General features: G+C 72.8%; 51 protein-coding genes (1 of these 51 only partly in view). 27 read left to right on the forward strand and 24 right to left on the reverse strand.

The window, feature by feature from the left end; translation table 11 throughout:
* Positions 1-144 precede the first annotated feature (144 nt).
* Positions 145-807 (reverse strand): peptide-methionine (S)-S-oxide reductase MsrA, encoded by a 663-nt coding sequence (msrA, locus tag ACFWGN_RS09960; RefSeq protein WP_191800279.1) that lies wholly within the window; start codon positions 805-807, stop codon positions 145-147.
* Between the two features lie 164 nt (positions 808-971).
* On the opposite strand from msrA, the gene ACFWGN_RS09965 reads away from it, so the two are divergent.
* From ACFWGN_RS09965 to ilvA, 3 genes are read left to right on the forward strand one after another with little or no spacing between them, the layout of a single operon-like run.
* The gene (locus ACFWGN_RS09965; protein WP_377616713.1) at positions 972-2204 is read left to right on the forward strand and encodes a cystathionine gamma-synthase; all 1233 of its coding nucleotides are present in this window, start codon (positions 972-974) and stop codon (positions 2202-2204) included.
* Positions 2201-3574 carry an AI-2E family transporter gene (locus ACFWGN_RS09970; protein ID WP_377616714.1) on the forward strand — a complete coding sequence of 458 codons (1374 nt, stop codon included), beginning with the start codon at positions 2201-2203 and terminating at the stop codon, positions 3572-3574. Before ACFWGN_RS09965 ends, ACFWGN_RS09970 begins: the two co-directional genes overlap by 4 nt.
* 50 nt (positions 3575-3624) lie before the next feature.
* Positions 3625-4791, forward strand: coding sequence for a threonine ammonia-lyase (gene ilvA / locus ACFWGN_RS09975; RefSeq protein ID WP_377616859.1), 1167 nt, complete (start codon positions 3625-3627; stop codon positions 4789-4791).
* Positions 4792-5172: 381 nt separating this feature from the next.
* Here the strand turns inward: ilvA and ACFWGN_RS09980 are convergent, their stop codons facing one another.
* The 3 genes from ACFWGN_RS09980 to ACFWGN_RS09990 form a co-directional block, all read right to left on the reverse strand.
* The gene (locus tag ACFWGN_RS09980; protein ID WP_377616715.1) at positions 5173-6156 is read right to left on the reverse strand and encodes a DUF559 domain-containing protein; all 984 of its coding nucleotides are present in this window, start codon (positions 6154-6156) and stop codon (positions 5173-5175) included.
* Positions 6157-6649: 493 nt separating this feature from the next.
* Entirely contained in the window at positions 6650-7132 is a 483-nt protein-coding gene (gene greA, locus ACFWGN_RS09985) for a transcription elongation factor GreA (protein WP_191800271.1), read from the reverse strand.
* Between the two features lie 545 nt (positions 7133-7677).
* Complete coding sequence (locus ACFWGN_RS09990) at positions 7678-8169, reverse strand: DUF4307 domain-containing protein (protein ID WP_377616716.1); 492 nt, start codon at positions 8167-8169, stop codon at positions 7678-7680.
* A gap of 166 nt (positions 8170-8335) precedes the next feature.
* On the opposite strand from ACFWGN_RS09990, the gene mca reads away from it, so the two are divergent.
* The 3 genes from mca to ACFWGN_RS10005 are packed head-to-tail and all read left to right on the forward strand — an operon-like array spanning position 8336 to position 10678.
* Positions 8336-9205 carry a mycothiol conjugate amidase Mca gene (gene mca / locus ACFWGN_RS09995; RefSeq protein ID WP_056646692.1) on the forward strand — a complete coding sequence of 290 codons (870 nt, stop codon included), beginning with the start codon at positions 8336-8338 and terminating at the stop codon, positions 9203-9205.
* Entirely contained in the window at positions 9202-9666 is a 465-nt protein-coding gene (locus ACFWGN_RS10000) for a hypothetical protein (protein WP_191800267.1), read from the forward strand. The genes mca and ACFWGN_RS10000 overlap by 4 nt, the downstream gene beginning before the upstream one ends.
* A 1-nt stretch (position 9667) precedes the next feature.
* On the forward strand, positions 9668-10678 hold the full coding sequence (locus tag ACFWGN_RS10005; protein ID WP_377616717.1) for a carbon-nitrogen hydrolase family protein: 1011 nt from the start codon (positions 9668-9670) through the stop codon (positions 10676-10678).
* An 80-nt stretch (positions 10679-10758) separates the two neighbouring features.
* Here the strand turns inward: ACFWGN_RS10005 and ACFWGN_RS10010 are convergent, their stop codons facing one another.
* Positions 10759-11535, reverse strand: a complete 777-nt coding sequence (locus ACFWGN_RS10010) for a hemolysin III family protein (protein ID WP_377616718.1) — start codon at positions 11533-11535, stop codon at positions 10759-10761.
* Between the two features lie 331 nt (positions 11536-11866).
* On the opposite strand from ACFWGN_RS10010, the gene ACFWGN_RS10015 reads away from it, so the two are divergent.
* From ACFWGN_RS10015 to ACFWGN_RS10040, 6 genes are all read left to right on the forward strand, one after another.
* Positions 11867-12628 carry an isoprenyl transferase gene (locus ACFWGN_RS10015; RefSeq protein WP_191800263.1) on the forward strand — a complete coding sequence of 254 codons (762 nt, stop codon included), beginning with the start codon at positions 11867-11869 and terminating at the stop codon, positions 12626-12628.
* Positions 12629-12791: 163 nt separating this feature from the next.
* Positions 12792-13298, forward strand: a complete 507-nt coding sequence (locus ACFWGN_RS10020) for a MarR family winged helix-turn-helix transcriptional regulator (RefSeq protein ID WP_377616719.1) — start codon at positions 12792-12794, stop codon at positions 13296-13298.
* On the forward strand, positions 13295-13888 hold the full coding sequence (locus ACFWGN_RS10025; protein ID WP_377616720.1) for a CE1759 family FMN reductase: 594 nt from the start codon (positions 13295-13297) through the stop codon (positions 13886-13888). The genes ACFWGN_RS10020 and ACFWGN_RS10025 overlap by 4 nt, the downstream gene beginning before the upstream one ends.
* A gap of 198 nt (positions 13889-14086) precedes the next feature.
* Complete coding sequence (locus ACFWGN_RS10030; protein WP_377616721.1) at positions 14087-15985, forward strand: alkaline phosphatase; 1899 nt, start codon at positions 14087-14089, stop codon at positions 15983-15985.
* Positions 15986-16212: 227 nt separating this feature from the next.
* Complete coding sequence (locus ACFWGN_RS10035) at positions 16213-17430, forward strand: WxL protein peptidoglycan domain-containing protein (RefSeq protein WP_377616722.1); 1218 nt, start codon at positions 16213-16215, stop codon at positions 17428-17430.
* Between the two features lie 23 nt (positions 17431-17453).
* Positions 17454-18701, forward strand: a complete 1248-nt coding sequence (locus tag ACFWGN_RS10040; protein WP_377616723.1) for a glycerate kinase — start codon at positions 17454-17456, stop codon at positions 18699-18701.
* Positions 18702-18770: 69 nt separating this feature from the next.
* Here ACFWGN_RS10040 and ACFWGN_RS10045 read toward each other — a convergent pair whose 3' ends face one another.
* The 6 genes from ACFWGN_RS10045 to ACFWGN_RS10070 form a co-directional block, all read right to left on the reverse strand.
* Positions 18771-20141: an AAA family ATPase gene (locus tag ACFWGN_RS10045; RefSeq protein WP_377616724.1), complete on the reverse strand. Its 1371-nt coding sequence runs from the start codon at positions 20139-20141 to the stop codon at positions 18771-18773.
* A 112-nt stretch (positions 20142-20253) separates the two neighbouring features.
* On the reverse strand, positions 20254-20661 hold the full coding sequence (locus ACFWGN_RS10050; RefSeq protein ID WP_377616725.1) for a RidA family protein: 408 nt from the start codon (positions 20659-20661) through the stop codon (positions 20254-20256).
* Between the two features lie 58 nt (positions 20662-20719).
* Positions 20720-22123: an alanine racemase gene (locus ACFWGN_RS10055; protein WP_377616726.1), complete on the reverse strand. Its 1404-nt coding sequence runs from the start codon at positions 22121-22123 to the stop codon at positions 20720-20722.
* A complete protein-coding gene (locus ACFWGN_RS10060; protein WP_377616727.1) occupies positions 22120-23025 on the reverse strand; it encodes an IclR family transcriptional regulator in 906 nt (301 codons plus the stop codon). The genes ACFWGN_RS10055 and ACFWGN_RS10060 overlap by 4 nt, the downstream gene beginning before the upstream one ends.
* Complete coding sequence (locus ACFWGN_RS10065) at positions 23022-24701, reverse strand: amidohydrolase family protein (RefSeq protein ID WP_377616728.1); 1680 nt, start codon at positions 24699-24701, stop codon at positions 23022-23024. Before ACFWGN_RS10065 ends, ACFWGN_RS10060 begins: the two co-directional genes overlap by 4 nt.
* Complete coding sequence (locus tag ACFWGN_RS10070; protein WP_377616729.1) at positions 24698-26500, reverse strand: beta-N-acetylhexosaminidase; 1803 nt, start codon at positions 26498-26500, stop codon at positions 24698-24700. The genes ACFWGN_RS10065 and ACFWGN_RS10070 overlap by 4 nt, the downstream gene beginning before the upstream one ends.
* A gap of 118 nt (positions 26501-26618) precedes the next feature.
* Between ACFWGN_RS10070 and ACFWGN_RS10075 the strand changes: the two genes are divergently transcribed.
* The 8 genes from ACFWGN_RS10075 (at position 26619) to hemQ (ending at position 36441) form a co-directional block, all read left to right on the forward strand.
* Positions 26619-26984 carry an ACT domain-containing protein gene (locus ACFWGN_RS10075; RefSeq protein ID WP_377616730.1) on the forward strand — a complete coding sequence of 122 codons (366 nt, stop codon included), beginning with the start codon at positions 26619-26621 and terminating at the stop codon, positions 26982-26984.
* Positions 26985-27065: 81 nt separating this feature from the next.
* Positions 27066-28085: a LacI family DNA-binding transcriptional regulator gene (locus tag ACFWGN_RS10080; protein ID WP_377616731.1), complete on the forward strand. Its 1020-nt coding sequence runs from the start codon at positions 27066-27068 to the stop codon at positions 28083-28085.
* 357 nt (positions 28086-28442) lie between these two features.
* Positions 28443-30146: a glycoside hydrolase family 13 protein gene (locus ACFWGN_RS10085; RefSeq protein WP_377616732.1), complete on the forward strand. Its 1704-nt coding sequence runs from the start codon at positions 28443-28445 to the stop codon at positions 30144-30146.
* 83 nt (positions 30147-30229) lie between these two features.
* On the forward strand, positions 30230-31621 hold the full coding sequence (locus tag ACFWGN_RS10090; protein WP_191800232.1) for an ABC transporter substrate-binding protein: 1392 nt from the start codon (positions 30230-30232) through the stop codon (positions 31619-31621).
* 317 nt (positions 31622-31938) lie between these two features.
* Positions 31939-32895 carry a carbohydrate ABC transporter permease gene (locus ACFWGN_RS10095; protein WP_377616733.1) on the forward strand — a complete coding sequence of 319 codons (957 nt, stop codon included), beginning with the start codon at positions 31939-31941 and terminating at the stop codon, positions 32893-32895.
* A 146-nt stretch (positions 32896-33041) separates the two neighbouring features.
* The gene (locus ACFWGN_RS10100) at positions 33042-34010 is read left to right on the forward strand and encodes a carbohydrate ABC transporter permease (RefSeq protein WP_191800602.1); all 969 of its coding nucleotides are present in this window, start codon (positions 33042-33044) and stop codon (positions 34008-34010) included.
* A 411-nt stretch (positions 34011-34421) separates the two neighbouring features.
* On the forward strand, positions 34422-35618 hold the full coding sequence (locus tag ACFWGN_RS10105) for a ferrochelatase (protein WP_377616734.1): 1197 nt from the start codon (positions 34422-34424) through the stop codon (positions 35616-35618).
* Between the two features lie 88 nt (positions 35619-35706).
* A complete protein-coding gene (gene hemQ, locus ACFWGN_RS10110; RefSeq protein WP_191800228.1) occupies positions 35707-36441 on the forward strand; it encodes a hydrogen peroxide-dependent heme synthase in 735 nt (244 codons plus the stop codon).
* 42 nt (positions 36442-36483) lie between these two features.
* Here hemQ and ACFWGN_RS10115 read toward each other — a convergent pair whose 3' ends face one another.
* Entirely contained in the window at positions 36484-36894 is a 411-nt protein-coding gene (locus ACFWGN_RS10115; protein WP_377616735.1) for a hypothetical protein, read from the reverse strand.
* On the opposite strand from ACFWGN_RS10115, the gene ACFWGN_RS10120 reads away from it, so the two are divergent.
* A complete protein-coding gene (locus ACFWGN_RS10120) occupies positions 36877-37710 on the forward strand; it encodes a tryptophan-rich sensory protein (RefSeq protein WP_377616736.1) in 834 nt (277 codons plus the stop codon). The two genes, ACFWGN_RS10115 and ACFWGN_RS10120, sit on opposite strands and share 18 nt — an antisense overlap.
* A gap of 115 nt (positions 37711-37825) precedes the next feature.
* Here ACFWGN_RS10120 and ACFWGN_RS10125 read toward each other — a convergent pair whose 3' ends face one another.
* The 4 genes from ACFWGN_RS10125 to ACFWGN_RS10140 all read right to left on the reverse strand — a co-directional run bounded on the left by ACFWGN_RS10125 (position 37826) and on the right by ACFWGN_RS10140 (position 41504).
* Complete coding sequence (locus tag ACFWGN_RS10125) at positions 37826-39022, reverse strand: Glu/Leu/Phe/Val dehydrogenase (protein ID WP_318244325.1); 1197 nt, start codon at positions 39020-39022, stop codon at positions 37826-37828.
* Positions 39023-39244: 222 nt separating this feature from the next.
* Positions 39245-40015, reverse strand: coding sequence for an aldo/keto reductase (locus tag ACFWGN_RS10130; RefSeq protein WP_377616737.1), 771 nt, complete (start codon positions 40013-40015; stop codon positions 39245-39247).
* Between the two features lie 80 nt (positions 40016-40095).
* Positions 40096-40647 (reverse strand): hypothetical protein, encoded by a 552-nt coding sequence (locus ACFWGN_RS10135; RefSeq protein WP_377616738.1) that lies wholly within the window; start codon positions 40645-40647, stop codon positions 40096-40098.
* An 89-nt stretch (positions 40648-40736) separates the two neighbouring features.
* Positions 40737-41504, reverse strand: a complete 768-nt coding sequence (locus ACFWGN_RS10140) for an AraC family transcriptional regulator (protein ID WP_377616739.1) — start codon at positions 41502-41504, stop codon at positions 40737-40739.
* Positions 41505-41557: 53 nt separating this feature from the next.
* Between ACFWGN_RS10140 and ACFWGN_RS10145 the strand changes: the two genes are divergently transcribed.
* Together ACFWGN_RS10145 and ACFWGN_RS10150 are read left to right on the forward strand one after the other, a co-directional pair.
* Positions 41558-45124 carry a proline dehydrogenase family protein gene (locus ACFWGN_RS10145; RefSeq protein ID WP_377616740.1) on the forward strand — a complete coding sequence of 1189 codons (3567 nt, stop codon included), beginning with the start codon at positions 41558-41560 and terminating at the stop codon, positions 45122-45124.
* A 105-nt stretch (positions 45125-45229) separates the two neighbouring features.
* Positions 45230-45523 (forward strand): hypothetical protein, encoded by a 294-nt coding sequence (locus ACFWGN_RS10150; RefSeq protein WP_377616741.1) that lies wholly within the window; start codon positions 45230-45232, stop codon positions 45521-45523.
* Between the two features lie 38 nt (positions 45524-45561).
* Here ACFWGN_RS10150 and ACFWGN_RS10155 read toward each other — a convergent pair whose 3' ends face one another.
* Positions 45562-46350 carry an anaerobic ribonucleoside-triphosphate reductase activating protein gene (locus ACFWGN_RS10155; protein WP_377616742.1) on the reverse strand — a complete coding sequence of 263 codons (789 nt, stop codon included), beginning with the start codon at positions 46348-46350 and terminating at the stop codon, positions 45562-45564.
* 323 nt (positions 46351-46673) lie between these two features.
* Here ACFWGN_RS10155 and ACFWGN_RS10160 point away from each other — a divergent pair, with 323 nt between their 5' ends.
* Entirely contained in the window at positions 46674-46892 is a 219-nt protein-coding gene (locus ACFWGN_RS10160) for a helix-turn-helix transcriptional regulator (protein ID WP_191800209.1), read from the forward strand.
* Positions 46893-46904: 12 nt separating this feature from the next.
* Positions 46905-47279, forward strand: a complete 375-nt coding sequence (locus tag ACFWGN_RS10165; protein ID WP_377616743.1) for an SdpI family protein — start codon at positions 46905-46907, stop codon at positions 47277-47279.
* 177 nt (positions 47280-47456) lie between these two features.
* Here ACFWGN_RS10165 and ACFWGN_RS10170 read toward each other — a convergent pair whose 3' ends face one another.
* From ACFWGN_RS10170 to ACFWGN_RS10195, 6 genes are all read right to left on the reverse strand, one after another.
* Positions 47457-48473: a LacI family DNA-binding transcriptional regulator gene (locus ACFWGN_RS10170; protein WP_377616744.1), complete on the reverse strand. Its 1017-nt coding sequence runs from the start codon at positions 48471-48473 to the stop codon at positions 47457-47459.
* Between the two features lie 57 nt (positions 48474-48530).
* Entirely contained in the window at positions 48531-49982 is a 1452-nt protein-coding gene (locus tag ACFWGN_RS10175) for a GH1 family beta-glucosidase (protein ID WP_377616745.1), read from the reverse strand.
* Positions 49979-50908: a carbohydrate ABC transporter permease gene (locus ACFWGN_RS10180; protein WP_068624496.1), complete on the reverse strand. Its 930-nt coding sequence runs from the start codon at positions 50906-50908 to the stop codon at positions 49979-49981. Before ACFWGN_RS10180 ends, ACFWGN_RS10175 begins: the two co-directional genes overlap by 4 nt.
* Positions 50905-52029 carry a carbohydrate ABC transporter permease gene (locus tag ACFWGN_RS10185; protein WP_191800201.1) on the reverse strand — a complete coding sequence of 375 codons (1125 nt, stop codon included), beginning with the start codon at positions 52027-52029 and terminating at the stop codon, positions 50905-50907. Before ACFWGN_RS10185 ends, ACFWGN_RS10180 begins: the two co-directional genes overlap by 4 nt.
* A gap of 103 nt (positions 52030-52132) precedes the next feature.
* On the reverse strand, positions 52133-53467 hold the full coding sequence (locus tag ACFWGN_RS10190; protein WP_191800199.1) for an extracellular solute-binding protein: 1335 nt from the start codon (positions 53465-53467) through the stop codon (positions 52133-52135).
* 284 nt (positions 53468-53751) lie between these two features.
* Positions 53752-54258 (reverse strand): DUF2505 domain-containing protein, encoded by a 507-nt coding sequence (locus ACFWGN_RS10195; RefSeq protein WP_191800197.1) that lies wholly within the window; start codon positions 54256-54258, stop codon positions 53752-53754.
* A 123-nt stretch (positions 54259-54381) separates the two neighbouring features.
* On the opposite strand from ACFWGN_RS10195, the gene ACFWGN_RS10200 reads away from it, so the two are divergent.
* On the forward strand, positions 54382-55869 hold the full coding sequence (locus ACFWGN_RS10200; RefSeq protein ID WP_377616860.1) for a sensor histidine kinase: 1488 nt from the start codon (positions 54382-54384) through the stop codon (positions 55867-55869).
* A 110-nt stretch (positions 55870-55979) separates the two neighbouring features.
* On the opposite strand, the gene ACFWGN_RS10205 is transcribed toward ACFWGN_RS10200, so the two are convergent.
* Positions 55980-56228 carry a WhiB family transcriptional regulator gene (locus ACFWGN_RS10205; protein WP_056645926.1) on the reverse strand — a complete coding sequence of 83 codons (249 nt, stop codon included), beginning with the start codon at positions 56226-56228 and terminating at the stop codon, positions 55980-55982.
* Positions 56229-56460: 232 nt separating this feature from the next.
* On the opposite strand from ACFWGN_RS10205, the gene ACFWGN_RS10210 reads away from it, so the two are divergent.
* Positions 56461-56847, forward strand: partial view of a hypothetical protein gene (locus ACFWGN_RS10210; RefSeq protein ID WP_377616746.1) — the 5' portion only. It continues 78 nt past the right edge of the window; the window shows 387 of its 465 coding nt (coding positions 1-387); its start codon is at positions 56461-56463; the stop codon falls past the right edge of the window.

Below are 56847 nucleotides of genomic sequence, written 5' to 3' on the forward strand. Positions count from 1 at the left end.
GTGGGGGGCGGGGGGGGCGCGCCCCCGCCCCGGGGGCCCCGCCGCCCCGACACGGTTGTGGGCCCCCGTTTCCCGACCGGATCAGGGGCACCTACTCACTTCTCGGCGAGACCGTTCAGCCCGGCGAGGCCGCTCAGCCCACCGTCACGCCGCGTCGGGGAACGGGATCCCCGTCGTCGCGTGGCAGCGGTAGCCGTTGGGGTTCTTGTCGAGGTACTGCTGGTGGTAGTCCTCGGCGTAGTAGAACGTGCGGCCCTCGGCCGGCGCGACCTCCGTGGTGATGGGGTCGAGCCCGCGTGCGGTCAGCACCTTCTGGTACCGCGCCTCGGTCTCGCGGACCGCGGCCTCCTGCTCGGGCGTCGTCCAGTAGACCGCCGAGCGGTACTGGGTGCCGACGTCGTTGCCCTGCCGGTAGCCCTGCGTGGGGTCGTGGCGCTCCCAGAAGATCTTGAGGAGCTCCTCCTCGCTCACGACCGACGGGTCGTAGGCCACGAGCGCGGTCTCGGTGTGCCCTGTGCGCGCGGTGCAGACCTCCTCGTACGTGGGGTTCGGCGTGGTGCCACCCATGTAGCCGACGGCCGTCGAGATCACACCCGGCACCTGCCAGAAGATCTCCTCGGCCCCCCAGAAACAGCCCATCGCGAGGTACAGCACGCGCGTGCCCTCGGGCCACGGGCCCGTGATCGAGGTCCCGAGGACCGTGTGCGGGCGGGCCACGGGGAGCACGGGCTGGTCCCGCCCGGCGAGCGCCTTCTCGGGCGCGACCATCTGGGTCTTCATCGAGGACCCGAACAACGACTCGAACATCTTTACCTCCACCTGTTGCCGACACCTGGGCAACACCTCGTCGCCGCCCGCTGTTCCCCGGGAGCCTCCTGCCGATCGGCCGTGGGTGAAATGCACACGTCCGCTCTCCGAGAACCGTCGTGTTCGGCAGGAACACGCGCCGTCAGGGCACGTAGGCTCACAGGATGAGCAGCGCGAGCACTCCCTCCCACCCCGACTGGTCGAGCACCGGCTTCGCGACCCGCGCCATCCATGCGGGACAGGACCCGGACGCGACGACGGGGGCCGTCGTGCCCCCGATCTACCAGGTCTCCACCTACAAGCAGGACGGCGTCGGCGGTCTGCGCGGGGGGTACGAGTACTCCCGGTCCGCGAACCCGACCCGCACCGCGCTCGAGGAGGCGCTCGGCGCCGTCGAGACGCCTGCCGGGGCTGCGCAGGCGCGCGGCTTCGCGTTCGCCTCGGGCCTCGCCGCGGAGGACACGCTCCTGCGGGCGACGCTGCGCCCGGGTGACCACGTCCTGGTGCCCGACGACGCGTACGGCGGCACGTACCGCCTGGTCGCCCGGGTCTTCGGCCCGTGGGGGATCGAGCACACGGCCGTGGACCTCACCGACCTCGACGCCGTGCGAGCCGCGGTCCAGCCGGGGCGCACCAAGGTCCTGTGGGTCGAGACCCCGACCAACCCGCTGCTCGGCATCAGCGACATCGCGGCGCTCGCACAGGTCGCGCACGAGCACGGCGCGACCCTCGTGGTCGACAACACCTTCGCGACGCCCTACCTGCAGCAGCCCATCGCCCTGGGGGCGGACGTCGTCGTGCACTCGACGACCAAGTACATCGGCGGGCACAGCGACGTCGTCGGGGGAGCGCTCGTCGTGGCGGACGGCGCCGAGCTCCCGGGCGACCTCGTCTCGCCCGCGGGCACGCGCGGCCTGGCCGACGCGGTCGGCTTCCACCAGAACTCCTCGGGGGCGGTCGCCGGGCCGTTCGACGCGTGGCTCACGCTGCGCGGCCTCAAGACGCTCGCGGTGCGCATGGACCGGCACGCGGCCAACGCGGCCGCGGTCGCCGAGTTCCTCGAGACGCACCCCGCGGTGACCCAGGTCATCTACCCGGGCCTGGCGTCGCACCCGGGTCACGAGCTCGCGACGCGGCAGATGCGCGGGTGCGGCGGCATGGTGTCCTTCCGCGCCGGGAGCGAGGAGAAGGCGCTCGCCGTCTGCGCCCGCACCCAGGTGTTCACGCTCGCGGAGTCTCTCGGCGGTGTCGAGTCCCTGATCGAGCACCCCGGTCGCATGACGCACGCGTCGGTCGCGGGCTCGGCCCTCGAGGTCCCCGACGACCTCGTGCGCCTGTCGGTCGGTATCGAGGACGCAGCAGACCTGATCGCGGACCTCGCGCGGGCTCTCGCGTGAGCGCGGCATCGCGCAAGGGGCGCGCGGCCCAGGCGGGCGCTCCCCGCCCGACGGCGTCGCCCGCCCCCGCAGGTGCGGTCGCGTCGGCGGGCACGTCGGGGACGAACCCACGGGGCGGCAAGCCGTTCGGTGCGGAGGCCGTCCCGCCGTCGATCCAGACCGCCGCGGCCTGGTCGTGGCGTCTCCTCCTGATCGGCGCGCTCGTCGCCGCGAGCCTCTACGTCACGGCGTTGTTCAAGGTGATCGTCGTCCCGGTCGCGATCGCGCTGCTCCTCACGGTCCTGCTCACGCCGGTCCGCAGCTTCCTCCAGCGGCACCTGCGCTTCTCGCGCGGGCTGGCCTCGATCTCGGCCCTCCTCGGGTTGCTCGCGGTGGTCGCCGGGCTCGTCACGGTCGCCGGCAGCACGATCGTGAGCGGCATCGCCGAGCTCAAGGACAAGGCGATCGACGGCTTCAACGAGTTCATGGCCTGGCTGGAGGCCGGCCCGTTCGGGCTCGGCGTCGAGCAGATCAACGGGTACCTGAAGGAGCTCGAGGGCTTCATCAGCTCGAGCCAGGACAGCATCGTGTCGGGCGCGCTCGGTGCGGCCACGACGGTCGGCCACGTGGCCGCGGGTGCCGTGATCGCCCTGTTCTGCACGTTCTTCTTCCTGCTCGACGGACGGACCATCTGGTCCTGGTGCGTGGGGCTGTTCCCGGCGCGCTCGCGGTTCACGATCCACCAGGCCGGGCGCCGCGGCATCGTCACGCTGTCCGCCTACGCCCGGACGCAGATCCTCGTCGCTCTCGTCGACGCCGTCGGTATCGGTGTCGGTGCGGCCTTCTTCGTGCCGTCGCTCGCCCTGCCGCTCGGCATCCTCGTGTTCGTCGGGTCGTTCATCCCGATCGTCGGAGCGGTCGTGACGGGCGCGGTCGCCGTGCTGGTCGTGCTGGTCGCGAACGGGTGGGTCGCGGCGCTCATCATGCTGGGCATCGTGCTCGCGGTCCAGCAGATCGAGAGCCACGCGCTCCAGCCGTTCCTCATGGGGCACGCGGTCTCGCTGCACCCGGTCGCGGTGCTGCTCGTGGTCGCCGCGGGCGGGTTCGCGGCGGGCATCGTCGGCGCCCTGTTCGCGGTGCCGCTCGCCGCCCTGATCAACACCGTGGTCCTGTACTTCAACGGGCACGACAAGTTCCCCGACCTCGGGACCGACGACACCCTCGTCATCCGTGGCAAGCCCGCGGTGCCGGTCATGATCCGTCGCGCCGAGGCCGACCTCGCGGACGACGAGAGGGTCCCGGCCTCCTCGACCACCGCGGGTCGCCGGCGCACCCGCCCGGGGCGCGCGACGCCGTCGGGCACCGGGACGAGCACGGGCGGGGACGCGTGACCCTCGCTCAACCCGCCGTGACCCTCGACAGCATCCGCGACGCCGCCCGCATGCTCGACGGCGTCGCCTACCGGACCCCCGTCCAGACGAGCCGCGCGATCAGCCAGGTCGCCGGCGTGCCCGTGGTCCTCAAGTGCGAGAACCTCCAGCGCGCCGGCTCCTTCAAGATCCGGGGCGCGTACATCCGCATGGCTCGGCTCACCCCCGCGGAGAAGGCACGCGGCGTCGTCGCGGCGAGCGCCGGGAACCACGCCCAGGGCGTCGCGTTCGCGGCGGGGCTGCTCGGTATCCAGGCCGTGGTCTACATGCCGGTCGACGCCGCGCTCCCCAAGGTCGCCGCGACGCGCGAGTACGGCGCCGAGGTGCGTCTCGTCGGCGTCGACGTCGACGAGACGCTCGCGGCCGCGAAGGCCGAGGCCGAGCGCACGGGCGCGGTCTTCATCCACCCGTTCGACCACCCCGACGTCGTCGCGGGCCAGGGCACGCTCGCGCTCGAGATCCTCGAGCAGGTGCCCGACGTCCGCACCGTCGTCATGCCGCTCGGCGGCGGCGGCCTGGTCGCGGGCGTCGCGGCGGCCATGGCCGAGGCCGCGCCGCACGTCAAGGTCGTGGGGGTCCAGGCGGCGCGCGCCGCGGCGTACCCGGGCTCGCTCGCGGCAGGGGTCCCGACGACGTCGCTCGCCCGCTCGACCATGGCCGACGGCATCGCGGTGGGCACCCCGGGCCCCGTGCCGTTCTCGATCGTGTCCGAGCTCGGTTCCGAGGTGCGCACCGTGACCGAGGACGAGCTGTCCCGGGCGCTGCTGATGATCACCGAGCGGGCCAAGCTCGTCGTCGAGCCGGCGGGGGCCGCGGGGGTGGCCGCGCTGCTGGCCGACCCGACAGGGTGGGAAGGCCCTGTCGTGGTGATCCTGTCCGGGGGGAACATCGACCCGCTGGTGCTGCTGCGCGTGCTGCGGCACGGGCTCGCGGCCGCGGGCCGGTACATGCAGATGCAGGTCCTGCTCGACGACCGGCCCGGGGCGCTCGCGCAGATGCTCGACGTGATCGCGGGGGTCGGCGGTTCGATCATGCACATCGACCACGACCGTACCGACGTGCACCTTGCGATCGGCGAGGCCTGGGTGCGCATGCAGGTCGAGACCAAGGGGCAGGAGCACTGCGAGGCGCTCGTGGCGCAGCTGCGGGGAGCCGGGTACCGGGTCCTGACGGGCTGAGCGGCCTGGGGCGGCGGGAGGGCCCTGGGGCGGCGGGAGGGCCCTGGGGCCGGGGTGCCCGACGCCGAGGTGCGGCTAACGGGGGCCGAATTGCCGATTCGACCCCCGGCGCCGGTCTCCGGCGCTCCGGCCCCGACCTGCGGCGCTGCGGTCCTGCTGGGGAGCGCAGGCTGCTGAGGCCCAGGGGGCCGGGGCGCCCGACGCCGAGATGCGGCTATCGGGGGTCAAAATGCCGATTCGACCCCCGATGGCCGCATCTCGCGGGTGGTGGTCATGCGTCGGCGCACGGCTTCTGGGCTGGACGGGTGCTGGCGCGCGTGCTGTGACCGCTCGGAGGCTGAGGCGAGCCGGCGACCGCCGACTGACGGGTCGACGGGACGGTCAGCGCCGAGCGACGACGATGCGGGCGCGCACAGGGGTGTCGGGAGCGTCGGCGAGCCGACCGAGGTCCACGCCCTGGTCCCCGAACGCGGTGATCAACCGCCCGCAGGTCGCTTTCCACGCGGTGAGCACGTCGTGCGAGTAGAGGACGACCACTCTCCAGCCGAGCCGTTCGATGTTCTCCCTGCGGGCGACGTCGCTGCGCATCTGGTGCTGGGACGAGTAGTGGTGTGCGCCGTCGTACTCGATCGCGATGCGCGCCTGCGGCCAGCACATGTCTGGACGCGCGACCCACTGGTCCTCCGCGAGCAGGTCCGCCCCGACGACCGGGCACGGGAAGCCCGAGGCGACCAGCAGGAGCCGGACCCGCGTCTCCATGGGCGAGTCGACGAAGGATCGGGCGGCAGACAGCGCAGTCCGCAGGTCACGCCGCCCGCGACCGCCGACGAACCAGGACAGCGCGCGCTCCAGTGCGACGCGGGTGGTGGCCGGGTGACGCAGCGCGAGGACCGCGTCGGTCAGGACGACGAGTTCCTCGCGCGTCAGGCGGTCTCCGGCGTCCGTGCCCGTCATGCTGCCGAGGTCCAACCAGGTGCGGGCGGGGACGGTCACCGGAAGCCCTCGGTGCCGGAAGGTCTGCTGGGCGAGCACTCCCGAGTGCCCGACGAGCAACGCCGCGTCGCGCGAGCGCGACCCAGGGCTGCTGGAGACGTGCAACCGCTCGGTCGGCTGATGGTGAGCAGGCAGGGGCAGCCCCAGGAGAGCGGCCGCCGTGAGGTGCGAGAACACGTCCCCGGCCCGGAAGGTCAGGGCGACGGCGCGGCAGAGTGCGTCGAGGTCGTTCGCGGACCCGGCCGCCATGCGGACCCCGCGGACCGGCGTGTGCAGCGCGGGGTGGCGCAGCTGGTCGCGCGTGCACCCGGCCGCGTAGGCGTCGGCCACGAGGAACGGGGTGGGCGGCAGCGGGACGGGAGCAGCGGGCACGGGGAGAGGTTCGCAGATCCGGACGTCGCTGTGGGGCGGTGCCCGGTACCTGTGGACAACTGTCGGACCCTTGCCGGTCGGGCGCTTGCCTGGCCTGGCGGGCGTTTGCCTGGCCCGACCCGCACCCAGCCCGCACTGGCGGACCGGGCCCGAGGGGGATCGAGATGCGGCTATCGGGGCTCGAATCGCCGAGCCGACCCCCGATAGCCGCATCTCGACGGAGAGCGGGCAGGGAGGCGGCGGGAGGGGCCGGATCGGCGCACGACGACGCGGCCGGCCGTCGGCAGCGCCGTCTGGTCCGGCCCGCGCCCCGCGACCGCGTCGCCCCCGGCACGTCGTGCCGTGTGCCGGTGTGCCGGTGGGTCGAGCGTTTCCTGTCCGGCGGCGCGCCCCCCGGGGACGCACGACGGCCCGGGAACCTTGGGGTTCCCGGGCCGTCGTGGGTGCGTCGAGCCGACTCCGTCCGGAGCAGCGACGCCGGTGTGTCGCTGGGTCAGGCCTGGAACGGCTTGGCGGCGAGGATCTCGACCGCGATCTCGTTCCCGTTGGGAGCCGTGTAGGAAACCTTGTCGCCGATCGAGGTGCCGTTGATCGCGGCGCCCATCGGGGACGTGGGGGAGTAGACCCGGATGTCCGTGCCGCCGGCGATCTCGCGCGAGCCGAGCAGGAAGGACATCTCCTCGCCTGCCACGTTCGCGGTCACGACCATGCCGGGCTCGACCTTGCCGTCGTCCGGGGGCGTGCCGATCTGCACGTTGCGCAGCTTCGCGGTGAGCTCGCGGATGCGCGCCTCGTTCTTGGCCTGCTCCTCGCGGGCGGCGTGGTATCCGCCGTTCTCCTTGAGGTCGCCCTCGTCGCGGGCGGCGGCGATGCGCTCGGCGATGTCGGTGCGGCCAGCACCGGACAGGTGAGCCAACTCGGCCTGAAGCCTGTCGTGTGCCTCCTGGGTCAGCCAGGTGACGCTGGTCTCGGTCACGGTTCGCTCCTTCCTTTCCTTGCGTTCTGGCGGCCGTCGTCTGTGGACGCGGCCGCACAGGGGGAGGCAGTGTGTGCGGGTGAGAGCGACTCCGCTGCCTGCCCGTGGTGGTGGCACCGGTCGGTGACCGACGCCGCGTGGCGGGTTTCGCTGGTCCTGAAGCTTCTGGGGCAGCGTGAATCCCTCAGGATACCAAATGTCCGCTGCATCACACCGTTCCCTGCCCCCGGCAGACCTCCGTGGTCTGCCCCGCGACCCGTCGAGGGACGCCTCCGAACCGTTGCGGGCGGCTCCGCCCGCGGTCCCATCCTTGCACTGCTTGCGGAGCAGGTGCCAGGACCTCGTGCGAGGTCGTGCGACGGAGGTCCTCGGACAGCGCCCCGGACGTGCTTCGACCCCGTGCCGGCCGCCGGACCTCGGTCCGCGGCACAGCCACGACCGGGCTCGCGCTCGTGCCCGGCGTCCGCACGCGGTGGCGACGAGGGGAGGCCGGGCAGCTCACCCCTGGCCCCTCGGGACACCTGCCCCCGGAGGGACGCTCGCCGTCAGGGCAGCGCGACGCAGCTCTCGACGATCCCGGTCGTGGCGAGCTCGGACGTCGCGACGCTCACGGTGTAGCGCCCCTCGAGCTTGTCGCTCGGCCCGACGACCACCGTGACGGTCCCGACCTGGGCGTAGCTCTCGGCCAACGCGTCGATGGTGCACTCGGCCTGGGTGCCGGGCTCCATGGAGACCTGGAACGTGACGTCGATCTGCTCGGAGCTGACGACCTTGAAGCCGAAGTCGTCGTAACGCACCGGGGTGGAGGCCTGCCCCAGCCCGATCCAGACGGTGATGCCGATCCCGACGAGCGCGGCAGCGGCGATGCCGGCGGCGGCCAGGCGACGTCGGAGGGGCGTGGGCTCGGGGCCGTAGCGTCCCGCGGGGGGCCGCGGGCCCTCGCTGCGCGGCGCGAGGCCGATCGGGTTCTCGTCCTCGTCGAGGGCGTCTGGCCCGGGGTTCGGGGAAGTTCCCAGCGGGGGCGTGCTGTTCGTCATGGTCGATCGACGTCCAAGGGTTGGGTGGACTACCTGCTCGTGAGTCATCATTGTCTCTGAACTTCTCCATCTCGAAGTACCCCCAGGAGGACCTGTGACCGAATCGACGGCGCGCCCCACCGCAGGATCGGCGCCCGGGACGGTCGACCGCGCACCGCTGCGCCTCATGGCCGTCCACGCGCACCCCGACGACGAGTCGAGCAAGGGTGCCGCGACGTCGGCCCGCTACGCCGCGGAGGGCGTCGAGGTCCTCGTCGTGAGCTGCACGGGCGGCGAGCGCGGCGACGTGCTCAACCCGAGCTTCGGCGAGCTTCCTGCGACCGCGGAGGGCATGGCCGAGCTGCGGCGCGCCGAGATGGCGGCGGCCGCCAAGGCGCTGGGCGTGAGCCACCGCTGGCTGGGCTTCGTCGACTCGGGACTCCCGGAGGGCGACCCGTTGCCTCCGCTGCCCGAGGGCTGCTTCGCGCTCGTGCCGCTCGAGGAGGCCGCGGCGCCGCTCGTCGAGCTGGTCCGTGAGTTCCGTCCGCACGTGATCACGACGTACGACCCGAGCGGCGGCTACCCGCACCCGGACCACATCATGTGCCACAAGGTCGCGTTCGAGGCGTTCCACGCGGCGGGCGACCCGGAGCGCTACCAGGTCGAGGGCGGGGCGCCCGCTTGGGAGCCCGCCAAGCTCTACTACAACCACGACTTCTCGATGAACCGCATCCGCACGATCCACGAGGCCGTCGTGGACGCGGGGCTCGAGTCGCCGTTCAGCGACTGGGTCGAGTCGCGGGCCGCGCGCGAGATCCCCGAGCGCGAGGTCACGACGCGCGTCGAGGTCGCCCCGTACTTCCCGCAGCGCGACGCGGCGCTCATCGCGCACGCGACGCAGATCGACCCCGAGGGCTTCTTCTTCGCGATCCCGCGCGACCTCGAGGCCGACGTGTGGCCCTTCGAGGAGTTCGAGCTCGCCGAGTCGCGCGTCCCCACCACGCTCCCGGAGGACGACCTGTTCGCCGGCATCCGCACCGAGGAAGGTCTCGTATGAGCCCGACGCCGCAGCTCGCGGTCGATCTGTCGTCCCACCTGGCCGGAGGCCCCGGTTGGGCGGCCGGGGTGACCACCGAGACGACGCCGTCGCCCGCGCCGACGACCGACGAGCTCCGACCGGGGCTCGAGCCGACGGACGTGTCGCCGGGCCTTCCCGGCTTCCTCACGATCTTCGCCGTGGCCCTCGCGTGCGTGGTCCTGTTCCTGTCGCTGACCAAGCAGCTGCGCAAGGTCCGCCACGACGAGCGGGGTGCCGGCAACGGGGGCGCAGCGGCGACGTCGGGCGGCGCCGCTGCGGCCGGGACGAGCACCACGGCCACGACGACCGACCCGGACCGTCGGGACGACGCGTCGGAGACCGGCACGGCCGGCGGCGACGCGGGCGCGAGCGACTCCGGGAGCAACGGCGGCAGCGACTCCGGCTCCAGCGGTGGCGACTCCGGCGGCGGCGGCGACTGACATGACGCAGACGCCGCACGGTCCGGTCCGGGTCACGATCGCCCAGATCGAGGTCTCGAACGACCACGCGGCGAACCTGCTCGTGGTGCGCTCGGCGTTCGCCGAGGCGCAACGGCTGCGCGCCGACCTCCTGGTGCTCCCCGAGTACGCGTCGGGCTTCGATCCGCGCGGCGTGGGGATCGAGCACGCCGAGCCGCTCGACGGCCCGTTCGTCACGACGCTCCAGCGCTGGGCGGGCGAGACCGGGGTCGCTGTCATTGCGGGCACGACGATCCCGGGCTCACGGGCGCCGCTGGTCGGCGTGGCGGGACACGGTGGGACGTCGTCCTCGCACGGCTCGACACCCTCCGACGGCACAGCCGTGCGGGACCCGTCGGGCCTCCCGGACGCTGCCGTCGACCCGTCGGGCGTCGCACGCGACGCGTCGACCAGCACGCCGGTCTCCACCGGGGCCGAGACGTCCGAGCGCCCTGCTCGCGCGGTGAACGCGGTCGTGGCGATCGACGCTCAGGGGCGGCTGTCCGGTGTCTACCGCAAGGTGCACCTGTACGACGCGTTCGGGCACCGTGAGTCGGACCGCCTGGAGCCGGGGCCCGCAGACGCGCCGCCGACGGTCCTGAGGGTCGGCAGCCTGACGTTCGGCGTCATGACCTGCTACGACCTGCGCTTCCCCGAGGCGGCCCGCCGCCTGGTCGACGCCGGGGCCGACGTCCTGGTCGTCCCGGCCGCGTGGGCCGCGGGCGACCTCAAGGCCGACCACTGGCGCACCCTGGCCCGCGCCCGGGCGATCGAGAACACGGCGGTCGTGCTCGCGGTCGGGCAGGCCGGGAAGGGCGTGACCGGGCGCTCGCTGCTCGTGGGGCCCGACGGTCAGGTCGGGCTCGAGCTCGACGAGCGAGCGGGACTGCGCACCGCCGACATCGACCCCGAGGCCCTGGCCGCGGTACGCCGGACGAACCCGTCGCTCGCGAACCGGCGCTACGCCGTCGTGCCGGCTGCCGACCAGCCGTAGCAGAACGCCGGGTGCGGAGCGCGCGTCGCGGACCGGCCGATCCGTGAAGCGCACCTCGCACCCGGCGGAGGCTCTCAGCGCTAGGCGTTGAGGGCGGCGATCATGATCGCCGCGTAGTGGCACCCGAAGCCCACGACCGTCAGGACGTGGAAGATCTCGTGGAACCCGAACCACCGCGGGCTCGGGTTGGGGCGCTTGAGCCCGTACACCACGGCACCCAGCGTGTAGGCGAGGCCGCCGATCGCGACGAGCCACACGATCGCGGGACCGCCCGGCGTGGTCCAGAACTGCGGCATGTAGCCGACCGCGACCCAGCCGAGCGCGACGTAGATCGGGACGTAGACCCACCGCGGGGCGCCCAGCCAGATGATGCGTGCCGCGAGACCGAGCAGCGCCCCGGACCACACGATGATCAGCAGGATCGTCGCGGTCTGCTTCGGCAGGAGCAGCACCGCGAGCGGCGTGTACGTGCCCGCGATGATGAGGAAGATGTTCGAGTGGTCGGCCCGGCGCAGGATCCCCGCGACCCGGGGTGACCAGGTGCCGCGGTGGTAGACGGCGCTCGTGCCGAACAGCAGGCAGGCGCTCAGGCCGAAGATCGCGCACGCGACCTTGCCGGCGACGGGGGGAGCGAGGGCCACCAGGACGATGCTCGCGACGAGGGCCACGGGGAACGTGCCGGCGTGGATCCAGCCGCGCAGCCGGGGCTTGGCGGCGTCGAGCACGTCGGCCGCCTTCGCGGCCGCGCCCGCCAGGACATCACCTGACGCGGCATCGTCCGGCTGGGCGTCGCCGGGCGAACCCGGCGCGTTCTCGACGGCGTCGCCCACGGACGGGCGCTCGGAGGGTCGTGCCACGGAGAGACTCCTACTCGTTCGGCGTCGGGCGGGGGGAGCGGGACGTCCCTGACCCGGGGACTGCACGTGAGTCGACGTGAACGGCTCAGGAAACAACCTACGCCATCGTAAGTTACGTCACCGTAGGTTGCTGACGGGGACTGTGAAGATCCTGCGCAAAGGCGATTCGCAGGGCGGACGTCTGGACAAATCGACTGTTGCCTCCGGTACCGTTTGGCGGGCGACCTGCTCGATCCAGACCCTGCGGCCGCGCAGCTCGTGCCCACCGTGCGACGCGCTCCGGCCGTGCCGGTCCCATCGCCCACTCCCTTCATACCGCTAAGGACCCCACGTGCGCATGCCCCACCTGCTCTACGGGCTGTACGAGCGACGACTGGCGAGCTCCCTGCCGCGTGAGGCGATGCCCCGGCACGTGGGCGTGATCCTCGACGGCAACCGGCGCTGGGCCAAGTCGTTCGGCGAGACCGCCGCGACCGGCCACCGGCGCGGTGCCGACAAGATCGCCGAGTTCCTCACCTGGAGCGAGGACCTCGGCATCGAGGTCGTCACGCTCTGGATGCTGTCCACGGACAACCTCTCGCGCTCGCGCGAGGAGCTCAGCGCGCTGCTCGACATCATCGAGGACGCGGTGTGCGACCTCGCGGAGACCGGCCGCTGGCGCCTGCGCGTCATGGGCCGTCTCGACCTCCTCCCCGAGCGCCTCGCGGCCGCGCTGCGCGACGCCGAGGAACGCACCGCGGGGGTCGACGGCCTCCAGGTCAACGTCGCGATCGGCTACGGCGGTCGCCACGAGATCGCAGACGCGGTCCGTTCCTACCTGCGCGAGCAGGCCGACCGCGGCGCCTCGCTCCCCGAGCTCGCGGAGAACCTCGACGTCGAGCACATCGAGGAGCACCTCTACACCAAGGGCCAGCCTGACCCCGAGCTGGTGATCCGCACGTCGGGCGAGCAGCGGCTGGGCGGGTTCCTGCTGTGGCAGAGCGCGCACGCGGAGTTCTACTTCTGCGAGGCGTACTGGCCCAGCTTCCGCCGGGTCGACTACCTGCGTGCCCTGCGCTCGTACTCCCAGCGCGAGCGCCGGCTCGGCAGGTAGGTCCTTCCGGGGAGGGAGCGGTCGAACCCGAGGGTCCGGAATACACCTCCCGTCCCGCCGGTTGTACCGCTCGAGTTCATACGAACGCATCTACCCGGGTGACGTGCGCCGACGAGGCGGGCGGCGCCGTCGGGCCGGTGCACCCCGCAGGATCGAGAGACGCATGCCCAGCCCCACCACCGCCCTCCCCGCCGTCCACGACCGAGCCACCACGCGTGAGGCCGCCGAGACCTGGGAGTCGCTCTTCCGCACCCAGGTCGCCCTCATGCGCCGCTTCCAGGCCGACGACATCTGGGAGGAGCTCACGATGCGCGAGTACGACGTGCTCTTCACGCTCTCCACGTGCCCCCAGGGCGGGATCCGGCTCCGCGACCTCAACGAGTACGTCCTCATCAGCCAGCCCTCGCTGAGCCGCATGGCCGAGCGTCTCGAGCAGCGCGGCCTCGTGGAACGCGTCCCCGCGCCCGACGACGCACGCGGCACGATCGTCCGGCTCACCCCGGAGGGTGCGCGGCTCCAGAAGGAGATCGGGCGCAAGCACGTCCGGACCATCAGCGCCTACGTGGGCGGGGCCCTCGACACCGACGAGCTCGCGACCCTCAAGGGGCTGCTCGACAAGCTGCGTGGCGCGCAGGAGCACCTTCCGGCGCGCGACGGGAGCGAGGCGTGAGCGCGGAGACCGAGCCGTCGGGCACCGAGCGCAGGCCGCTGAGCGTCGTGGCCGTCGCGGGCGGCGTGAGCTTCCCCTCGACCACGCGTGCCCTGACGGACCTGCTGCTCGACAAGACCGTCGCCCGCCTCACTGCCGCGGGGGTCGCCGTCGACGCCCGGACCGTCGAGGTCCGCGAGCACGCGCAGGACGTCGCGACCGCGACGGTCGTGGGCATGCGCAGCGAGGAGCTCGAGCTCGCGCTCAAGACCGTCGAGCAGGCCGACCTGCTCGTCGTCGCCTCGCCCGTGTTCCGCGGCTCCTACTCCGGGATCTTCAAGTCCTTCTTCGACCTCGTCGACTCGCTCGCGATGGTCGACAAGCCCGTGCTGCTCGCGGCCACGGGCGGCACGGCGCGTCACACCCTCGTGATCGACCAGGCGCTACGGCCCCTGTTCTCCTTCATGGGCGACCTGATCGTGCCCACGGGCGTGTTCGCGTCCAAGGAGGACTGGACGATCGAGCTGTTCCCCATGCCGTGGCTCGACGAGCGCGCCGAGCGCGCGGTGGGCCAGCTCGTGCGGTTCGCGGACCTGCCTGCCCCTCGCTGAGCGCCTGACGGGCCCCGGTGCCTCCGTGGCCCGGGACCTCCGGCCGCCGGGACCTCCGGGGCCCGGCCGGACATTTACCCCATCTGTCCACGCACGGCCTCCCACCGTTCACCGTCGCGCCACCTCGACCCGCTTGGCTCTCAGGTGCCGGCCGGAACTCGACTCCGGACCGGACCAGACCTCGACAGGGAAGAGACCATGACTTCACGTGTACCGATGAAGTGGCTGCGGATCGCCGGGACCGGCGTCCTCGCTGCTGGTATCGCGATCTCCTCGACCACGCCGGCGCTCGCCGCGCCGTCCGCCGACCCCGGGGCGCCCGGACCGAAGAACATCATCCACCTCATCGGTGACGGGATGGGGTTCAACCAGGTCGACCTCGGCAGCCAGTTCGAGTACGGCCGCACGGCCTACCAGACCACCGTGAAGCCCGGCGGCGTCTCGACCCCCGTCCCCGGCCAGGCCGGTACGCAGGTGTACCAGGAGTTCCCTGTCGCCCTCGCGATGTCCACCTACCAGTTCGGCAACACGTACGACCCGGTCCAGAACTGGAGCAGCTTCGCGGCACCGCTCAAGAGCTCGACCGACTCCGCCGCCGCGGCCACGACCCTCGCGACCGGTGTCAAGACGCTCAACAACGTGATCGGCCAGGACGAGAACCACGAGGACCTCAAGACGGTCGCCGAGCGCGCACTCGAGCTGGGCAAGGCCACCGGTGTCGTCACGTCGGTGCCGTGGACCCACGCGACGCCCGCGTCCTACCTGGCGCACAACGAGCACCGCAACAACTACCACGACATCGCGGCCGACATGATGGACTCGGGCGCGAACGTGATCTTCGGCGCGGGCAACCCCTGGTACGACGACAACGGCGACAAGCTCGCGAAGCCCAGCTACAGCTACATCGGCGAGACCGAGTGGAACAAGCTGGTCGACGGTCAGTCGGCGTTCGACCTGGTCGAGTCCAAGGACGACTTCCTCGCGCTCGCCGAGGGCGACACGCCCACGCACGTGCTCGGCACCGCGCAGGTCGCCGGCACGCTCCAGGCGGACCGCACCGCACTGAAGTCCGGCGACGTGCCCTTCTCGGCCCCCCAGAACGACAACGTCCCCTCGCTCCCGCAGATGACGGACGCAGCGCTCAACGTGCTGTCCAACGCCTCGGACGAGGGCTTCTTCGTGATGATCGAGGGCGGCGCGATCGACTGGGCCTCGCACGACAACAACACCGCGGGTGCGGTCGAGGAGCAGGTCGACTTCAACCGGACCATCGAGACGGTCGTCGACTGGGTCGAGGAGAACTCGAGCTGGGACGAGACCCTCGTGGTCATCACGGCCGACCACGAGTGCGGCTACCTCTCCGGTCCCGCGGCGAACCCGGCCTGGACCCCGATCCAGGGCGCCCAGGGCGCGGCCCCGCAGGTCAGCTGGAACAGCGGCGGGCACACCAACCACCTCGTGCCCGTGTACGCCAAGGGCCCGGGCTCGGAGCTCCTCGCGGCCGCCGCGACCGGCACCGACCCGGTGCGTGGCGCCTACCTCGACAACGCCGACGTCGGCCGCGTCTCCAACGCCCTGTGGGCGGCGAACGACACCGACGGCATCCCGCTGCTCGCGACCGTCCCCGAGGCCGGTGAGGTCGAGGGCAAGCTCACGCTGTCCGTCGCGGACTTCGGTGCGGGCGTGGCGCTCACGGGCGGCGAGAACGTGGGCGACCGCCTGCGCTTCGCGGGCCGGCTCCCCGAGGTCTCGGTGACCGACTCGCGGGCGACCGCCACGGTCGGCACGGGCGGCTGGACCGTCTCCGGCCAGTCGGGCGACCTGTCCTCGGGCCCCCGCACGCTGCGGGCCCAGAACCTCGGCTGGACCCCCGGTCTGGTCTCGGCCAAGGACGGCGTGAGCGCGGGCTCGCCCGTGGCCTCGCTCCTGGGCGGCGGCAAGGGCCTCGCGGCCCCGGCGACGCTCGCGACCGCGACCTCGGACAGCCGCCTGGGCACCACGACGGTCTCGGCAGACCTGGCGCTCGAGGTCCCCGTGGACACCCGTGAGGGCGACTACGCGGGCACCCTGACGGTCTCGCTCTTCCCGGTCGACTGACCGTCCTCAGCCGACGGAGCCGTCGGGTCCTGCGTGCGCTCCGGCGCGCCGGGACCCGGCGGCCTCTTCCCGTTCCCCGGCCCGTCCGTGCCCGACGGCGTCACGCACCGTGCGTCGTCGGTTCCCCGCGGGCCACGCCCGTCCTCCTGCCCGACGGCGCCCCGTCCGTCCCGCTCGCGGGTCGCGGTGGGCGCGGGGCCACGACTCTTCCCGCTCGGAGCTCCTCGATGAACGTCACCTCTCGCCGCACCGCCCGTCCGCGTCGTGCCACGGCTCACCAGGCGGCACGTCAGCGCCTGACCCGGACCGCCGGCGTCGCAGCCCTCGTGGGCGCACTGCTGACGGGCGCTCTCGCGGTGCCGGCCGCGGCCCTGCTCGCCCCCGGTGCCCACGCAGCGGCCGGACCCGTCTCCGCGACCGGTGCGGCGCCGTCGGGCACCGTGCTTGCGGTCGCAGGCCGCGCAGCCGCCACGGCCTCCGACGAGCCCGCCACGCGCACGACCTGGGCCGTCGAGCCCGCGACCGCCGAGGGGCCCGACGGGCGCGTGTCCTACCGCCTGACGGTCGACCCCGGGGGCCAGGCCGTCGAGCACGTCACGGTGACCAACTTCAGCGACCACCCGGCGACGTTCGACGTGTACGCGAGCGACGGCGTCGTGACCGCGGACGGGCAGTTCGACCTGCTCGCGGCCGGCACCACCCCGACCGACGGCGGCTCGTGGATCACGCTCGGCGAGGGCGAGACCGCGGGCCCGACCCAGCGCGTCGAGATCGCGGCCGAGTCGTCGGCGACGATCCCGTTCACGGTCGTCGTGCCCGCCGACGCGACGCCCGGTGACCACCCGGCCGGCGTCGTGGCCGCGCCGGCCCGCGCCGAGGGCGACGGGTCGACCGTCACGTTCGATACCCGCGTGGGCGCGCGCCTGCACCTGCGCGTGGCCGGCGACCTCGCCCCGGCGCTCGCCCTCACCGACGTCCGTGCGACGTACGAGCCGAGCTGGAACCCGTTCGCGCCCGGCTCGGTGCGCGTCGAGTACACGGTCGCGAACGAGGGCAACGTGCGCCTCGGTGCCGACACGCAGGCCGGGGTCGCAGGCCTGTTCGGCTGGAACGCGCGCGAGGTCGTGGCCCCCGCCCAGCGTGAGGTCCTGCCGGGTCAGGAGGCGGGCGGGAGCGTGGTGCTCGACGGCGTCTGGCCCCTCGGCAAGGTCTCGGGCGACCTGACGACGACGCCGCTCGTCGTCGGTGACGACGTGGTCGACGTGGCGCTCTCTCCCACCATGACCTCCTACGGGGCGTGGGCGCTGCCGTGGGTCCAGCTCGGGTCGCTGCTCGTGCTGGTGGGCCTGGTGCTCGGGGTCCTCCGGGCACGGCGGCGCCGTGAGGCGCGCACGCAGGCGCGGATCGAGGCCGCGGTCGCGGCCCGGGCCGCCCAGCGGACCTGAGGACGCGTGGCTACGATCGGGACGTGCCTTCGACGACGAACACCGACGCCTCCCGGCCCCTCGACCCACCCGGCGCGGCGCGGCCGCTGCGGGTCGTGATCGCACCCGACTCGTTCAAGGGCTCCGCGACCGCGGAGGCCGTCGCGCGGCACGTCGCGGACGGTGTCCTGGCCGCCGCGCCCGACGCCGTCCTCACCCTGCTGCCCATGGCCGACGGTGGAGAGGGCACGCTCGACGCGCTCCTCGCGGTCTGGGGCGTGCCGGCACGAGAGGTCGTCACGGTCGACGCGATCGGTCGGCCGCACACGGCCCGCTACGGGGTCTCGGCCGACGGCCGGGTCGGCGTCGTCGAGCTCGCGGCAGCGAGCGGCCTGCCCGACGTGAGCGACGTCGCCCTCCAGCCCTTGCACGCGCACACGCGCGGCACGGGCGCGGTCGCCGCGGCGGTCCTGGACGCAGGCGTCGAGGAGGTCGTCGTGTGCCTCGGCGGGTCGGCGTCGACCGACGGCGGAGCGGGCCTCCTCACGGGGCTCGGGGCGCGGCTGCTCGCGCACGAGCCGGCGACCATCCCGTCCTCGACCGACGGGGAGCTCGCGGGCAGGCTCGTGCCCGACGGCGGCGAGGGGCTCGCACGCGTCGTGGGCCTCGACCTCGACGGGCTGCACCCGCGTGCCCGCGAGGTGCGCTGGCGTGTGGCGGTCGACGTCACGAACCCGCTCGTGGGCGAGCGCGGAGCCGCGGCGGTGTTCGGTCCGCAGAAGGGCGCGAGCGGGTCGGACGTCAGGTTCCTCGACGCTGCGCTCGTGCGATGGGCCGACCTGCTGGAGCGCGAGACGGGGATCCGTACCCACGAGCTCTCGGGGGCGGGCGCCGCGGGCGGGGTGCCCGCCGCGCTCGTCGCGGTCCTGGGCGCCGAGCTCGAGCACGGGGCGACGCTGGTCGCGCAGAGCATCGGGCTGCCCGCGGCGGTGGCCGACGCGGACCTGGTGCTCACGGGCGAGGGGTCGTTCGACTCGCAGTCGATCAACGGCAAGGTCGCCGACGCGATCGGCACGCTCGCCGCGGCGGCCCCCGGGCGACCTCCGGTCGTGGTGCTCGCGGGGCAGGTCCTGCTGCCCGCTCAGCGGGCCCGGGCCGCCGGGATCACGGCTGCGTTCTCGATCGCCCCCGGGCCGATCGACCTCGACGACCTCCTGGGGCGTACGGGGAGCAGGTTGACCGAGCTCGCGGCGTCGGTCACGAGCCTGTACCTGGGGTCTGCGCGTCGCTGACCCCCGGGACCCGCTCGAGTGCATGGTTCGGCTGCGACACGCCCGGCGAGTCGCTGCGGAACCATGCACTCAGCGCTTCGGCCAGTGCCACAGCGGCTCGTCGAGCGGACCCTCGCGGCCTGCGACGGTCGTCTCGCCGAGCTCCTTGACGAGCTCGACGTGGGCGAGCCCGGGCAGCCCGGGCGCCCCGTGCGCCGCAGGGAGGCCGCGCGGACCGGTGCGACCGGTGCGACCGGTGCGACCGGTGCGGCCGGTCCGCCCGGCCGAACGGTCGCTCGGTGCCGACGGTGCTGACGGTGCCCATGCTCGTGAGCCGTCCGCCGCCTCCTCCATGGCCCGCACGAGTGCGCCCGAATGGGTCACGACCACGACCTGCGTGCGCTGCGCGGCCCTTGCGATCAACGATCCGAGAGCGGGCAGCAGCTCGGGGTGCAGGCTGGTCTCGGGCTCGTTGAGCACGAGCAGCTCGGGTGGCCGGGGCGTGAGGAGCGCAGCGACCCACAGCAGGTACCGCAGCGTGCCGTCCGACAGCTCGGCGCTGCCGAGGGGACGCAGCAGGCCGTGCTGGCGCAGCTCGAGCGAGAACCGGCCGTCGTCCGTCACGCGGACCCGCACGGTGGACCCGGGGAACGCGTCCTCGACCGCGGCGTCCAGCTCGTCGGCCAGCCCCAGCTCACGGATCGTCTCGAGCGCCGCGGCGAGGTCGGCGCCGTCGTGCGCCAGGACGGGGGTCCGGGTGCCGACGTGCGCGCCGCGCGCCGGTGCCAGGGCGTCGGTGCGGAACTGGTCGTAGAAGCGCCAGGACCGCAGACGCTCGCGCACGACCAGGAGCTCGGGGGCTCCTACGGGGTCCACGACCTCCGAGAGCATGCTGTCGAACGACCGCAGGCGTCGCCCGGAGACCTGCCACGAGCCGTCCTCGTCGCGCAGCCGGACCGACGGGCCGTGGCGGTCGGCGACCAGCGTCGCGGGGCGCAGCACGGGACCCGACCACACGACCTCGGTCTTGATCTCCGGGTCCAGGCCGAACGACGCCCCGCCGTCCTGCGGCAGCCCCCCCAGGTCGATCGCGTACCCGTACGCGCCCGTGAGGGGCGCACCCGCCGGTGCGGCGCCGTCGGGCAGGAGGTCCGGGCCGCTCGCGAAGCCCAGGCGCAGCGCGACCGGGCCGCTGCGGACCGTGCCCTGCACGGGGTGGACGCCCGCGCGCACGGCACGGCCGATCACCTCCGGCCCGGCCCACAGCGTCGAGGGCAGGCCGCCCTCGCGGGCCAGGGCCCCGACCGCGCCGCCCAGCGCGCACTCGGCGAGCAGGCGCAGCGAGCGGTACAGGCTCGACTTGCCCGCCCCGTTGGCACCCGTCACGACCGTGAGCCGGCCGAGGGGCAGGACGAGGTGGCGCAGCGAGCGGTAGCCCTCGATGGCGAGCGTCTCGATCATCCGGCCAGGCTAGGCGCGCCCACCCACGGCACGCGTTCCGTCGAGTGCATGGTTCGGCTGCGACACGCCCGGCGAGTCGCAGCCGAACCACGCACTCGACGGTGGGGGAGCGTCAGTCCGTGATCGCGAACGCGTCGATCTCGACCAGCATCTCCTCGCGGGGCAGCCCCGTGAAGACCGTGGTGCGGGCCGGCAGCACGCCGCCCGGGCAGTTGGCCTCGACGAACGCGCCGTACGCGTCGTTCATGACGGAGAAGTCCTCACGCTTGGTGAGGTACACGCGGAGCATCATGACGTCGTCGAACGTGGCGCCCGCGCCCTCGACGATGGCCTTGACGTTCTCCAGGGTCCGCGTGGTCTGCGCCGCGACGTCGCCGGGGAACAGGTACTCGCTCGTCGCGGGGTCGACCGGGCCCTGGCCCGAGACCTGGACGAACGGGCCCTTGCGCACGCCCTGGTGGAACGTGTGGGCCGGTGCCGGCGCGTGCGGGGTGCTGATCGGGGACTTGGTGGTGCTCATCGTGCCTCTTTCTCTCGGGAACTTGCGGGTGGTGCTGGTCGGTCCGGGACGTGCAGGGTCAGAACTCGGTGCCGACCAGGTCGACCACCTGGTCGTCGTCGCTCACGACGGCCGCCACGCGCCACGTGGAGAACAGCGTGCACGGGTGCGAGATCCCGAACCCGACGACGTCGCCGGGCCGGATCTGCGTCGTGACCGGGGCGCTGCCCGCGGGTGCGGGGTCGACCGTGAGGTACAGGTGCTGGTCGTTGAGGCCCGTGACGCGCGCGCCCGCGAGGTCGTGCGCAGGGCGCAGACCTCCGTTCTCATCGAGCGTGCGCAGCCACAGCGCGGTGGGCAGGTCGATGTCGTAGGACACGTCGCGCCGCCCCACGCCGCACAGCACCAGGCCCGGCTCGGGGACCGAGAGCACCTGGCCCCACACGACCGCGGCCGCGTGCATGGGCTCGCCGCCCGGGATGCGGTCCCACGGGTCCATGCGGGCGCAGAACCCGTGGTCGTGCGTGAGGTAGGCCCCCGAGCGCACGACGACGCGCACGTCGCGGGTGGTCTCGGTGCCGCCGCCGGTGCCCACGACCGTGAGCGGCCCGGGCAGCTCGGCGAGCACGACGTCGAGGAACGAGCTGCCGCCCGCGGTCACGACCACGGGCTCGTCGTCGGGGACCAGGCCCTCGCGCACGAACGCCGCCGCGACGTCGCGCAGGCCGCGGCAGTACGCCGCGACCTTGGCCAGGTCCTCGGGCGAGGTGCCGCCCGCGGCCGACCCCTCGTACCCGGCGACCCCGGGCAGTCGCAGGCCCGCGGCCCGCACGGCCCGCGCGAGGCCCAGCGCGTCGGCCGTGCTCCGCACGCCCGTCCGGCCGCCCGGGACACCGATCTCGACGAGCACGCCGAGGCCCGCGACCACGTCGTCCGACGCGCCCGCGAAGCCGCGCGAGAGCAGACCGACGCCCTCGATCGAGTCGACGTACACCCACACCTCGAACGGGGTGCCGCCGGGGGCGACCGAGGCCTCGAGCTCGCGGCGCAGCCACGCGATCTCGCGCGGGTCCACGAGCTCGTTCGCGAGGAACACGCGCTCGACGCCCCACGTGCGCACCACGCGGAGCTGCGCGGGGTTCGCGACGGTCGCGCCCCACGCCCCGGCGCGCGCCTGGCGGGCGTAGAGCCCGCGCGACATCGCGGTCTTGACGTGCGGCGCGTGCTCGACGCCGTGCTCGGCGCACAGCCGCGCCATGAGGGCCACGTTGTGGTCGAGGGCCGCGTCGTCGAGCGTCAGCAGCGGCCAGGAGAAGGCGTCGTCGGTGATGCGGGGGGAGTCCGCGAGGACGTCCGCGACGGTCCGCTCGGCGTCGAGCCGCAGGCCCTTGGTCGTGGGCCCGACGACGACGCTCGGGTCCGCAGGGACGGTCGCGCGGGTGGACGGCTGGGTGGGGCGGTCGGCCTGGGTGGGGTCGGTCATGCGTTCCTCCCGGTGGGTTCGTAGCCGCAGCGCACGGAGCCCATCCCGGCGGAGACCGCACGGGCGGCCTGCACGACGAGCGGGCCCAGCTCGCGCACCCGGGCGGGTGGCATGTGCGAGGCGAGCGCGGAGACGGAGAGCGCGCCGATCGCGGTCTCCGTGTGGTCGACGACGGCGGCCGCGACGCAGCGCACCTCGGTCTCGTTCTCACGGTCGTCGATCGCGTAGCCGCGCTGGGCGACCGTGCGGAGCTCGGCACGCAGCGCGTCGGGATCCGTCAGCGTCCGCGCGGTCACGGCCGACAGCGGGTGCTCGAGCACGGACTCGAGCAGGTCGACGTCGCTCGCGGCGAGGATCGCCTTGCCGACGCCCGTGCAGTACAGCGGCATGCGGTGCCCGATCCGCGAGGCCATGCGCACGACCGCGGTGTTCTCCTGCTTGTCGATGTAGACGACGTCGAGGCCGTCGCGCACCACGAGGTGGCACGTGGCCCCCGAGGCCCGCATGAGGTCCGCGAGGTGGGGCTCCGCGACCGTGCGCAGGTCGAGCCCCTCGAGGTAGGCCTGGCCGAGCCGCAGCGTCCCGGCACCCAGCACGAACCGTCCGGTCGGGGTGCGCCGGACCAGGTGGACCTCGACGAGCGGCGCCAGCAGGCGCGAGACCGTGCTCTTGTGCGTGCCCAGCACGTCCGCGAGCTCGACGAGGCTCAACCCGCGGGCCGCGTCGTGACGCAGGGCGTCGAGGATCGTCAGGGCGCGGCGGAGCGACTGGGACGAGTTCCGGGCGGAGTCGGCGGTGCCCTGCGCTGCGGGGGACGCCGGCCGGCTCACCGGGGCCGCTCGACCAGCCTGCTCGGCGCTCGCGGCTCCCTGCGCAGCGGCGGCCCGCGCGGTCGCCGTCATGCGCGAGCCGCCGCGGCGGTCGGGCGCAGCGCGCGCCCCGGGGTCGCGCCGGTGGGCTGCCCGCCCGCGAGCACGGGCACGCCCGCGACGAGCACGTCGTCGATCCCTGTCGCGGGGCGGCGCGGGTCCTCGTACGTCGCGACGTCCTGCACGGTCTCGGGGTCGAGCAGCACGACGTCGGCGCGTGCGCCGGGGCGCAGGACCCCGCGGTCGGCGAACCCGAAGCGCTCGGCGGCCGCTGCGGACAGGTGCCGCTCGGCGTCGTGCCACGTCCAGTCGCCGAGCGTGCGCACGTGCTCGGCGAGGAAGCGCGCGAACGCTCCCCAGCCGCGCGGGTGGGGGCGACCGCCCTGGTAGATCGCGTCCGACCCTCCCATCTGCGCCGGGTGCCGGAGCAGCGCCCGGACCGACTCGGGGGAGTTGGTCGGCGGCTGGGCGAACACGCAGCCCGCGCACAGGTGGGTCGAGACCAGGATTCGCAGCGTCGTCTCGACGGGGTCGAGGCCCAGCCGGTCGGCGACGTCGAGCAGCGCCATGCCCTCGCTCCACTGCAGCTCGCCGGGCACGGCGGCCATGGTCACGCGCTCCCAGAGGTCCGCGAGGCCGGGGAAGTGCTCGGCTCGGAGGCGCGCGACGACGTCGGGGTCCTGGAGCATCGCGACCGTGGCGTCCGGGTCCGCGATGGGCAACCACGTGGGCAGCGAGACCATCGAGAGGATCGAGCAGCCGCGCAGGTACGGGTAGGAGTCGAACGTGACGTCGAGCCCGCCCGCGTGCGCGTCCTCGACGTAGCCGACGAGCTCGTCCGCGGGCCCGTGGTAGTGCGAGACGTGGGTCGCGACGCCCGACGCCCGGGCGACCCGGACGAGCTCGGCCATCGCGGTCCCGGCCTTGTCCTCGTAGCCGCGCATGTGGCTCACGTGCGGCAGGTCGCGCTCGGCGAGGACGCGGGTCAGCGCGACCAGCTCGTCGTCGGTCGCGTTCGAGGCCGGCGCGTACTCGAGCCCGGTGGACATGCCGCACGCGCCGTCGTCGAGGGCCTCGCGCAGCAGGGCGACCATGCGGCCCGTCTCCTCGGGGGTCGTGGCCCGGGCCGCGCCGCCCAGGACCGCGTAGCGCAGCGTGCCGTGCGGGACGAGGTAGGCGACGTTGAGGGGAGTGGTGCCCTCGTACGTCGCGAGCAGGTCGGCGACCGAGCCGCCACGGAACGTGGGGTGCTCGCCGTTGATCGCGCTGAAGTACCCCGTGGCCCAGGTGTGCGCGTCGGGGGTCCCGTCCGCGACGGGCTGCCGCGCGGAGGGGGCGTAGGAGACGCCGTCCTGCCCCACGACGATGCTCGTGACACCCTGGCGCAGCATCGCGAGCTGCACGTCCGGGTCCAGGACTGCGGCCTCGCCGTGCACGTGGGCGTCGACGAAGCCGGGGAACGCGATGCGGCCCGCGGCCTCGATCACGAGCGCCCCCGCGGGGACGGGCACGCTGCCCGCCGGGACGACGTCGTCGATCACGTCTCCGGCGACCAGCAGGTCGACCGGTGCGGTCAGCCCGCCCGGGGCCGTGAGCCGCGCCCCGCGGACGACGAGCGTCACGCCGGTGCCGGGCTCGCCCTCGCCGGGCTCGCCCTCGCCGGGCTCACCCTTGCCCTGAGTGCCCGCCGACGCCTGTGCCGCGCTCATGCCTGCCCCTCCGAGCTCGCGTCGCGTCCCTCGACCCAGCCGCCCACGCCGGCCCAGCCGCCCGCAGCCATCTCCTGGTCGAGGTGGCGCAGGAACCCGTGCACGCCGGGGCGCTGCTGCCAGGGCTTCGGCCCGTCGAGCGGACGGTACTCGACCCCCGCCGCGTCGAGGCGCGGCAGGTGGTCGTGCTCGAGCCGCGCGAGGAACTCGGCCGAGGCAGGAGCGCCCGGGGTGCGCTCCGCCGTCGGGCTCCAGACGACCTCCGCGAACGCCGCGAGGCGCGGGAACGCCGCGTAGTCCACGCGGCGCGGCGAGTCGAGGTGCTCCGACCACACCTCGGCCTGGGCGCCCAGCAGGCGTCCGGGCGCCGCGTCGAGGCCCGGGTGCTGCGCCAGGACCTCGGCCGGGAACGGGTCGAACGCGTAGACGTCCTCGACCGTGCGGAGGAAGCCGACGGGGACGGGCTCGTCCTCGCCGTCGCCTGCGCGATGGTCGAGGTAGACGACCTGCTCGGGGGCCATGACGACGTCGTTGCCCGCCTCGAGCGCGTGGGCTCCCACCGTGAAACCGCGCCACGCGGTCACGACGACGTCACGCGGGAGCTGCTCGCCGAAGCCCTCGTCCCACACGACCGCCCGGCGTCCCCTGGCCGTGACGTGCTCGCTCAGGCGGGCCAGGAACCAGCCCGCGAGGTCCGCGACGTCCGCGAGGCCGCGCTGCTCGGCGAGGGCCACGATCGCGGGGTTCTCGCGCCACAGCGTCGTGGGGACCTCGTCGCCGCCGATCGCGATCCAGGGGGAGTCGAAGACGTCGCAGACCTCGTCCAGCACGTTCGTGAAGAACTCGAGCGCCTCGTCAGACGGGTCGAGCACCTCGGTGCTCACGCCCCACGTGGTGCGCACCGTGTGCGGGGTCTTGCGGGTCCCGAGGAACGGGTAGGCCGCGACGGCCGCCTCGACGTGCCCGGGAGCGTCGATCTCCGGCACGACGACGACGCCCCGCTCACGCGCGTAGGCGACGATCTCGCGCAGGTCGTCCTGGGTGTAGAAGCCGCCGTGCGGGCGCCCGTCGAAGACCCCCGTGCGCCACGTCCCGACGTTCGACTCGGTGCGCCAGCCGCCGACCTCCGTGAGGAGCGGGTAGCGGTGGACCTGCATGCGCCAGCCCTGGTCGTCCGTGAGGTGGAGCTGGACCACGTTGAGCTTGTGCGCGGCCGCGAGGTCGATGAACCGCAGCACCTCGCGCTGGGGCAGGAAGTGCCGCGCGACGTCGAGCAGGACCCCGCGCCAGCCGAAGCGCGGACGGTCCTCGATCGTGAGGGCGGGCAGACGGACGGCGCTCGCCGGGTCCTCGGGGGCCGCGTCGGTCGGAGCCGTCCGGTAGGCCTGCGGGCCCGCGAGCTGGCGCAGGGTCTGGACGCCCGCGTGGGCACCGGCCACGTCGGCAGCCGTGAGCAGCACGGCCTGCGGGGTGATCTCGAGGCGGTAGCCGCCCGCGGGGCGCGACGCGTCGAGGGCGAGGGTCACGCCCGGGCGGGCTGCGTCGTCGGGCGTCCCGGTGGCGGGATACGGACCGTCGGACGCCGAGGTGGCCGGGACGGCGGAGGTGCCGGGAGCGACGAGGAACGGCAGGTCCACGCCGAACGCGGCCTCGGTGGTTCGGCGCCACCAGCGCGCGGCCGCCGCGAGGGCCGGGTCCGTGCGGACGGGCGTGCCGTCGGTCAGCGGAAAGGTGCCGGTGGCGGGCTGAAGGCTCACGGGCGCGGGCAGGAGCCCGGGCGAGAGGGTGGGGGCGCTCACCCGTCGAGCCTAACCACGGCGAGGCGCTCGCGGTGTGCCGCGCACACGGGTTGTTGTGCACTGCACGACGACCGCCGTGACGATCTGCGTGTCGGTGGCGCGCCCTAGGCTCGCGGGCATGCCCGCCCAGAAGCTGCGCCTCCTCGACACGTTCTTCACGCTCGCGCACGAGCCCCACGCCGCGTTCCCCGACGACGACGAGTGGGTCGCGCTCGTGCGTGCGCCCGAGGGACTGACGGTCCTGCGCGAGGCCTCGCCCTTCGGTGGCGGCGGCGACCGCTGGGCAGGGTTCTACGGCGACCCCCACGGGCTGGGCAAGCCCGGCATGCTCGCGGCGATCGTCGGGCCGCTCGCCGAGGCGAGCATCTCGGTGTTCGTCGCCTCGACGTTCCACGCGGACCTCGTGCTGGTCCCCGAGGACTCGGTCCAGGCCGCCGCCGACGTGCTGACCGACGCGGGGCACACCGTGACGCGGGGTCGCTGACCGCACCGAGAGGATCCGCAGGGTCGCTCACGGTTGCGCAAGTGAACGCAAGCGGCTTGCGCGCTGCGTATAGTCAGCAGCATGTCCAGACGACTTGCCGAGGTGGCCAAGAAGGTCGGCGTCAGCGAGGCCACGGTCAGCCGCGTGCTCAACGGCAAGCCGGGTGTCTCCCAGGCGACGCGCGACTCCGTCCTCACGGCCCTCGACGTGCTCGGGTACGAGCGCCCCACCAAGCTGCGCGGTGAGAGAGGCCGGCTCGTCGGCCTCGTCCTCCCCGAGCTCGCGAACCCCATCTTCCCCGCGTTCGCCGAGGTCATCGGTGGTGCGCTGGCCCAGCAGGGGTTCACGCCGGTGCTCTGCACGCGCACCGCGGGCGGCATCACCGAGTCCGAGTACATCGACCTGCTGCTCGGCCAGCAGGTCTCGGGCGTGCTCTTCGCAGGCGGCTTCTACGCGCAGCGAGAGGCCGACCACGAGCCGTACCGGCGCCTGGCCGAGCGCAACCTGCCCGTGGTCCTCATGAACGCCTCGATCGAGTCGCTCGACTTCCCGCGGGTCTCGTGCGACGACGTCGTCGCCATGAACCAGGCGCTCGGGCACGTCCTGTCCCTGGGGCACCGCCGGATCGGGTTCCTGCTCGGCCCCGCCGACCACATCCCGTCCGAGCGCAAGCTCGCGGCGGCGCACGCGCTCGCCGCGCGCCACGGTGTGACCATCGACCCGGCGCTCGTCCAGCACAGCCAGTACTCGCTCGAGAGCGGCCAGGCCGCCTCGGTGCGGCTCCTCGAAGCAGGGGCCACCGCGATCGTGTGCGCGAGCGACCCGCTCGCGCTCGGCGCGATCCGGGCCGTGCGCCGGGCGGGCAAGGAGGTCCCGACCGACGTGTCGGTCGTCGGCTACGACGACTCGTCGCTCATGAACTCGACCGATCCCGCGCTCACGACCGTCCGCCAGCCCATCGAGCCCATGGGGCGCGCGGCCGTCGACCTGCTTGCGAGCATGATCGCGGGGGCCGACGTGTCGCGCGACGAGCTGCTGTTCGAGCCCGAGCTCGTGGTGCGTGCCTCGACCGCGCCGCTGAACACGAGCGGTACCCGCTAGGCGAGCGGTACCGCGGCACCGAGAGGGCGCCGCCCTGGGGGAACCCGGGGCGGCGCCCTTCGTCGTGCCCCGCGCTGCTCGTGGGTGCGGAGTTCTTGCGGGACACGCCCGGCGAGTCGCACGAGAACTCCGCACTCAGCAGCGCGCCGTTCAGGAGTCGCCCTACCTACCGCACAAGGTCGCGTTTCGATAACGCTATTGTCGAGTTCTTGCGCGTAACCTGTCGACTGATTACGTTGATGCCCAAGACGACGGATCCACGGATCAGGAGTCCAGCGGCACGCCCACCCGGGACGCCGCGCTCGACGCAGAGCACCCGTTCATCGCTGAACGGGACGGACGGAAGACGAGGACACGGTGCGCGAGGACGACTCGACCCGAACGACGGCCGACCCCACCTGGTGGCGGGACGCAGTCATCTACCAGGTGTACGTGCGCAGCTTCGCGGACGGCGACGGCGACGGCACGGGAGACCTGGCCGGCGTGCGACAGCACCTGCCGTACCTGCGGGACCTGGGCGTCGACGCGATCTGGTTCACCCCCTGGTACCTGTCCCCGCTCGCCGACGGCGGCTACGACGTCGCGGACTACCGCGAGATCGACCCGCAGTTCGGCACCCTCACCGAGGCCGAACAGCTCATCGCCGAGGCCCGCGACCTGGGCATCCGCACGATCGTCGACGTCGTGCCCAACCACGTCTCGGCCGCGCACCGCTGGTTCCAGGCCGCGCTCGACGCAGGCCCCGGATCGCCCGAGCGCGAGCGCTTCTGGTTCCACCCCGGCAAGGGCCCGGGCGGCGACGAGATGCCCACGCACTGGGTCTCCGACTTCCAGGGCACCACCTGGACCCGCACCACGAACCCCGACGGGACGCCCGGCGAGTGGTACCTGCACCTGTTCACGCCCGAGCAGCCGGACCTCAACTGGAACCACCCCGACGTCCGGCGCGAGCACGAGGACATCCTGCGCTTCTGGTTCGACCGCGGTGCCGCCGGCATCCGCATCGACTCCGCCGCCCTGCTCGTCAAGGACGCGACGCTCCCCGAGGTCCCGGCCCACCCCGGCCCGGGCGAGCACCCCCACGTCGACCGCGACGAGATCCACGACATCTACCGCGGCTGGCGTGCCGTCGCCGAGTCCTACGACGAGCCGCGCGTCCTGGTGGGCGAGGTCTGGCTCGCCGACCGTGCCCGGTTCGCGCAGTACCTGCGCCCCGACGAGATGCACACCGCGTTCAACTTCGACTTCATGGCCCGTCCCTGGGACGCCAAGTCGTTGCGCGAGTCCGTCCAGACGACGCTCGACGCGCACGCCCCCGTCGGCGCCCCCGCCACGTGGGTCCTGTCCAACCACGACGTGACCCGCCCCGTGACGCGCTACGGCCGCGAGGACAGCGCGTTCGCCTTCCCCGCCAAGCGCTTCGGCACGCCGACAGACCTGGCCGCGGGGCGCCGTCGGGCCCGGGCCGCCGCCCTGCTCTCCGCCGCCCTGCCCGGCTCGCTGTACGTCTACCAGGGCGACGAGCTCGGCCTGCCCGAGGTCGAGGACCTCCCGCTCGACGTCATCAACGACCCCATGCACTTCCGGTCCGGGGGAGTGGACCCCGGCCGCGACGGCTGCCGCGTCCCCCTGCCGTGGACGCGCGGCGGGAGCAGCCACGGGTTCGGGCCCGACGGCGGCGCTCACCCCTGGCTGCCCCAGCCGGCCGGGTGGGGCGACCTGTCCGTCGAGGCACAGGCCGACGACGACACGTCGATGCTCAGCCTCTACCGCCGCGTCCTCGCGCTCCGTCACGGCGACCCCGCGTTCCGCGGCGACTTCGCCTGGGCGGACGTCCTGCCCGGCGAGGCGACGAGCGACCAGGTGCTCGCGTTCACGCGCGACGACGTGCTGTGCCTCGTCAACCTCGGCCCCGCCGTCCCGCTGCCCGCAGGGTACGACGTGCTCCTGGCGAGCGCCGACCTCGAGCAGGGCGCCGCCGGCGCAGAGCTGCCCACCGACACGGCCGCGTGGCTCCGGCGCACCCCGCCCGGCCACACGACCGGCACCACCCCGACCTGACCAGCCCACCCACCCGCACCCACCACCGCAACCGCGCTGGGCAGCACCGCCCAGCACACCCGCCCGCACAAGGAGCAGAGACAATGAAGTCCACACGCCGCGCGATCGCCCTCACCCTCGTGGGGGCCCTCACCGCCACCGCCCTCGCCGCCTGCTCGAGCTCCGGCTCGGGCGAGGGCGACGGAGAGTCCGCCGACGGGAAGACCACCCTCAAGGTCGTCTCCCTGCTGCCCGGCTCCGAGCCCGAGGCCATCGACGCCTTCAACGAGCAGGTCAAGCAGTTCGAGGACGCCAACCCCGACATCGACGTCGTGCCCGAGGAGTACGAGTGGAAGGCGACCACGTTCGCCGCCCAGCTCGCCGGCGGCACCCTGCCCGACGTGTTCGAGATCCCGTTCACCGACGCCAAGACCCTCGTCGAGAACAAGCAGATCGCCGACCTCGACACCCAGTTCCGCACCCTGCCGTACGCCGACAAGTTCAACCCCGCGATCATCGAGGCAGGGACCGGCCCCGACGGCCACGTCTACGCGATCCCCGCCAAGAACGTCTACGGCGTCGGCCTGCACTACAACCGGGCCCTGTTCGAGTCCGCAGGCCTCGACCCCGACTCCCCGCCCACCACCTGGGACCAGGTCCGCGAGTACGCCAAGAAGATCGCCGACGCCAACCCCGGCGTCGCCGGCTACGCCCAGATGACCCAGAACAACACGGGCGGCTGGCAGCTCACCGTCAACACCTACTCGCGCGGCGGACGCGTCCAGGAGGTCGGCGACGACGGCAAGGCCACCGAGTCGCTCGACAACGACGGCACCAAGGAAGCCCTCGAGTTCCTCCAAGCCCTGCGCTGGGAGGACAACTCCATGGGCAGCAACTTCCTGCTCGACTGGGGCACCATGAACGAGGCCTTCGCCGCAGGCCAGGTCGGCATGTACACGTCGGGCTCCGACGTCTACACCTCGATGGTCCAGTCCAACGGGCTCGACCCCGCGACCTACGGCCTCACCGCCCTCCCGCTCGACGGCGACGACGCCGGCGTCCTCACGGGCGGCACGCTCGCCGCGATGCCCGCCAAGGCCACCGACGACAAGAAGGCCGCCGCCGTCAAGTGGATCGACTTCTTCTACCTCAACAAGCTCGTCGACCAGGACGCCGCCGTCAAGGACGCCCAGACGCTCGTCGCGAGCGACCAGCCCGTCGGCACCCCCGTGCTCCCCATGTTCAGCAAGGAGCAGTACCTGGAGAACCAGGAATGGATCAAGGACTACATCAACGTCCCGCTGAACCAGATGACCGGGTACACCGACACCATGTTCGACCTGCCCCTCGTCGGTGAGCCGTCGCAGAAGACGCAGGAGATCTACGCGCTCATCGACCCCGTCGTCCAGGCCGTGCTGACCGACCAGAACGCTGACATCGACAAGCTGCTGGCGGACGCGAACAAGCAGGCACAGGCTCTGCTCGACCAGGGGTGACGTGCTGGGTGAGGTGACGCGGGGGACGGGGCCGGGCCTTCCATCCGGCCTCGTTCCTCGGCCTCCCGCCAGACCCGCCACGGCCCGGCCCCGTCCCCCGCATCCCCTCCCGGCCGGCAACCCTGTCTCGCCCGGGCTCACCCGGAGCTCGTGAGAGCGGGCGGCCCGGGCACGTCTGCCGCATCCCCTCCCGGGGCTCGCCCGGAGCTCGTGAGAGCGGGTGGCCCGGATCCTGGCACTCATGCTCCCGGTCGGTCGTGGGCGCCCCTGCGACCGACCGGGAATCCTCCTCTTCTCCCTGACCCGAAGGACCCCTCGTGACCGCGACCAGTGCACCACCGCGCAGACGCCACGAAGCGCCTGCCGACAAGCCCGCCCGACGACGGTCGCCCGCGACCTGGGTGCGCGGCGGCGGGCTCAGCAACCTGATCTTCCTGCTGCCCGTGATCGTGATCTTCGGGGTCTTCTCGTGGTTCTCCATCGTGCGCGCGCTCATCATGAGCGTGCAGGAGACCAACCTCGTCGACACCCAGTTCGTGGGGCTCGACAACTTCCGGTACGTCCTGGCCGACCCGTTGCTGTGGACCGCGGTCAAGAACACGGCCTACTTCGCGTTCCTCGCGCTCCTGTTCGGCTACCCGATCCCGCTCGTGGCCGCGGTGCTCATGAGCGAGGTGCGGCGGTACAAGGGGTTGTACTCGGCGCTGGCCTACCTGCCGGTCGTGGTCCCGCCCGTCGTGGCGGTCCTGCTGTGGAAGTTCTTCTACGACGGCAGCCCCAACGGCGTGTTCAACACGATCCTCGGCTGGGTGGGCCTGGGGCCGTACCCGTGGCTCCAGGACGCGTCGACCGCGATGCCCTCTCTCGTCCTCGCGGCCACGTGGGCCGGCGCGGGCGGCACGATCATCATCTACCTCGCGGCCCTCACGAGCGTCCCGCCCGAGCTCTACGACGCGGCCGAGGTCGACGGCGCGGGCGTGTGGCGCAAGGTGTGGCACGTGACCATGCCCCAGCTGCGCGGCGTCCTGTTCATCACCCTGATCCTGCAGATCATCGGGACCGCGCAGGTGTTCCTCGAGCCGTACCTGTTCACGGGCGGCGGCCCCGCGAACTCGACCATCACGATCCTGCTGCTCATCTACAACTACGCGTTCGCGAACAGCCTGGGCGGCAACTACGGCGCCGCGACCGCGCTGTCGCTCATGCTCGCGCTCGCACTCGCGGCCTTCTCCGCCCTGTACTTCCGCCTGACCCGGTCCTGGAGCACCTCATGACGACCTCGCGCACAGACCGTCCTGCCGCCTCGGGCGGCACGTCCCCCGCGGGGCGCGGGGCCACGCCCGGTGACCTGCCCGACGGCGCGGCGCGCCCCGGCACGTACCCTCCGGCCGAGGAGGTCTCGGCCCAGGCGGGCGGCTCGATGGCCGCGCTCGCCGAGAAGGCCCTGCTGACCCGACGCGAGGGCGACGCGGCGCGCGAACGCAAGAACCGTCGTCGGGCGCTGGACGCAGTGGCCGACCGCGGCGCGGTGTCGACCGCGGACTGGCGCCGCCCCTCGGTGCGCTTCGGGATGGGCGGCACGCACGTCCTGCTGCTCGTGCTGCTCGTCGTCGCGGGGCTCGGGCCCATGCTGCTGCTCGCCAAGTTCGCGATCACGCCCACCCAGGACATCCTGCGCACGCCCATGGCGATCTTCCCGAACGGCATCGCCTGGGACAACCTCGACAAGGCGTGGAACGAGGTCCAGATCAGCAAGTACTTCTTCAACACGATCTGGCTCGCGCTCGGCTCCTGGGCCGTGCAGATGGTCGTCGCGACGACCGCCGGCTACGCGCTGTCGGTCCTGCGCCCGCGCTACGGCAAGGCGATCCAGGCAGCGGTGCTGTCGACCATGTTCATCCCGGCCGTGGTGCTGCTCGTCCCGCTGTACCTGACGATCCTGAACCCACCCCTGCTGGGCACCTCCCTCATCAACAGCTTCTGGGCCGTGTGGCTGCCGGCGGGCGCGAGCGCGTTCAACGTGCTGCTCGTGCAGCGCTTCTTCGACAACCTGCCGCGCGAGGTCTTCGAGGCCGCGCGGGTCGACGGCGCGGGGCCCTACCGGTTGTTCTGGTCGATCGTGCTGCCCATGTCCAAGCCCATCCTGGGCGTGGTCTCGGTGTTCGCGATCATCGCGAGCTGGAAGGACTTCCTCTGGCCGCTCCTGGTCCTCAAGGACCCGCTGATCCAGCCGCTGTCGGTGCGCCTGCCCGCGATCGCGGCCACGACCGACAAGGGCGTGTTCCTCGCGGCGCTCGCGATCTCGACCATCATCCCCGTGCTGCTGTTCCTCGTGTTCCAGCGCACGTTCCTCCAGGGTGCGGGGCTCGGGGGAGCGGTCAAGGGGTAGCCGGGAGGCACGGAGTGCGCCGGTGCGCCGGGTGGGTCACCTGGTGCGCCGACCGCCGTGCGCTCGCCCGGTCGCACAGCCGAGCTGGCGCACGGTCGGTCGTTCGCGAGATGCGGTGAACGGGGGTCGGAGGATGCCTTCCGACCCCCGTCCGCCGTATCTCGCGGATTATCCCGGGGGCCCGCGTCGGTTCCGCGACAGTCTCGGCACGGTCTGAGGCGCGGTTCCCGCCCCGGGCGCAGGCCCGCCCCGGGCGCAGGCCCGCCCGGCGCCCGCGCAACCGCTCCCGCACCGCGGGCCGCGGCCTCGCCGACCGCCCGCAGCTGTTCTGACGATCTGTCCCGTCAATGTCACGTCGGGGTCGTCCGGCTCCGGCGAAGAACCTCCAGGAACGCCTGACATGATGGCGACATGCCCTCGTTCTCGCCCCAGACGACGGCCGCCGGACCCGGTGCACGGACCAGCACCGCTCCTGCCGCTGCCGCAGAAGTCCGCCCCTACGACGCCCTCCTCCTGTACTCGTTCGGAGGGCCCAACAAGCCCGAGGACGTCGTGCCGTTCCTGCGCAACGTCACGGTCGGCAAGGGGATCCCCGACTCGCGCCTCGAGGAGGTCGGCGAGCACTACTACGGGTTCGGCGGCAAGAGCCCCATCAACGAGCAGAACCTGGCCCTCAAGGCCGCGCTCGAGGAAGAGCTCGCCTCGCGCGGGATCGACCTGCCCGTCGTGTGGGGCAACCGCAACTGGGAGCCGTACACGCGCGACGCCGTCGAGCAGCTCGCCGGTGCGGGCGCCCAGCGCGTCGTGGCCCTCGTGACCTCGGCCTTCTCGTCCTACTCCGGGTGCCGTCAGTACCGCGAGGACCTCGCGCTCACGCTCGACGCCCGCGGTGAGCTCGGCCCCGACGGCTCGACCGGCATCCAGTTCGACAAGGTGCGCTCGTACTTCAACCACCCCGGGTTCGCGCAGGCCAACATCGACGCCGTGCTCGAGGGCTACGAGGCGCTCGCGGCTAAGGGGGGCGACGTCGCCGAGGCGCGCCTCGTGTTCGTCACGCACTCCATCCCGCTGACCATGGAGGCCGCGTCGCGCATCTCGCACGCGACCTACTCGCGCCAGCACCTCGACCTGGCCCGCGTCGTCGCCGAGGAGGTCTCGGCACGTCTCGGCCACGAGGTCGAGTGGAACCTGACGTTCTGCTCGCGCTCGGGCCCGCCCGCGCAGCCGTGGCTCGAGCCGGACGTCAACGACCACCTCGAGTCGCTCGCGGCCGACGACGTCACGAACGTCGTGCTCTCGCCCATCGGCTTCGTGTCGGACCACATGGAGGTCGCGTACGACCTCGACACCGAGGCCATGGAGACCGCGTCGCGCCTCGGGATCACCGCGGTGCGGGCAGGGACCGTGGGGACCCGCGCCCCGTTCGTGGCCGGCCTGGTGGACCTGATCCTCGAGCGCGCGGCCATCGCGCGCGACGAGAAGTTCACCGAGGCGGTCGTCGGTGAGCTCGGCCCGTTCCGTTCGGTGTGCGCACCGGACTGCTGTCTGCGACGCGACGGCGAGCCCAGCGGCATCCCTGCGCTGTGCAGCACCGACCTGCACCGCTGACCCCGACCACACGGCGGCCCCCGGTCGCCACGACCCGCCCTCGGGACGCCGACGTCACCGGGGCTCCCGCACCGAGAGAGGCACGACGATGAACGACGCGCACCGCGTCCCCGTGGACCACGAGCAGATCAACGACGCGATCCGCTACACCATGTGGTCGGTCTTCGCGCTGGCCGAGTCGCTGCCGGCGGACCCCGCCGAGCGCACCGAGATGGTCGAGGCCGCGCTCGCCGCGGTGGGCGGCGGCGACGACCCGTCGGCCGTCGACGGCGACCTCGTGGTCCGCGGCTGGTACGACGTGGGCGGCCTGCGCTCCGACGCCGACCTCATGGTGTGGTGGCACGGCCCGAGCATCGAGTCGGTCCAGGGTGCCTACCAGCGCCTGCGCGCCAGCGACCTCGGCCGTCACCTCGAGCCCGTCTGGTCGAACGCCGCGCTGCACCGCCCGGCCGAGTTCAACCGGGGCCACGTCCCGGCGTTCCTCATGAACGAGGAGCCCGGGGCGTACCTGTGCGTGTACCCGTTCGTGCGCTCGTACGACTGGTACCTGCTGCCCGACGCCGAGCGCCGCACCATGCTGCGCGACCACGGCCTCGCGGCGCGCGACTACCCGGACGTGCGCGCCAACACGGTCGCGTCGTTCGCGCTCGGCGACTACGAGTGGCTCCTGGCCTTCGAGGCCGCAGAGCTGCACCGCATCGTCGACCTCATGCGCGAGCTGCGGGCCACCGAGGCGCGCCGCCACGTGCGTGAGGAGACGCCGTTCTTCACGGGGCCTCGGACCACGCTGATCGAGTGGGCGGGGCGGCAGCCGCTGTCCTGAGCCGTCCGCCCGTCCGCCGAGCGCGGAGCAGCTGTCGAGGATCTACGACGGCTGCTCCGCACCCGGCGCCTCTTCCCGGGCGTCGAGGACGCGGCCGAACGCCCCGAACAGATCGAGCGACATCGGCACGTGGCCGTGCTCCCACATCGGTGAGACGTACTGCTGCTCGACGAAGGTCCGGTCGGTCGTCGGTGCCGGATCCGCCGTAAGCCCTGCCGATTCCGTCGTCGGTCCTCCCGAGGCCTCGGCCCCGGGGGCAAGGAGGCGGACGAGGGCGCCGAGGGCCGCTCGCAGCATGCTGTTCATCTGGTTCTCCGACGGCGGGCCGCGACGCGGCGATCTGCTGGCGCCGGAGCGTAACCGGTCGGAGAACCCCGGCGCCAGCCGGGTGCGCCCCAGATGCTCAGCCTGCTGAGCGTTGGCATGCTGGGAGGCATGAGCACCGACCGACACACCGCCACGTCCCAGCCGGTCGAGGTCACCACGACCTCCGACCGGGTCCGTCAGGTCACGGTCCTCGTCGGGGCCGTGGTCGCGATCGTGGGGGCCGCCTTCGGGTCCGGCGCGTTCGGGGGCCAGGCGATCCAGGACGCCGCCGGGGGAGCCCTGGCGGCCGACGCGACCGTGGTCGCCCCCGACGGCCCGGCGTTCTCGATCTGGTCCTTGATCTACCTCGGGCTCGCGGTCTTCGCGGTCCACCAGGCGCTCCCGCGCCACGCCGCCGACACCCGGCTGCGCGCCGTGTCCTGGTGGGTCCTGGCCTCGATGCTGCTCAACGCCGCGTGGATCGGCGTCGTCCAGACGGGGGTCCTGCCGCTCAGCGTCCTGGTGATCGGTGTCCTCGTCGCGGTGCTCGCCGTGATCCTCGTGCGGCTCGTCCGGACCCCTCCCACGAACGCCCTGCAGGCTGTCGTCCTGGACGGCACCGTCGGCCTCTACCTGGGCTGGGCCAGCGTGGCCACGCTCGCGAACGTCGCTGCGACGCTCGCCGACGCAGGCGTGGACCTGGGCCTCGGTGCGACCGCCTGGGGCGTGCTCGTCGTCCTGGCCGGTGCGGTCCTGGCCGTCGCCTACGCGGTCTTCGCGGCGGGGCGGCCCGTGGTCGCGGTCGGGATCGGGCTGGCCATGGCCTGGGGGCTCGGCTGGATCGCCGTCGGGCGGGCGGACGGCCCGCTGGTCGACACCACGGTCGCGGTCGCGGCCGGCCTCGCCGCGGGCGTCGCGCTCCTGGCCCCCGTCGTGACCACGCTGCGCGCGCGTCTGGGCTGACGCGCCGCCGTCGGGCATGGTGCCGACCGCTGCCCGCCGCCAGCCCGCGCCCCGACGCGCGAGGGGCGGCCCTCGCCGTGCGAGGACCGCCCCTGCCGGGCGTCGAGCCAGGACCCTACGGGTAGAGCCCTCGGATCTGGTGCGCCTCGGCGGTCCGCTGGATGCCGATGACGAGCGCCGCGTCGCGCAGGCTCATCTCTTCGCGACGGGCCAACGACGAGACCCCCTGGTAGGCCACGTGCATGCGGTGCTCGAGCTTCTCGCCGATCTCCTGCTCGGTCCACCAGTAGGCCTGGTTCGCCTGGACCCACTCGAAGTAGGACACGACGACGCCGCCCGCGTTCGCGAGGATGTCCGGCACCACGGTCACGCCGTTCTTGGCCAGGATCCTGTCGCCCGCGGCGGTCGTCGGTCCGTTCGCGCCCTCGACGACCCAGCGCGCCTTGACGGTGTGCGCGGTCACGTCGTCGAGCACGCCCTCGACCGCGGCCGGGATGAGCACGTCGACGGGCAGCGCGAGCAGTGCGTGGTTGTCGATCGGGTCGGCGTCCTCGAAGCCGACCACCGTCCCGGTCTCGGCGACGTGCCGGAACAGGGCGGCGACGTCGAGCCCGTCGGGGTCGTGGATGCCGCCGTACTGGTCGCTCACCGCGACGACCCGGGCGCCGTGGCCCGCGAGGATCGCGGCGGCGTGCGAGCCCACCTTGCCGAAGCCCTGGACGGCGACCGACGCGTCCGAGAGCTCGAGGCCCGCCTCCGCGAGGGCTGCCCGGGTCGTGTGGACGACGCCCTGCGACGTGGCCGTGGTGCGCCCGAGCGAACCGCCCACGGGGATGGGCTTGCCCGTCACGACGCCCGGGATCGTGTAGCCCCGGTTGACCGAGTAGGTGTCCATGACCCACGCCATGGTCTGCTCGTTGGTGCCCATGTCCGGTGCCATGATGTCCCGCTCGGGGCCGATCACGGGCATGATCTCGCTCGTGTAGCGCCGGGTCACGCGCTCGAGCTCGGCCTGCGAGTACTCGCGCGGGTCGATCGACACGCCGCCCTTGGCCCCGCCGTACGGCAGGTCGACGACGGCGCACTTCCAGGTCATCCACATCGCGAGCGCGCGCACCTCGTCGATGTCGACGCTCGGGTGGTAGCGCAGCCCGCCCTTGCCGGGGCCGCGCGAGACGTTGTGCTGGACGCGGTAGCCGCGGAACAGCACGATGTCCCCGCTGTCGCGTCGGAGCGGGACCGAGACGTTGACCTCGCGGCGCGGGGTCGCGAGCATCTCGTGCAGGCCCGGGTCGTAGCCGAGGATCTCCACCGCGTTCGCGAGCTGGCTGTGGGCCGTCGCGAGGGCCGAGGCCTTCTCTGGGGTGGATGCAGGCTGGGTGGCGCCGCTCGTGGGCGGCGTTGACGTCGTCGTCACTCTTCCTCCGGGTGATGAGGGATTCCTCGCGGTCCCGTGGTGAGGGACCGTGTCCGACCAACGTACCGCCAGGTCGGGGCCCGATTCACGTCGGCTCCCGGACCTGGCCGTGCGCCGTCACCCGAGCGCGTCGATGCTCGCGAGCTCGTCGGGGGTCAGGGAGAAGCACGTGACGTCGAAGTTCGCCTCGATCCGGGCCGGGGTCACGGACTTGGGGATCACGACGAACCCGTGGTCGAGGTGCCAGCGCACGACGACCTGCGCGGTGCTCACGCCGTGCGCCCGGGCGACCGCCTGCAGGGCGGGCGAGTCGAGGTTCGTGCGCTTGAACGGGCTGTACCCCTCGAGGACCACGCCGCGCTTGGCGTGCTGCTCGACCACCTGCGGGTCGTAGTCGTCGGGCCCCCAGGGGATCTGGTTGACCGCGGGGGTCTCGCCCGTCTGCTCGGACAGGATGTCGAGCTGGTCCACCGAGTAGTTGGACACCCCGACCGATCGCACGAGGCCCACGTTCCGCGCCGCGAGCAGCTCGGCCCACACCCAGGGCGAGGCGTCTCCGGACGGCGGCCAGTGGATGAGCCACAGGTCCAGGTAGTCCGTGCCGAGCAGGCGCAGCGACTGGGCGAGGGTCTCGTGCTCGCGCCCGACGTCGGCGGGACGCAGCTTGGTCGTGAGGAACACGTCCTGGCGGGGGACGCCCGACGCGGCAAGGGCACGGCCGACCTGCTCCTCGTTGCCGTACATGGTCGCGGTGTCGATGTGCCGGTACCCGACGTCGAGCGCGTGGCGGACCGCGCGGTAGCAGTCGTCGCCCTCGGACTGCCAGGTGCCGAGGCCGAGCAGGGGGATGTCGCCGCCGGGAAGGGCGGCGGTGGGGATCGAGGTCATGGGTCCCAGTCTTGGCACGGCCGGAGCAGGTGCGCGACCGGGAGACCGGTCGTGACGAGCCGTGCGGTCGTGGAGACCACTCACCCGGCGTCCAGGACGACGGTCGCCTGCTGCGGGCCCGGGCAGTCACGATCGTCGGGGCTCTCAGCCTGCCAGTCCAGCTCGACGACGCGGTCGAGCGCGACGTCGCCCGTCGACGAGCGCACGACCGTCACGACGACCTCCGACGGTGGCGAGAACACGGAGCCGATCCAGACCGGTCCGGTGACTGTGGGCGTGGGCGTGGGCGTGGGCGTGGTCGGCGTGGGCCGGACCGGCGTGGCCGGCTCCCCGTCGGTCGGTGCGGTCAGATCGACGGGCGGTGGTGCGTCGGCCTCCGGCACGAGCTGCACCGAGCCGGCACGGATCAGGCCGCAGCTCCCGGCTCCCGGCGGGCAGTCGACCGCGACGTCGAAGGCCTCCCGGTCGGGCCACGAGTCGGCGAGCCGCACCTCGAGCGTCGATGCCTGCATGATGGCCGGGCAGATCACCACGTCGTCGCCCACCCCGCACGCCGCCAGGAGGGGGAGCACCGCGGCGCCGAGCACGAGAGCGCCGGCCGCGCGTCGGGGGTGGCGGTCGTCGTGGCGCACGGGCACAGGCCTCCTCGTCGTCGGGGATCCCCTCGATCCTCGTCGCCCCGAGGCTAGGCGGCTCGGCGAGACGCGTCACGCCGACGCGCTCACCGCCGCGCCCGCCGCCGGAACGACGACGGCGTCTCGCCCGTCAGCCGCGCGAAGGTCCGGGTGAACGCGGGCTGGTCGTAGAAGCCCGTGACGACCGCGATCTCGGCGATGGGAGAGTCCGAGTGCGCGAGCATCTCGGCCGCGCGGTCGACCCGGGCACGGAGCACGAGCTGTCGAGGGCTGAGCGAGAACACGCGGCGCACGCGCCGGTCGAGCACCGCGGGCGTGCATCCCGCGAGGGTCGCGAGATCGGCGACCGTGAGCGACTGGCCGAGGCGCTCCTCGATCCCGGCGACGAGCCGTGCCATCGAGTCCATCGAGGTGTCGTCGGCGTCGTCCTCGCGCAGGTCCTGCGAGACCGACACCAACCCGACGAGGCGACCTGCGCCGTCGTGCACCGAGAGCTTGGACGTGAGGAACCAGCCGGGCGTGCCGCCCAGGCGGCGGATGAGCTCGAGCTCGTTGCGCAGCGGGCGCCCCGTGCGCAGCACCTCGGCGTCCTGCTGGTCGTAGCGCTCGGCGAGCTGCGGGACGAACAGGTCCGTGGCGCGCCTGCCCACGACCGCGCGGCGCGAGCGTTCGTTGGTGCGGGCCACGAAGACCCGGTTGACCAGCACGTAGCGGCCCGTGACGTCCTTGGCGCAGAACATGGTCGACGAGAGCTCGTCCATGAGGTCGACCATCGCGGGGCTCAGGGCAGCCAGGAGCGCCTCGCCCTCGGGCCAGGTGCGGGGTGGGGTGGACTTGTCCGGAAGTGCTGCCATGACAGCCCGGATCGTACAAGACGAAGCGTCAGCATCGGAGGCACGCTAGGAGGATGAGCAACGAAGCATCGCCTGCCCCTGCGGGGGCAGCGCGCGCGGGGGACCGGTCACGAGCCGGCACCTCCGCGCCCCTGCACCCGACCGACAGGGTCGACGACACGTCCAGCACCTCGACCGACACCCCGATCGACGCCCTCACCGACGACGCCGCGCGCCTGGCCCGCAGCTGGATCGCCGCGGCGGACGCGGCCTCCGAGGGGGCGGGCGAGCGCAGGACCGCCGAGCGCCTCGGTGCCCTGGTGTCCGACCCCGCGGGTCTCGAGCTCGCGGTGCGCTTCGTCGACAACGTGGCGCGCCCCCAGGACGTCCAGGTCGCCGCGCGCGAGCTGGGCCTGCTGGGTGAGCTCGCGGGCGGGGCCAAGGGGTTCCTCGGCCCCGTCGACACCGCGCTCCTGCGGCTCGGTGCGCGCATGGCACCCCTGCTGCCCAAGGTCGTCGTGCCCGCCGCGCGGGTCCGCCTGCGCCAGCTCGTGGGCCACCTCGTGGCCGACGCCGGGCCGGGGCTCGGCAAGCACCTCGCGCGCACGCGCGCCGAGGGCTACGCGCTCAACGTCAACCTCCTCGGGGAGGCCGTGCTCGGCGAGGACGAGGCCCAGGCCCGCCTCGCCCGCACCATCGCGCTGGTCGAGCGTCCCGACGTCGACTACGTGTCGGTCAAGGTGTCCTCGGTCGCGTCCCAGCTCGTCACGTGGGACCTCGAGGGCTCGCGCGACCGCGTCGTCGAGCGGCTCCTGCCGTTGTTCCGCGCAGCGCGCGACCACGGGGTGTTCCTCAACCTCGACATGGAGGAGTACCGCGACCTGGCCCTGACGACCGAGGTCTTCCAGACGATCCTCGGGCGCGAGGAGTTCCGCGGACTGGAGGCCGGGATCGTGCTCCAGGCGTACCTGCCCGACGCGCTGGGTGCGCTCGACGGCCTCACCGCGTTCGCGACCGAGCGTGTCGCGGCGGGCGGAGCCCCCGTCAAGGTGCGCCTCGTCAAGGGCGCGAACCTCGCGATGGAGAAGGTCGAGGCCGAGCTCCACGGCTGGGAGCAGGCGCCCTACCCGACCAAGCCCGACGTCGACGCCAACTACGTGCGCCTCGTCGACCACGCGCTGCGCGCCCCGCGCACCGACGCCGTGCGGATCGGCGTCGCGAGCCACAACCTGTTCCACGTCGCGCTCGCGATCCTCGTCGCGCGCGCCCGCGGGGTCAGCCACGCGCTCGACATCGAGATGCTCCAGGGCATGGCGCCGGGCGAGGCGCGGGCCGTGCGGGACGAGGTCGCCCGGGACGGCGGCCGCGTCGTCCTCTACACCCCGGTCGTCGCGCGCGAGGACTTCGACGTCGCGATCTCCTACCTCGTGCGCCGCCTCGAGGAGAACGCGGCCGAGCAGAACTTCCTGCACGCCATGTTCGCGCCCGCCGACCGGACCGCACAGTCGGCGATGGACCGCCAGGAGGCGGCGTACCGCGCCTCGGTCGAGCTCGGCACCCGGTACTCCGACGCAGACGTGACGCCGCGTCGTCAGGCGCGCGACGCCGTCGGGCCGCTCGGTGCGTCGACGCCCGGCGACGCCGTCGCGACCGGGTTCCGCAACGCCTCCGACACCGACCCGGCCGTCGCGGCGAACCGCGCCTGGGCCGCGCGGGTCGTCGGGCCCGACTCCGGGTACGTGCCCGCGCAGTCGCCCGAGGTGACCAGCGCGGACGAGGTGGACGACGTCGTCGCGCGTGCGGGGAAGGCCGCCGTGGCCTGGGCGCAGGTGGTCCCCGCGGACCGCGCCCGCGCGCTGCGGGCCGTGGCCGCGCGCCTCGAGGAGGCGCGCACCGCCCTCGTGACCGCGATGGTGCACGAGCCCGGCAAGACCGTCGCCGAGGCGGACCCCGAGGTCAGCGAGGCCGTCGACTTCGCGAGCTACTACGCGCGGTCGGCCGAGGCGCTCGACCAGGTGCCCGGTGCGACGTTCACGCCCGACGGCGTGACGCTCGTGACCCCGCCGTGGAACTTCCCCGTCGCGATCCCCGTGGGCGGGATCGTCGCGGCGCTCGCGGCCGGCTCGGCCGTGGTCGCCAAGCCCGCCCCCGCGACGCCGCGCTGCCTCGAGGTCGCGGTCGACGCGATCCACGCGGGGCTCGCGGACGCCGTGGCGAGCGCGCCCGCGGGCAGCAGCCTGACGGCCGAGGCTGTGCGCGACGTCGTGCAGCTCTCACGCGTGCCCGACGGCGACCTGGGGCGCCATCTCGTGACGCACGAGGGCGTGGCCCGCGTGATCCTCACGGGGGCGATCGAGACGGCGCAGATGTTCGCGTCGTGGCGCCCCGACCTGGACGTGCTCGCCGAGACGTCGGGCAAGAACGCGATCGTCGTGACCCCGTCGGCCGACCTGGACCTCGCGGCGGCCGACGTCGTGCGCTCGGCGTTCGGTCACGCGGGGCAGAAGTGCTCGGCGGCCTCGCTCGTGATCCTCGTGGGCTCGGTCGGCGACCTGCGCACCGAGACCGGTCGCCGGTTCTCGGTGCAGCTCGTGGACGCGGTCCGCTCCCTCGCGGTGGGACCGGCGACCGCCGTCTCGACGACCATGGGGCCTCTCACCGAGGTCGCCGAGGGCAAGCTGCTGCGCGCCCTGACGACGCTCGAACCGGGCGAGCAGTGGCTCGTCGCGCCGCGCCGGCTCGACGAGGACGGACGTCTGTGGACCCCGGGCCTGCGCTCGGGCGTCGCGCCGGGCTCGTTCTTCCACCTCACCGAGGTGTTCGGCCCCGTGCTGGGCATCATGACGGCCGCGACGCTCGACGAGGCGATCGAGCTGCAGAACGCGGTCTCGTTCGGCCTCACGGGCGGCATCCACAGCCTCGACGACGCCGAGGTCGACACCTGGCTCGACCGCGTCCAGGTCGGCAACGCCTACGTCAACCGGGTCATCACGGGGGCCATCGTGCAGCGCCAGTCGTTCGGCGGCTGGAAGCGCTCGGCCGTGGGGCCGGGCGCCAAGGCCGGTGGGCCCAACTACGTGGCCGAGCTGGGCACGTGGAGCGACGCGGTCGCCGCGGGCTCCGGGAGCGGGGCGCCCGACGGCGGCCCCGTCCCCGCGCGCGAGGCCTCGCCCGAGGCGTGGCTCGCGTGGGCGCAGGCCGACGACGCCCGCTGGTGGGCGCACGAGCTCGCGGTCGAGCACGACCCGTCAGGGCTGCACGTCGAGTCCAACGTGTTCCGGTACCGGCCGATCGACGTGCTCACGGTCCGGGTCGGCACGGGGGCTGCGCCGGTCGAGGTCGAGCGCGTGCTGTCCGCGGCACGTACGGCCGGGGTGCCGGTCGTGGTGAGCCGCGCTGACGGTGCGTCGCCCGTGAGCGACGAGGACTTCGCCGCGGCGGTCGCGCGGGGCGAGGTCACGGGCCGCGTGCGTGTGGTGGGCTCGGCGCCGGGCCTGCGCGAGGCTGCGGCCGGCCACGTGGGCGACGTGACGGTGCTCGACCACCCGGTGCTCGCGAGCGGTCGGCGCGAGCTGCTCACGGTCCTGCGCGAGCAGGCGATCAGCCGGACGATGCACCGGTTCGGGCACGTGACGCGCTGAGCGGCCTGCCCGGGACCGCCGAGCCCGAGGTGCGTCCCGCGACCGCCGCTGGTCGCCGGAGAAACCTCGGGCTCGGCACGGGGAGGTGTCGGTAGGGTGCCCCGCATGGACCCTCTCGCACGCCGCGCCTCCAAGCGGTGGAACAGGACCGCACGCACGCGCATCGACACCCACGGGTACCCGGCGCGTCATTTCGGGCTCGGCCTGCCGGACGGGGAGGGACGGGACGACGTCGCCGCCCTGTTCGAGCGCGTGGCGGCCGAGGTACGGGCGATGGGACTGAAGGCCGAGGACATCATCTCGATCACCTACGAGGAGATCATCGACGAGGACGGCCACTGGCCGAACTTCGTGGTGACGTTCTCCCCGCGCAAGCACCTCGGGCCGCGGGGGCGCTGAGCGGGACCGTTCCGCTCGAGGACGAGCACGGACGCGGGCTACGTGCGGCGTTCGAGCTGCGGCAGGTCGTCGTCGTGGAGCACGTCGGACAGCCGCATGCCGGCCAGCGCCGCGGCGTACGCGGCGTCGGTCCCGAGCGGGTGCGCCTCCTGGAGCACGTGCCCGCGCACGCCCAGGGCGGCGAGCCGCCCGCAGAGCTCGAGGACGTCCCCGCGCGAGTGGACGGTCGGGTCGACGGTCGTGCGGACTTCGTACTCGACCCCCGAGCGCTGGAGCACCGCGAGCGACCTGTACGCGGCGTCGCCCGAGGGGCGCGCGCCCGTGACGAGCTCGTAGTCCTCGGGCAGGTGCTTGATGTCGAGGCCCACCCAGTCGACGAGCGGCAGGACGTGCTCGAGCCGCACGGGCCAGGGGCCTGCGGTGTGCAGCCCGACGGCGAGCCCCAGCTCCCGCACGTCGGCGATCGCTGCGGGGAGCGCGGCCTGGAGCGTGGGCTCGCCGCCCGAGAACACGACCCCGTCGAGACGGTCACGCTGCCGCTCGAGGAACGTGACGACGTCGGGCCATGCGATGGGTCCCTCGGTGTCCGCGGGGGTGGTCGGGGCGAGGTCCCTCGAGTGGCAGTAGGTGCAGCGCCAGGGGCAGCCCTGCAGGAACACGGTCGCGACGAGGTGCCCCGGCCAGTCGACGGTCGAGAGCGAGGTCATGCCCGCGACCGCGAGCGGCGCGAGCGCGCGGCTCGGGCGCGAGCCGCTCCCACGTCCGGCGGTCGGTGACGCGGTCGGTCGGCCGGCTGGACCCGGGGGAGAGCTCGCGAGGGAGGTCATGACAGGTCCTTCCGTCCGTGGATGGGCGTCGTGGAGCCCTCCCGGGCATGCTCGGGTCGGCGTCGACGCGACGTTCCTCGACGGTACGCGGGTGTGACGCGCGACTCGCCGAGCCGTCTTGTGAGAACTTTCACAAGACGGAGCGTCAGGCCCCGTGCGACACTCGCCCTTGTCCCCATGTCAAGTGTTCTTTACTCTGAACACATGCCGCGCCGAACCGTCCGGACCGTCGCCGCGCACGCCGTCGTGGACGTCGTGCCGGGTGCGGCGCTCGGCGTCGCGCCGCGCTCCCGTGAGCACAGGACGCGGCTGGTCGCGGCCTGATGGAGAACCACGTGCGCGCCCGCCGTGCGGCTCTCGGGCTGACGCAGGCCGAGCTCGCCGAGCGGCTCGGGGTCTCGCGCCAGACCGTCATCTCGATCGAGCGTGGCCGGTTCGACCCCAGCCTCCCGCTCGCGTTCCGCCTGTCCGCTCTCCTCGGCGCGCCGATCGAGGAGCTGTTCGTCCCCTCGCACCACGACGTCCGCGTCGACCCCCTCTAGGAAGAGGCCCTCGTGCTCGCAGTCTGGATCCTCGTCGCGGTCGCTCTGCTCGTCGTGTGGCTCACCTGGCTCGGGGCCACCGACCGCATGACGCGCAACGGTCTGATCGGGATCAGGACGCCCGCGACGCAGCGCAGCGACGCGGGGTGGATCGCGGGGCACCGGGCGGCGCTCCGGGTCGTGGTCCCGGGCGGGGTGGTCGTCGCCGCGGTCGCGGTCGTGGTGACGGTCCTCGAGCCCGACGGCGCCACGGACGCCGCGTTCTTCGCCGTCGCTGGTGCGTTGCTCGTCGAGGTGATCGTCGCTGCCGTGGTCGCCGAGGTCGCGGCCCGTGGCGTGGGCGCGGACCTGGGGGACGAGCGCGCCGACCAGTGGGACGTCGACTGATGCTGCGGTCCAAGGGGTCGGTGATGCTCGCCGACCCCTGCTGACGAGTGGCGCCCGACCGCTCGCGTCACCGCGGAGGTCGGGGCGCTCTGACGCCGAGATGCGGCCAACGGGGGTCGAATCGCTGAGAAGACCCCCGTTGGCCGCATCTCGCGGAGCGCCGGCGGGAACCCGCGATCAGTCCGACGCCCCGCGGATGAGCTCGGGGGAGAAGATGCGGGCCGACTCCTTCACGGGCTGGCCCGCGATGAGGTCGAGCAGCATGCCGGTCGCGGCCTTGACCATCTCCACCACGGGGTTCTGGACCGTGGTCAGCGCGGGGCTCGTGGTCGCGGCGACGCCCAGGTTGTCGAACCCGACCACCGCGACGTCGCCCGGCACGGACCTGCCCTGGGCGCGCAGGACGCGCAGCGCGCCCTCGGCCATGAGGTCCGACGCGGCGAATACCGCGTCGATGTCGGGGTGGCGCTCGAGGAGCTCCTCCATGGCCGCCGCCCCGCCTGCCGCGGCGAAGTCCCCGTAGGCGATCGCGTCGTCGGGCAGGCCCGCCGAGCCCAGGGCCGCTCGCCATCCGGTGAGACGGTCCACCGCGGCGGTCATGTCCTGCGGTCCGGCGATCGTCGCGATGCGGCGGTACCCGCCGTCGAGAAGGCGCCGGGTCGCGATGCGCCCGCCCTCGACGTTGTCGACGTCGACGTAGACCAGGTCGTCCATCGCGGTGAAGGGGCGCCCGACGAACACCGCGGGCAGCGGTGAGGCGAGCACGGCGCCCTCGAGGTCGTCCTCGCGGTGGTGCGAGGTGATGATCGCGCCGTCGACGTGCCCGCTGCGCAGGTAGCGCACGATCCGGCCGGCGTGCTCGTCGGGCCGCGCGATGAGCAGCACGAGCTGAAGGTCCGTGGGGGCGAGAGCCGCGCTGACGCCACGGAGCGTCCCCGAGAGGAACGGGTCCGTGAGGATGCGCTCGTCCGGCTCGGGCACGACGAGCGCGATCGAGTCGGTCCGGCGCGTCACGAGCGAGCGGGCCGCGCGGTTCGGGGTGTACCCGAGCTGGAGGACCGCGGCGTCGACGGCGGCCTGCGCCTCGGGAGAGACGCGCAGGCCGCCGTTGATCGCACGGGACGCCGTCGAGCGGGACACGCCGGCCGTCTGGGCGACCTCGTCCAGGGTCGGCGCGGAACTCAAGGTGCTCATGGTCTCAGTATCCTGCCAGGCCACGATGAGAGAACTGCCACGATCGGCGTCGACGCGCTAGGAGCGCGCGGGGACGGCGTTGTCGGCTGCCACCTGGGCGAACCACCGACCGCTGGCCTTGACGGTGCGCTCCTGGGTCTCGTAGTCGACCCGGACGACCCCGAACCGCTTCGAGTAGCCCCACGACCACTCGAAGTTGTCCAGGAGCGACCATGCGAAGTAGCCGCGCACGTCGGCGCCGTCGACGATCGCGTCCTTGACGGCCCGCAGGTGGGCGTCGAAGAACTCGAGGCGGTTCTGGTCGTCGACCGACCCGTCGGCCTCCACGACGTCGTCGTAGGCGCAGCCGTTCTCGGTGATGTAGAGCGGCACGCCCGCGGGACCCGTGTAGTCCGCCTCCAGGCGGTTGAGCAGGCGGGTCAGGCCCTCGGGCTGGATCTCCCAGTTCTGGTCCGTGACGGGCAGCCCGCGCGGGTGGTTGAACACGCTGTCGGCCGCCGGGTAGGGGCTCGACGTCTTGCGCGCGACCGGGGCGTCGCCCACGAGCTCGGTGCTCGCGGGACGCGAGGAGACGAGCTCACCGTGGTAGTAGTTCACCCCGAGCGCGTCGATGGGCGACGAGATGATCGCCAGGTCGCCGTCCTGGATGTGGTCCGCGAAGCCGTACTGCTCGACGTCCGCGAGGACGTCGGCCGGGTACTCGCCCTTGATGACGGGGTCCAGGAAGATGCGGTTGAACTGACCGTCGATGCGGCGGGCCGCGTCGACGTCGCCCGCGTCGTCGGGGTCGACCGGGTCGGCGACCGTGAAGTTGAGCGTGATCCCGAGGTTCGCCTCGGGGGCCCGCTCACGCAGCGCCTGGACCGCGAGGCCGTGGCCGAGCAGCAGGTGGTGCGCTGCGGCGAGGCCGTCGGGTCGGCTCTGGCGCCCGGGCGCGTGGATGCCGCCCGTGTACCCGAGGAACGCCGAGCACCAGGGCTCGTTGAGGGTCGTCCAGACCCCGACCCGGTCGCCGAGGGCCTCGTGCATCGTCACGGCGTAGTCGGCGAACCGGTAGGCCGTGTCGCGGTTGGTCCACCCGCCCTGGTCCTCGATCGCCTGCGGGAGGTCCCAGTGGTACAGCGTGATCCACGGCAGGAGGTCCTTGGTGAGGAGCTCGTCGACGAGGCGCGAGTAGAAGTCGAGCCCCTTCTGGTTGACCGCTCCGCCGCCGGGCTGCACGCGCGCCCACGAGGACGAGAACCGGTACGTGTCCAGGTTCAGGTCGGCCAGGAGCGCGACGTCCTCGCGGTAGCGGTGGTAGTGGTCGCACGCGACCTCGCCGTCGTCGCCGCCCAGGACGGCGCCCGGGATCCGGCAGAACGTGTCCCAGACGGAGTCCTCGCGGCCGTCGGTGTGCGCGGCCCCCTCGATCTGGAACGCGGCGGTGGCGGCGCCCCAGAGGAATCCCTCGGGGAACTCGACGCGCCCCGTGGTGCCCAGGGTGCGGGGTGTGATGATCTCGGTCATCCCTTGACAGCTCCTTGCATGATGCCGGCGACCAGCTGGCGACCGGTGAAGATGAACAGCACGATCAGCGGCAGGGTCACGAGGAACACCCCTGCCATGACGAGCGAGTAGTCCACGAAGTAGTTCGCCTGGAGAGAGCGCACCACGAGCGGCAACGTCGGGTTCTCCTGGTTCAACACGATGGACGGCCAGAAGAAGTTCGTCCACTGCTGGACGAACGTGAACAGCCCGAGCATCGCGGCGGCGGGCCGCGCCGCGGGCAGCGCGATCGACCAGAAGGTCCGGAACATCGACGCTCCGTCGACGCGGGCGGCCTCGATGAGCTCGTACGGCAGCGACTCCGACAGGTACTGGGTCATCCAGAACACGCCGAACGCCGTGACGAGCGCGGGCACGATCACGGCCTGCAGCTTGCCGATCCAGCCCAGGTCCGACATGAGGATGAACATGGGGATCACGCCGAGCTGGGTCGGCACGGCCATGGTCGCGATGACGAAGACGAGCAGGGGACCCCGGCCGCGGAAGCGCAGCTTGGCGAACGAGTAGCCCGCGAGCGTCGAGAACAGCACCACGGACAGCGAGGTGATGACCGCGATGATGACCGAGTTCGTGAACGCCTTCCAGAAGTTGATCGCGCTCGAGCCGACCACCTCGGCGAACTGGGTGAACAGGCTCATGTCCGGCAGCAGCTGCGGCAGCGCGCTCTTGGAGATCTCCTCGGGGGTCGAGGAGCCCAGGATGAGCGTGAAGTACAGCGGGAAGACCGAGACCAGCAGCACGAGGCCGAGGACCGTGTAGGTGATCCAGCCCGGGCGGCGGGTGTAGCCGCCCGTGCCCTTGCGGACGGGGCGACGGTTGGGGCGGCGGGCCGCGGCACGAGCGGCGCCGGCGCCGGCGGTCTGCGCGACGACGGGGATCGAGCTCATCGCTTGTTCCGTTCGTTCGGAGCGCCCGTGGGCGCGCTGCTGCTGCGGGCGGGGGCACCGCTGGGTCGGCCGGAGGCGTTCTGCGCGCGGACGGCCGCGGCGGCGGCCTTGCGTCGGGCGCGCTGGACGCCGCGGGGGACCTTCTTGCTGGGGCCCGACGTCGAGATGCTCCGCGTGATCGCGAAGTTCACCAGGCCGATGAGCAGGATGACGATGAACAGGATCCAGGCGATCGCGGCCGCACGGCCGAAGTTCTTCTGGTTGCCCCACGCGACGTCGTAGAGGTAGAGCACCGTCGTCATCCACTGCCGGTCGGCGCCGCCGAGGCCCTGGGCGTCGAACGCACGGACCTCGTCGAAGATCTGCAGGCCGCCGATGGTCGAGGTGATGATGACGAAGATGATCGTGGCGCGGATCTGCGGGACGGTCACGGAGAAGAACTGACGGAACCGGCCGGCGCCGTCGATGATCGCGGCCTCGTAGAGCTCGCGCGGGACGGCCTGCATCGCGGCCAGGAAGATCAGCGCGTTGTAGCCGGTCCAGCGGAAGTTGACCATCGAGGCGATCGCGACGTGGCTCGCGAGCGTGTCGGCGTGCCAGCGGATGGGGTCGATCCCGAACGTGCCGAGCAGACCGTTGATGAGGCCGTACTGGTCGGCGAAGAGGCGCCCGAAGATGAGGCTGACCGCGATGGGGGCCACGACGTAGGGCAGCAGGACACCCATGCGCCAGAACGTCGCGGCGCGCAGGTTCTGGTCGAGCAGGGCCGCGATGATGATCGCGCAGATCACCTGCGGGACCGAGGACAGCAGGAAGATCGAGAAGGTGTTGCGCAGCGACTTCCAGAAGGTGGGCTGCGCGAGCACGTCGGTGAAGTTCTGCAGGCCGACGAAGTCTCCCTGTCCGCCCAGCAGGTTCCACTCGTGGACCGACACGAACGCCGTGTAGATCAGCGGGAACAGCCCGGTGATGGCGAAGAGGATGAAGAACGGGGAGATGTAGAGGTAGGGGGAGAGCTTGACGTCCCAGCGGCCGAGCCGTTGGGAGAAGCCGACGCGGCGCGAGGGGCGCGGCGGTTCGCCGAGGCCCTGGGTGGGCTGGGTGGGAGAGAGGACGGTCATCTGACTTTCCTGTGCTGGGTCGAGCTGGGACGCGGTGCCCGACGGCGGGCTGGGGCGTGGGAGCGCGGGGTGACCTCCCGGAGAGGTCACCCCGCGCACCGGATCAGCTCAGGCCCAGGTCCTTGTAGGCCTGGACTGCCTTGTCCCACGACGCCTGGGCGTCAGCGGTCTTCTCGACGTCGACGCGCTTGATGGCGTCCTGGACCGTCTGGTGGATCGCGAAGTAGTTCGCGCCCTTGAACGGAGCACCGTCGATCGCGAGCGCACGGTTGACGAAGATCGTGCCGACCGGTGCGTCGTTGAAGAACTCGTTGGTGAAGGTCTGCACGGCCTCGGACTCCTGCGCCTCGATCTGCGAGGGGAAGGTGCCGGCGTTGGTGAACGCCGTGGTCTGCTGCGCGGGGTCGGTCAGCCAGGCGGCGAGCTCCTTGGCGGCGTCGGCGTTCTTGCCCGACGCGGGCACCGTGAGGAACGAGCCGCCCCAGTTGAGGCCGCCACCGGGGAAGACGTCAGCGACGTTCCAGCCGGTCACGCCGCCCGAGCGCTCCTCGACCGGGCCGGTCATCCACGCGGGGCAGATCATCGTGGCGAAGCCGTTGTTCTGGAACGCGGCGTCCCAGTCGGCGCTCCACTGCTCAAGACCTGCGGAGAGGCCGTTGGTGGCCGACTGCTCGACGACCGTGTTGTAGATGTCCTGGATCGCGGTGTTGGTCGCGAGGTCCTTGGGCGTGCCGTCGGACTCCTCGTAGGCGTTGTCGATCTGGTTGACCATGCCCTGGGAGATCGACATCGCGCTGTCGTACCAGGCGGCGTCGCTCGCTGCGGCGAAGGTGGCGCCCGCGGCGAAGTAGTCGTCCCACGTCGCGTCGGCCCCGCCGAGCAGCTCGGCGACCGCTGCCGGGTCGGTCGGGAGGCCCGCGGCCTCGAAGAGGTCCTGGCGGTAGCAGATCGCGCTCGGGCCGATGTCGGTGCCGTAGCCGATGACCTTGCCGTCGGTGGTCGTGGCCTGCTGGACCTTCCAGTCGACCCAGCGGCCGTCGAGCGACGCGTCGGTCAGGTCGGTGAAGAGGTCGGGGTACTGCATGAGCTCGGGGAGCCAGTCGACCTCGATGGCCTCGATGTCGGCCAGGCCGTCGCCACCGGCGGCGAGCTTGGTCGTGAGGTTGGTGCGTGCGTCCTCGGACTTCGCGGCCTTGGTCTGCTTGACCGTGACGTTGGGGTGCTCGGCGGTGTAGGCCGCGAGGAGCTCGTCGGTGTAGCCGAAGTCGTTGAACGTGGCGACGGTGAGGGTGATCTTCTCGCCGTCGGCGGACCCGCTGCTGTCGTCCGACGAGCCGGAGCCCGAGGAGCAGGCGGTCAGGGTGAGGGTGAGGGCCGCGAGTCCTGCGACGGCGGCGGTTGCCGTGCGGGTGCGGGTCGGACGGGTGCTGCTCAGCACGATGACTCCCTTGTCGGTGATCGGCGTGGCAGCGCTCCCACGGTCAGGGGTGGTAGCGCTCCCACGAAGTGCCACGATGGTGGCCCGCCGGTTCTGCGGATGTCAACCTCGCGACGTGACATTCCGTCGTGGAAACGCTCCCACGCGCGCATCTGTGCAGGTCAGAGCGATTTGGTCACGACGGCCGTTCCTCAATCGTTATTGGTTCCCGACCGCCTGGAAAGTAAGATGGACGGCCGTTCAGCTCTGCTCGCAGTGCCGGCCGGTGGACGATCGCGCAGAGCTCAGGGGGCCGTGAGCCACTCCACGCCGGCCTGCTCCTCGGACGCGAGGGTCGTGCGGACGGCACCTGCCGCTGCCTCCTCGACGGCCGCCGCGAACAGGGGGACCGTGGCCTTGAGCTCGCCGTCGTACGAGTGCCGCGTGCCGCCGTCGGGCAGGGCCTCGAGGGTGACCGTGCCGGTCATGCGCACGGGCGCTCCCGTGATCTCGAGCGAGACCGTCCCGCGCCGGACGTCGCCGTCCGCGGGCTCCCACACCTCTGCCTGGCGGACCTCGAGCGCGTTGCCCACGAACGCCCGCAGGTGACCTGGGATCTGGTCCGTGGGCAGCGTGCGCCGCACCACCACCGAGAACCCCTCGTCGATCGAGCCCGTCACGTCCGCGAGCTCGACGAGGGCCTGAGAGCCGCCCGTGCGCTGTGCGCGCCACCGGACGAAGGCCTCGCTCGCGAGCATCCGGGTGACCTCGTCGAGACCGGCGGGGTAGTGCAGATCGACGCTCAGGTGCACAGGTTCTCCTCGGGGCGTGCTGACCGGCGCGCAGGGTGCGCCAGGGAGACCGACTCTACCGAAGGAGAGGCCCCGATCCCGTGAAGACGCCCACGGATGCGTACGCTGGGGCTCGTGTCTGCCATGAGTGACTTGATCTCCCGCCACGCCGAGCTGTCGCCTGCCGACAACGAATGGCTGCACCTGCTCGTCGGCGACTGGCAGGTGGTCTCCGACCTGGCCTTCGCAGACCTCGTCCTGTGGCTCCCCACCGACGACGGCAGCTTCGTCGCCGTCGCGCAGTGCCGGCCCAGCACGGGCGCAACGGTCCACTACGACGACATCGTGGGCTCGACCGCGCCCGAGGGCCAGCGGCCCCAGCTCGAGCGCGCCCTGTCCGAGGCCCGGTCGCAGCGCTCGCGCGAGCCGCGCTGGTTCGGGGCGTACGCAGTCCGTGAGGAGGCCATCCCCGTCGTCCACAACGGGCACGCGATCGCCGTCGTCGCGCGCCAGACCAACCTCGGCAGCGGGCGCACGCCCAGCCGGCTCGAGCTCAACTACGTCGAGGCCGCCGACGACCTCATCGCGATGATCTCCCGGGGCGAGTTCCCGGCCCCCAACGCGGCGACCGGCCCCCGCCGTGGCGCACCGCGCGTGGGCGACGGCCTGATCCGGCTCAACTCCGAGGGCGAGGTCCTCTACGCGAGCCCCAACGCCCTGAGCTGCTTCCACCGGCTCGGTGTGATCGGGCCGCTCGTGGGCCGCTCGCTCATCGAGGTGACGACCGACCTGATCGAGCACCAGACGCCTGTCGACGAGTCCCTGCCGCTCGTGGTCATGGGGCGCGCCCCGTGGCGCACCGACATCGAGGCCCGCGGGGTGGCGCTCTCGTTGCGCGCCCTGCCGCTCACCGAGTCGGGGCAGCGGATCGGGGCGGTGCTGCTGTGCCGTGACGTCTCCGAGCTGCGCCGCCGCGAGCGCGAGCTCATCACCAAGGACGCGACGATCCGTGAGATCCACCACCGGGTCAAGAACAACCTGCAGACGGTCGCCGCCCTGCTGCGCCTCCAGGCGCGCCGGATGGACGTGCCCGAGGCGCGCGCGGCCCTCGAGGAGGCCATGCGCCGCGTCGCGACCATCGCGCTGGTCCACGAGAGCCTCTCGCAGACCCTCGACGAGGAGGTCGAGTTCGACGACATGGGTGGGCGCGCGCTGCGTCTCGCCGCCGACGTCGCCTCGGCCGACACCAAGGTCCGTACGGTCCAGACCGGGAGCTTCGGGCTGGTGCCCGCGGAGGACGCCACGCCGCTCGCGCTCGTCCTCACCGAGCTCGTGACCAACGCGGTCGAGCACGGGTTCGCGAACCGGACGAACGGTACGGTCGAGATCGACGCGCAGCGCGAGGGGTCGGCGCTGCGGATCATCGTCGCCGACGACGGGGTGGGCATGCCCGTGCCGGGCACCGAGCCCTCGGAGAAGCCCAAGAAGAGCGGTCTGGGCTCGCAGATCGTCGCGACCCTCGTGTCCAACGAGCTGGGCGGGACCATCGAGTGGTCGGATCGTCCGGGCGGCGGGACCCAGGTCGTGCTGCAGCTCGTCCTGCGTGACGGCGGGGGCTCCCGTCAGGGATGACGAGGGCCTCGACGGAGAGGATCCAGAACGCCGACAATTCTCTTCCGAAGGCAAACATAAAGGGCCGTCACCAGCAGGTGACGGCCCTTTATGAGAAAAGTATGTGAAGCTCAGCCGGCGCGACGGGCGCGAGCGGTGCGGCGCTTGAGCGCACGACGCTCGTCCTCGGACAGGCCACCCCAGACTCCCGCGTCCTGACCGGACTCGAGTGCCCACTTGAGGCAGGTGTCGACGACGTCGCAGCGGCGGCACACGGCCTTCGCCTCTTCGATCTGGAGGAGGGCGGGGCCGGTGTTCCCGATCGGGAAGAACAGCTCCGGGTCTTCGTCCAGGCAGGCTGCGCGGTGGCGCCAATCCATGTGAGGTCTCCTTGGCATGACGAGCAAGGCCCCAGGTGGAATGGTGTCGGACGCACGTCCACAAAAGGGCTTCAGGCTCAGGTGGGGGGTAATTGATGCTTGAACTAGGTTCACATCTTGAGAAGCCCAGCACAAGGGGTTGCCGGAAAGTTTCTGCGACATGAACGGTGAGGTCTTGGTCACACTTCGGTGAAGGTGCAGGTCACGCGTAGTCTGGGTTGTCGTGGCTGCTGTGAGGACTCCGAATCAATCCACGCCCGAACCTCCCGAGGGTGGTTCCGGCTCGTCGACCCCGCCTGCGGGCGGCCCGCGCCCGCCCGCGCTGTGGGTCGTGATCGCCGGGATCGGGCTCGAGGCGGTGGCGCTCGTCGTCGGCGCGCTGCTCGTCCTGGTCGAGCTCGTGTCGGGCCGGTCGTCGGCCGCAGGCGTCTCGATCTTCCTGGTCGTGTTCGCCCTGGGGGTCGCCGCCGTGCTCGGCGCGAGCGCGCGAGGACTCCTGCGCGGACAGCGATGGTCCCGGTCCCCGGTGGCCACCTGGCAGCTGCTGCAGGTCGTCGTCGCGTTCAGCTGGCTCCAGGTGGAGGTCACGGCTCCCGGGATCGCGGTCCTGGCGCTCGCC

It is taken from the genome of Oerskovia sp. NPDC060338, assembly GCF_042726295.1.
In the GTDB taxonomy this organism is placed as follows: domain Bacteria; phylum Actinomycetota; class Actinomycetes; order Actinomycetales; family Cellulomonadaceae; genus Oerskovia; species Oerskovia merdavium.

Bases quoted from the DNA above. Each gene is read 5' to 3' on its own strand.
- msrA (WP_191800279.1), bottom strand. From the start codon at position 807: ATGTTCGAGTCGTTGTTCGGGTCCTCGATGAAGACCCAGATGGTCGCG.
- ACFWGN_RS09965 (WP_377616713.1), top strand. From the start codon at position 972: ATGAGCAGCGCGAGCACTCCCTCCCACCCCGACTGGTCGAGCACCGGC.
- ilvA (WP_377616859.1), top strand. From the start codon at position 3,625: ATGCTCGACGGCGTCGCCTACCGGACCCCCGTCCAGACGAGCCGCGCG.
- ACFWGN_RS09990 (WP_377616716.1), bottom strand. From the start codon at position 8,169: ATGACGAACAGCACGCCCCCGCTGGGAACTTCCCCGAACCCCGGGCCA.
- mca (WP_056646692.1), top strand. From the start codon at position 8,336: ATGGCCGTCCACGCGCACCCCGACGACGAGTCGAGCAAGGGTGCCGCG.
- ACFWGN_RS10000 (WP_191800267.1), top strand. From the start codon at position 9,202: ATGAGCCCGACGCCGCAGCTCGCGGTCGATCTGTCGTCCCACCTGGCC.
- ACFWGN_RS10005 (WP_377616717.1), top strand. From the start codon at position 9,668: ATGACGCAGACGCCGCACGGTCCGGTCCGGGTCACGATCGCCCAGATC.
- ACFWGN_RS10020 (WP_377616719.1), top strand. From the start codon at position 12,792: ATGCCCAGCCCCACCACCGCCCTCCCCGCCGTCCACGACCGAGCCACC.
- ACFWGN_RS10030 (WP_377616721.1), top strand. From the start codon at position 14,087: ATGACTTCACGTGTACCGATGAAGTGGCTGCGGATCGCCGGGACCGGC.
- ACFWGN_RS10035 (WP_377616722.1), top strand. From the start codon at position 16,213: ATGAACGTCACCTCTCGCCGCACCGCCCGTCCGCGTCGTGCCACGGCT.
- ACFWGN_RS10045 (WP_377616724.1), bottom strand. From the start codon at position 20,141: ATGATCGAGACGCTCGCCATCGAGGGCTACCGCTCGCTGCGCCACCTC.
- ACFWGN_RS10050 (WP_377616725.1), bottom strand. From the start codon at position 20,661: ATGAGCACCACCAAGTCCCCGATCAGCACCCCGCACGCGCCGGCACCG.
- ACFWGN_RS10055 (WP_377616726.1), bottom strand. From the start codon at position 22,123: ATGACCGACCCCACCCAGGCCGACCGCCCCACCCAGCCGTCCACCCGC.
- ACFWGN_RS10060 (WP_377616727.1), bottom strand. From the start codon at position 23,025: ATGACGGCGACCGCGCGGGCCGCCGCTGCGCAGGGAGCCGCGAGCGCC.
- ACFWGN_RS10065 (WP_377616728.1), bottom strand. From the start codon at position 24,701: ATGAGCGCGGCACAGGCGTCGGCGGGCACTCAGGGCAAGGGTGAGCCC.
- ACFWGN_RS10075 (WP_377616730.1), top strand. From the start codon at position 26,619: ATGCCCGCCCAGAAGCTGCGCCTCCTCGACACGTTCTTCACGCTCGCG.
- ACFWGN_RS10080 (WP_377616731.1), top strand. From the start codon at position 27,066: ATGTCCAGACGACTTGCCGAGGTGGCCAAGAAGGTCGGCGTCAGCGAG.
- ACFWGN_RS10090 (WP_191800232.1), top strand. From the start codon at position 30,230: ATGAAGTCCACACGCCGCGCGATCGCCCTCACCCTCGTGGGGGCCCTC.
- ACFWGN_RS10100 (WP_191800602.1), top strand. From the start codon at position 33,042: ATGGCCGCGCTCGCCGAGAAGGCCCTGCTGACCCGACGCGAGGGCGAC.
- ACFWGN_RS10105 (WP_377616734.1), top strand. From the start codon at position 34,422: ATGCCCTCGTTCTCGCCCCAGACGACGGCCGCCGGACCCGGTGCACGG.
- hemQ (WP_191800228.1), top strand. From the start codon at position 35,707: ATGAACGACGCGCACCGCGTCCCCGTGGACCACGAGCAGATCAACGAC.
- ACFWGN_RS10120 (WP_377616736.1), top strand. From the start codon at position 36,877: ATGAGCACCGACCGACACACCGCCACGTCCCAGCCGGTCGAGGTCACC.
- ACFWGN_RS10130 (WP_377616737.1), bottom strand. From the start codon at position 40,015: ATGACCTCGATCCCCACCGCCGCCCTTCCCGGCGGCGACATCCCCCTG.
- ACFWGN_RS10140 (WP_377616739.1), bottom strand. From the start codon at position 41,504: ATGGCAGCACTTCCGGACAAGTCCACCCCACCCCGCACCTGGCCCGAG.
- ACFWGN_RS10145 (WP_377616740.1), top strand. From the start codon at position 41,558: ATGAGCAACGAAGCATCGCCTGCCCCTGCGGGGGCAGCGCGCGCGGGG.
- ACFWGN_RS10150 (WP_377616741.1), top strand. From the start codon at position 45,230: ATGGACCCTCTCGCACGCCGCGCCTCCAAGCGGTGGAACAGGACCGCA.
- ACFWGN_RS10155 (WP_377616742.1), bottom strand. From the start codon at position 46,350: ATGACCTCCCTCGCGAGCTCTCCCCCGGGTCCAGCCGGCCGACCGACC.
- ACFWGN_RS10160 (WP_191800209.1), top strand. From the start codon at position 46,674: ATGGAGAACCACGTGCGCGCCCGCCGTGCGGCTCTCGGGCTGACGCAG.
- ACFWGN_RS10170 (WP_377616744.1), bottom strand. From the start codon at position 48,473: ATGAGCACCTTGAGTTCCGCGCCGACCCTGGACGAGGTCGCCCAGACG.
- ACFWGN_RS10175 (WP_377616745.1), bottom strand. From the start codon at position 49,982: ATGACCGAGATCATCACACCCCGCACCCTGGGCACCACGGGGCGCGTC.
- ACFWGN_RS10180 (WP_068624496.1), bottom strand. From the start codon at position 50,908: ATGAGCTCGATCCCCGTCGTCGCGCAGACCGCCGGCGCCGGCGCCGCT.
- ACFWGN_RS10185 (WP_191800201.1), bottom strand. From the start codon at position 52,029: ATGACCGTCCTCTCTCCCACCCAGCCCACCCAGGGCCTCGGCGAACCG.
- ACFWGN_RS10200 (WP_377616860.1), top strand. From the start codon at position 54,382: ATGAGTGACTTGATCTCCCGCCACGCCGAGCTGTCGCCTGCCGACAAC.
- ACFWGN_RS10205 (WP_056645926.1), bottom strand. From the start codon at position 56,228: ATGGATTGGCGCCACCGCGCAGCCTGCCTGGACGAAGACCCGGAGCTG.